This window comes from Leifsonia sp. EB41, from assembly GCF_041262565.1.
In the GTDB taxonomy this organism is placed as follows: domain Bacteria; phylum Actinomycetota; class Actinomycetes; order Actinomycetales; family Microbacteriaceae; genus Leifsonia.
In genome coordinates, this window is the sequence record NZ_JBGCCJ010000001.1 from 3,249,782 (window position 1) to 3,307,452 (window position 57,671).

The window sequence follows — 57,671 nt, forward strand, 5'->3', positions numbered from 1 at the left end:
AACAGACGGTCGCCAATGACGCGCTCCAGGTTCTGGATTGCCGCCGACAGCGCCGGCTGCGTGATGAAGAGCCGTTCCGCGGCACGCCGGTAGTTCAACTCGGTTCCGAGGGCCTCGAAGTAGCGAAGCGATCTCAGATTAACGTCCGGGAAGGACCTCACGTCACTCCTTCGATTGATAAGCCCTCGTTATGTGGTCATTGTAACTAGCAGTTTCCGCCGGGATAACGCGCGATCGCAGACTGAAGCTCTAGTCGCTGCACGAACGAGAGCAGGTAGAAGCATGCGCAGTCAGAGTCGATCGATCACGGTGGAAACCCCCGCTCGGCAGGAGTTCTTCGACGTCACCGCGCAACTGGAGGACTTCGTAGCGGCCGAGGGTGTTAGCGACGGCATCGTCGTGGTCTACTCGCCCCACACGAGTTGCTGCGTGATCCTCCAGGAGGAGTCCGAGGATACGACCTATTACGGCACCCAGCTGCTGCTCCAGGACACGCTCAACGTCTTCGCGAAGATCGCCCCTCCGACGCGTCACGAGGGCCAATACCTGCATCCCGGACCCATTCACATCCGCAACGCGGGCGAGCTACGCGACGAGCTGCCCGAATGGGGACTGAACACGGACGGCCACATCATCTCGTCCATCCTTGGGCGTTCGGAGACCATCCCAATCGTCGACGGCCTCCTCGTCCTCGGCGAGTTCGGCAGGGTGTACTTTGGCGACCTCGACTCCGTGCGGCCCCGGACGCGCACGATCCACTTCCAGCTCGTCGCGGGCTGACGATGCTCGTCTACGCGGTTGACATCGGCACGACCAACCTCAAGGTCGTGCTGTACGACGGAGGGCTCCGTCGGCTGGCCACAGCCTCCGCGCCCGCCGCCTACGCGCGGGATGGTGTGCGCGTGGAGTTCGACCCGGTACAGCTCTTCGACACCGTTATCGAGCTCATAGGCCGATGTGCTGCAGCGGCCGATCCCACGGGTCACGACGAGGCGGTGATCGCCCTGACCGGGCAGGCTGAGTCCCTGGTGCTCCTGGATCGCGATGGTAATCCGGTCCGCCCCGGGCTGTCATGGCTGGACGACAGGGCTGTCGCGGAGGCCTCCGAGCTAGAGGAGCGCTTCGGCGCCGACGCGGCCTTCGCCGTCACGGGAGAGCCATTCCCGACCGCAACCTGGCCCGCGGCGAAACTCCGCTGGCTGCGCCGTCACGAGCCGCATACGCTGGCGGCAACGCGGTCGGTCCTTATGATCAAGGACTACATCGCCTACCGGCTGACCGGTGGGTTCGCCGGTGACGTCTCCACGCGAGGGTTCTCGTACCTTTGGGATGTCCAAAACGGCTCGTACTGGGACGCGATGATCGACTTCTGCGCGGTGCCCGCCGGGAGCCTCCCGCGCGTAGTCGCCGCCGGGACCGAGCTGGGCGCCGTCCTGGAAGGGGTCGCCGAGCGTCTCCCGCCGGCCGTGCGCTACAGGGTCAACATCGGCGGCTTGGACCACTTCTGCGCGATGGTCGGAACCGGGTCGTATGTCCACGGCAGCGTCAGCGAGTCGGCCGGCACGGTGCTGTCGCTCTCCGCGCTGGCGAGCGACTGGCGCTTTGACCCCGAGCGTAAGGTGTCCTTCCACGCAGGCCTCAGGCCAGGCGACACGGTGCTCTTCAACGGCGTCGACGGCGGCGGAGCGGCGCTCGACTGGTTCCGTGTCCAGGGACTCGGCGGAATGCCCTACCCCGAGCTGGAGAGCCTGCTCGCGTCTCGGGACCACCGGAACCCGCCGATTTTCCTGCCGTACCTGACAGGGGTCAACCCGCCCGACTACTTCCCGCACGCCAAGGGCGCCTTTCTCGATCTCGATCTCGGTCACGACGCCCTCGATCTGGCGTACGCCGTCGAGGAGGGGATCGCGCACCTGCTCCGACGCAACGTCGAGTACTTCGACTCCGACGCACCGCAGGAGATCGTCTCCACAGGGGGAGGCGCCGCGTCCCCGTTCTGGAACCAGCTGAAGGCGGACGTCTGCGGCGTGGACGTCGTGGTGCCCGATGAACTGGAGGCCACTTGCCGTGGTGCGGCGGTCCTCGCACTGGCCGCCGGCGGCGCGGTGAGTGATTTTCGGGACGCCGGAATCGAGGTGCCGCCGCCTCTCCGGTACAGGCCGTCCCGGGACGCACGACGCGACGAACGCTACGAGCGCTTCGGTGACTACCTGCGTCGGCTGTTCGAGCGCTGATCACGAACGACGAGAAAGTAGAGAAACGAACGATGAAGTTGTGCTGCTCATCCCCGATGGTTCCGGGTGAGACGTTGACGGACAAGGCCGACCTGCTGAGGGACTGGGGCTATGACGCCATCGCAGTCTTCCAGCCGCTCGAGACGTGGGGCGCCGCCGCGCGCGACGAGCTGTTCGCGCTCGAGGCCCGGACAGGGATCCGCCCTGTCGAGTTCGTCCTGGTGGACGACGTGTACGGGAACGCCATGTCCGCCGACCCCGAGTTGCAAGCACGGTGCCGGGCCATGTACCTCGAGACCGCCGAAGTCTGCGCCGATCTCGGTGCCGTCACCGAGATCGAGTTCGAATACGGCGCGCAAAATCCACTGCCCCTCTTCGACCCCTTCCAGCAGCTGAGCCCCGCCCAGCACGACGCCTTCGTGACCTTCTATCTCGAGATGCTCGGTCGGGTGGAGGGCAGCGAAGCGCGTGTCCTCCTCGAACCGATCAACCGCTACGAGAGCCGTTACCTGAACCGGGTGGAGGACAACCTGCGCATCATCGAGCAGGTCGCCCATCCAAATGCGGGCCTGCTTCCCGACCTCTTCCACATGTCGATTGAGGAGGCTGATCCCGCGCGGTCGCTGCGCAAGGCGGGGGACCAGATCGTCCATGTCCACCTAGGCGATAGCAATCGGCTTCTCCCCGGTCACGGCCACCTCGACTGGCTTTCGGTGTTCGACGCGCTGCATGATGTCGGCTACAGCGGTTACCTGAACCTCGAGTGCTCCACCGAGGGCGACCCGGCGGTGAGTCTTCCGGCCACCGCCGACCGGCTGCGGAAGCTCCTTAACAGATGAGTGCACTGTTGACCGCACCCTTCTTCGAGATCGGGCCGAAGAACCTCCTGCGTCGCCCGGAGCTGGAAGACCTGGCCCGGGCGGCCGGAGAAGCCGGCCGGGAGTTCGGCGTCGCGGTCGTGATCACCGTCCCGAACGTGATGGTCGCACCCATCGCCGAGCTCGACACCGGCGTCCTCGTTTTCGGCCAGAGCATGGACCCCGATCGGCTCGGCGCGTCATTCGGCCGGGTCACCGCGGAGGGGCTACTCGACGCGGGCGCGGTCGGCGTGATGCTCAATCACGATGCCGACCCGTTGGACGCCGCGACTCTGGCCGCAACTGTCGATCGCGCCCAGGAGACCGGGCTGGAGACAATCGTGTGCGCGGGAACTGAGAGCGCCGCTTTGGCCTTCACCGCTCTGGCGCCGTCGGCTGTGCTCATCGAGCCGCCGGACCTCATCGGGACGATCGGTGGAGCCGAGCGCGACTGGGTCCGGCCGCTCACCGAGGAGATGCACCGCGTCGACGCACGCGTGCTAGCGATGCACGCAGGAGGCGTCTCCTCTCCGCTCGTCGCGCGGGGAATCATGGCGGCCGGTGCCGACGGTACAGGCTCGACGAGCGGTGTCCTCTTGGCCCAGGATCCGCTCGTCGCCGCCGCGCATTTCATCGCGGCGGCCCGCGCCGGCTGGGACGACGCCCGCACGACCGCCCATCTCTGATCACAACCGACAACCAACGAAGGAATCACACATGGACACGAACCTCTCCGGCAAGACCGCCGTCATCACGGGCGGAGCACGGGGGATCGGCTACGCTGTCGCGCGGTCGCTCGCCGCGGAAGGCGCCGACATCGCACTGCTGGATCTTCTCGACACGGTCGAGGAGTCCGCCCGGAAGATCGGCGACGAATACAGCGTCCGCGCTTACGGACAGCGCTTGGACGTCACAGACCAGGATGCGACAAACGCGGCCTTCGAGATGATCGCCGAGCGGTTGAGCGTCCCGCAGGTGCTACTCACCGCAGCCGGGATCGAGATCAACGGCGATTCGATCGACGTCTCCGCGGGGGCCTGGCGGAAGGTGATCGACGTCAACCTGACCGGCACGTTCTTCTCGGCTCAGGCGTTCGGGCGCGGGCTGCTCACCTCCGACCTGCCGGGCAGCGCCATTCTAATCTCGTCGATGTCGGGCGAGATCGTCAACGTTCCACAGTGGGCCGCATCGTACAACTCGTCGAAGGCTGCTGTGGCGCATCTCGCCAAGTCGCTCGCCGTTGAGTGGGCAGCCTCGGACATCAGGGTCAACTCGATCGCCCCCGGCTATGTGCTGACCGATCTGACCCAGCAGATCATCGACCGCGAGCCGGAACTCGAAGCGGACTGGATCTCCCGTATTCCTCAGGGCCGTATGGCGACGCCCGAGGACTTGACCGGTCTGGTCACGTTCTTGGCATCGAACGCGTCGAGCTACCTGACCGGCCAGCAGATCGTGATCGACGGCGGCTACACCGCGGTCTGAGAGTGCGTGCAACGCGCAGATACCGTGATCGTCGCGGGCCGGCCGTCGTGGCCATGGCTGCCGGCCCGCGACCGGAGACCGAAGATAAGGAGGGCATAAATGCACGTGCTCGTCGCAATCGCAGCGGCAAAGGTATCCGTCCGAAATGCAAGGACAGAGAACCGAAACACGAAGCCTGCTGACGCAATGCTGGACTCGATGTTGTTGCTTAGGTGGAAGTCGAAGGACTCTGGCTTGGATACCCCACAAGCCGATACAAGCTGGCTTTGACAGACGATCGGTCCGGCCGCTTCTTGGCCAACGCTCCGTGGATGCTCAGGCCCTCGATGAGGGCGTCGACGTCACGGGCGAGTGCCGAGTCGAAGTGCCGTTCCAGCGCCGTCCGACTGCGCGCCATCCAGTCGTCTGTAATGTCTCGGAAGTTCGGGTCTCGAGCTGCAAGCGTGTATAACTCCTGAGTCAGTACCAACTCGTCCTGGGTGTTGCCGATTGCGTTCATGATGACGTTGACGATCTCGTTGGTGACTTCTTCAGTGCCGGTCACCCGCGCGAGGCTCTTCTCAAGACGAGCTCCGGTGCGCGCCGCGAAGTCTTCAAAAGCGCAGTGAAGAAGGTCACGCATTCCGTTGAAGTAGTACGTCATCGACCCGAGCGGAACACGTGCTTCTGCGGCCACCTTGCGATGCGACGTTCCCATCACCCCGTCACGAGCGATCACCACGAGACAGGCTTCGATAATCTGTTCGCGCCTCCCCGTAATTGCTCCCACGAGGTCACACGCTTCGGATCACTCGCGCGGGATTGCCGACCGCCACGACGTTCGCAGGGATGTTACGGGTGACGACCGCTCCTGCGCCGATGACAGAGTTGTCGCCGATCGCCACCCCAGGACAGACGATGACGCCGCCCCCGAGCCAGACATTGTGGCCAATAGTGATCGGTCGGGCGGCTTCGAGCTTGTTTCGACGCTGCTCAGAGTCGAGGGGGTGAATAGGTGTAAGTAGCTGCACATTCGGGCCGATCTGACAGTCCTCCCCGATATCTATGGCGGCGATATCGAGAGCGACCAGACCATAGTTGACGAAGGTCCGGGCTCCGACAGAGATGTTGTAGCCAAGGTCCACCGTCAACGGCGGTCGAACCTCGACGCCTTCACCGACTGAGCCAAGCAATCGGCCCAGGATCGAACTTGTGTCTGCACCTTCTGCGAAGGCGGCCTGGAACCGGGCAGCGAGTCCTCGTGCTCGCCGTGCATCGGCCTCGATCTCGGGATCATTCCAGACATACCACTCGCCTGAAAGCATCTTCTCGCGCTGCGACTTCTCGCCATCTTCGATTTCCGGCACATGTACGATCGTACAACTCGAGTTGTATTAGCTTTGACCGCCGCACAAGAACTTCCGACGACGACCCTGCAGTGTCTATATCGATCTCGGCTCTTCTTTCGCCGGTTTGCGCGAGAATGCCCGGGCGGCCGGCAGGTAGGCAGTTGGTTTCGGTGCGATTCGCGCGTCGAAGCCGCCGCACGTACTCATAAGCCACGCTTATTAGCCCATTGGTGTTCCGTCATTCCGGTCGGCAATGGAGCGAGCCAAGCTCAAGTTACCCGCTCGGGCGTCCACGGCCCGTCCTTCAATGACGAAAGGCAAGCAGTTTGCAAACGACCGAAATTCAGTCCGCATGTCCGCACGAGCGATTTATCCGGATGACCTGTGTTCGATCCGGGCGATCGACGTGATCTCCGCCGAGCGAACCGAGGCGCCGGTAGCCCTCCAGGCACGCGAAATACGCGTAGCGTACGGGCAGGTCCAGGCGCTCCGAGGAGCGGACTTCGAGTGTCGAGCAGGCGAGGTAACCGCCCTGATCGGTGACAATGGCGCCGGTAAGTCGACCCTTGTCAAGATCCTTTCGGGATCGATGATGCCGGACTCCGGAGAGCTCTACGTCGCCGGGAATCCGTTCCGCGCTGCTGCGCCGACTGACGCACAAACGGTCGGTATTGAAACCGTGTATCAGGACCTGGCGCTCGCTCCCGATCTGGGCCCCGTCCAGAATCTATTCCTGGGCCGCGAATTGCGAAGGAGAGGGTTGCTCGGGCGACTCGGCTTCCTCGACAACAAAAAGATGATTGCATCCGCCTCGGCCGACTTCGAACGACTGGGGCTTCGCGTGGACACCAAGCGCGGGTCTGTGCGCGAGATGTCCGGTGGACAGCGCCAGGGCGTCGCTGTGGCGAAAGCGGTCAGCTGGGCGAAGAGCGTTGTCATTCTCGACGAGCCCACGGCAGCGCTTGGCGTAGTTCAAACCAAAGGCGTTCTGGACATGGTCCGAAGGGTCGCGGATCACGGCCTCGCGGTAGTCCTCATCACCCACAACATGACGGACGTACTCAGCGTGGCGGATCGGATCGAAGTGCTCCGGCTCGGCGAACGCGTCGCCCGATTCAGTCGGGCGGAAGCGACCCTCGAAAACCTCGTGGCAGCTATGACAGGCGGCAGCGGAGCTAACGCTCACGCAAGCGCTCAGCAGGAACCCACCACACTTTCGGCAGGAGACTGAGTTGGCTTCCGTCAATACGCAAACAACTCGTGAGCAGTCGGTGGAGCGCACGAGTGGATCAACGCCCATCGGGACGAAGAATCGCTTCTCGTCCGCGACCCAGCATCCCCTCTTCGTGGTCACAACAGCCCTGATCGCGCTCCTTGTGATCTTCGAACTCATCAACGGTCCGGCGTTCCTGTCGGCACAGAACATCCGAAACATGGCGCTGGCGGGTTCGATCATCCTGATCCTGGCCATCGGTGTGGCTTACGTCATCATCACCGCGGGCTTCGACCTCTCTGTCGGATCTGTCCTTGTGTTCTCTGGCGTCGTCAGCGTCGTGGTCATGCGAGCTGTGGGCGGGCAGGGGTGGGGCGCGGCTCTACTGGGCTTTGGCGTGGCCGTTCTGGTCGGCGCGCTTGTGGGAGCGATCAATGGTGCCCTTGTGGCATACGCAGATCTAAATCCGATCATCGTGACACTCGGCACATTGGGCGCGGCGCTCGGTCTGGCACAGGTCGTGACGGGCGGCCAGGACCTCAACAATGTCCCGGCCGTCATGATGGATTTTGGAGTGGGAAGGCTGTTCGGGGTCCCGTGGGTGGTGATCGCCGCCGGCGTCGTGGCCCTGGTCGCTGGCATCGCGCTGCACTACACCGCATTCGGACGTCACACGTTCGCTATCGGTTCCAACAAGGAAGCGGCCGTACGTGCGGGCATCCGAGTCCGTTCCCATCTCGCCGGGATCTACATCATTTCCGGCATGCTGGCAGGTCTCGCTGGTTGGCTTTCGTTGGCAGTATATGGGACGACAAATATCGGGGGGCATTCCCTCGACGCATTGAACGCGGCTACTGCTGCCCTCCTAGGTGGAGCAAGCCTATTCGGAGGTATCGGCTCCATCGCAGGGACGGTACTGGGCAATGCAATTCCCGTTGTGCTCGCCAGTGGGCTAGTCATCGCAGGTCTTCAGACGTTCTGGCAGCAAGTCGTCACCGGCGTTGTGCTTATCGGCGCCGTGTACCTCGATCGTCTGCGCCGTGTTCGCCGCGGCCGCCGCCGTCGCGCCGACAAATCGGCCGGCTAACGACTTCGCCCTCGTGCAACCCGATCTTCGCGCCGAAGAACGCAATCACTAACGGAGGAATCCATGAAATCAACTCTCAGGACGCGCCACAGTCGCGCTGTACTCGTGGTCGCAATCACGGCTGCGATGGCGACAAGTATCGTCGGTTGTTCGTCGCAGGGCGGAGCGGCCACCTCGTCCGACGCCGTCAAGGGCGCCACGGTCTCGATCGTTGGTCCCGAAGCGGGCGATCCCTACTACCAGGAAGTCGCGTGCGGAGCTCGGACGGAGGGCAAAAAGCTCGGCATGACCGTCGGAGAGCAGCAAGCGGCGCAAAACCAGAGCCAGGCGTCACAGAACACCATCGTCCAGAACGTTCTGACCAAGAGTCCGAAGGCGCTGATCTACACGCCAGCCGACCCCGTCGCAGGAGGTCTGCCGCTTCGCAACGCGAAGCAGGACGGTGTAACGGTGATCGACGTAGATGCACAGTTAAGTGATGCGGGCCTCTATGACTCGTTCATCGCATCCGATCACTATCAGGGCGCTCAGAAGATCACCAAAACCCTGGTGGAACTAATCGGCGGGTCTGGAGAGATCGCCGCGATTGGTTCCCTGCCCAGCAACCCGATCACGCAGGCTCGCATCAAGGGCTTCCAGGACGAGCTGAAGAACTACCCGAACGTCAAAGTGGTGAACGTGTCGTACCCAGACCTGTCACCGGATGCGATCCAGGCAGACGCCGCTTCACTTCTGATCAAGTACCCGGAACTCAAGGGCATCTACACCACCAACTTCCTCAACTCGACCGGCGCCGCGGTCGCACTCCGAAACGCCAACCTGGTTGGCAAGGTCAAAATGGTCAGTTGGGACACCGGTGCCCCCAACGTCAAACTTCTGGAAGAAGGATCTGTGCAGGCAACGGTCGCCCAGCAGCCGTTCACAATGGGGCAGCTCGCGATTCAGCAGATCGCCAAGAAGTTGGCCGGCGGAAAGCCGGTCAAGACCGTGCACGCTCCGGTCTCGATCCTCACATCCGAGCAGGTGGACACACCCACCGGAAAGAAGCTTTGGTACAGCGGTACCTGCTCGGGGTGATCGGCAAATAGTGCGCACTCCCCGCTCGCTCCGGGCAGAACCCCCCTCTGCCCGGGGCGAGTTCCTCTCCGGGATCGAAGAAGAAGGAACATCGTGACGCTCACCTCGTACCTCAACAAACTGTCTGTTTCGGCCGGCTCAAGCATTGATTGCATGGTCAGCTCCGACTCAGGCGACGTGACACTGGAAGTCATTCGCCTCATCCACGGTGACAGGAACCCGGCAGGCCCCGGTCCAAAGGCCGAACTCGTCGAGGAGATCCCGACGGTACGTGTGCCGGGTGTCGAGCGCACGATCCACCTTGGTTCGTGCGTCGTAGTCACTGGGATGACACCACAAGCTGCGCGAGGCCTTGAACTTGAGGCTCTCATCAAACCGTCGGTCCCTCGCAATGGCCGCACCCAGGGCATCGTGACACTGCTCGACGCAGAGCATCGCCCGATTCTGGCTATCACGATCAGCGAAACCGGACGACTCGCGGTCCGAGACGACCTCGCGGCCGAGCCTGTTTGCGACCTCGACGTAGATTGGGATCCTCGCGCGTGGTATCGCATAGGGGTCGACACGGATTCGGAAGGATACGTTCACCTTCAATGCCAGACGCTGGCGCTTCGGAGCAACGACGTCGTTCGCACCGCCAGGGTTTCCGGGAAAACGTACCGACAGGCACAGTTCGAAGATGTCGTCATTGGTGCGGTCAGCTGCAGGAAGGTCGACGGTCAATGGCAACCGGCGGGCTGCTTCAACGGCAAGATCGAGAACCCAATAATCCGACGGCTCGGCGAATCCGGAGAGTCGAGAACAGTCGCAGACTGGCATTTCGAGCGGGAGCAAGCAAGCAATCACTGCGAGGACACCAGCGGCAACGGCAACCACGGCATCGTCGTCAACGCTCCCATGCGGGCGGCGACTGGATCCCGATGGCGCGGGTCGGAAATCGACTTCACCAAGTCGCCCAAGGAGTATGGTGCGATCCATTTCCATGAGGACGACCTCGACGATGCCGCCTGGCCAGTGAGCGCTTCGATCGCATTGCCGGATTCACTTCGATCAGGGGTCTACGGCGTCCGGTTGGCGACAGTGACCGAGACCGACGTGGTTCCGTTTGTGGTCCTACCAGCGGACTCGACGCCGCGCGCTCGAACTGCGATTCTGCTTCCCACGTTCACCTATATCGCATATGCGAACGAGCGGATGCTCGACCGGCTGGACTTCGAGGGCGATAGCCTCACGGACCATCCGGTCGTCCCAGGCTTCTACGATCGCGAACTCGCGCGCCACCCCGAATGGGGACTGAGTCTCTACGACGTGCACTCCGACGGCAGCACATGTGTCCACTCAACCCACTTACGCCCGATTCCGAATCTCCGCCCCGACTATCGAGCGTGGTTGCAGGACGCGCCGCGCCACCTCTCCGCAGATCTGTACCTGGTCGATTGGCTCACGGAGAAGCACCGTGAGTTCGATGTCCTAACCGATCATGATCTGAATGCTCAAGGCTCACGTCTCTTGGAGCCCTACGATCTGGTGATCACTGGAAGCCACCCGGAATATGTAAGCGAAGCAATCCTGGACGCACTCAACGCCCACACGGCCAGCGGAGGTGCCCTAATGTATCTCGGCGGGAACGGCTTCTATTGGGTTACGAGCCAGGACCCGACCCGTCCTCATCTGATCGAGGTGCGGCGAGGGGCCGTGGGTACCAGACCGTCTGAGGGTGCACCAGGAGAGGGAACGCATAGCACTACCTCCGAACCGGGCGGGTTATGGCGCTTGCGCGGTCGGTGGCCAAATGAACTGACCGGTCTGGGGATGACTGCCCAGGGTTGGGACAGGAAGGCTCCGGGCTACAAACGAATGCCTGACAGTTTCACTCCGAACGTGGCGTTTGCTTTTACGGGCATCGGCGACGACGAGATCATCGGCGACTTCGGGCTCATCATGAATGGTGCGGCCGGAGACGAGATTGACCGTTACGACATCGGCCGCGGCAGCCCCGAACGCGCGTACGTGCTTGCGACATCCACCGGGCACAGCGATTACTACCAGCTCGCCGGAGAAGACGTCATGGCCTCGCGTGCTGGTCTCGGAGGTACCGAGTGTCCCGATGTGCGTTCGGACATCACGCTCTTCTATACGGACGGCGGAGGTGCCGTGTTCAGTGCCGGGTCGATCTGTTTCACCGGCGCGCTGTCGCACAACGACTATGCGAACAACGTTTCCACTCTGGTTGGCAACGTCATCGACGAGTTCTTACGCGAGCCTCGGCGCAAGACAGCAGGTAGCTGATTCGCTGACAAGCGTCCGATCGAGTCGGACGAGCGGTGGCATCCGGTGCTTGGCGCGACGCCGGATGCCGCCAACCCGATTTTCATTAAAAGCACCGTGAAACCATGCCGACTTCGCCGTCGTGATTCCGCGCTCGCCGTACTTCGACGCCGCGGTGCCCCGGGCAAGAGGAGCCGCACGGAGGCGGCACTGTCATTGTCGTAGGGAACGCCTCCGGCGTGCTGTTCCGCCAGTCTTCTTTCCGATCCGGCAGCCGATCATAGCGAGCTCCACCGGCTCCGTTCCCTCCACGCGCTATTTGCAGACTCCACTCGCTTCGCTCCCTGCACTTAGCAACCGCTCCCTCCGGGCACTGCGCTGCCTCCACGCGCTCTCGATCTCTGTGCCGGAACGGCAAGAAAAACGATCAGGAGCAGGGAGTGATCAGGGTGTGGGTATTCATCATCGATACGAGAAACATGGGCCCGGAACTGCAGGGCGGGATGATAGGCGTGGCCGGGTCTGCGCACCCTTCCGCGGCGGAGAAGCGGGAGTGCGTGGAGACGGTCAGCGGGTGGGCGGTGGATGGTTGGGCGATCGCTGCCGATCTGCATACTGTGATCGGTCGGCTGGCGGCGATGACGGCGGAGACGGCATGTGTGCCGTTCGTGTCCTTCGACCGTGTCATTCAGCAGAGTGAAGGTCCGGCGATCGCGCTGCAGGCCCCACGGTCGCCCGTTCGCGGCATTGGGTGATCCCGCCCCGACGCGAGGATGCGGGTCCGGCCGAGGCGGGACCCGCATCCTTCACGTTCTACTCTGTGGCGGCAGGCCGAGCTGCGTCGGCGATCTCGGCGTCGTAGTCAGCGGACGTCTCGCCGATGACGATCCGTTCGACGTCGCTGAGGCTGTACCCCCAGCCGGCGAGCTGGGTGAAGTAGTCTGTGTCATTAGGGGAGGGGGAGCGCCAGGTCTGCTTGCTGATGACGGACTCGCAAGCTCCCAGCACGACCGCAAGGGCGACGTGCAGTGCTTTGGCGGGCGTCTGCTCGATGAGGGCGGCGAGCTTGTCGGCTTCGAAGTAGCCGGACGGGTCGAGCCCGAGCAGCTGGTGGGCAAGCTCGTTGCCCTCCCGGGTGGCGGAGCTGACTGCCTGTCGGTGGATCGTGAGTGCCCGCGCGATCACCACCGCCGTGTCCTTGGGCAGGGCCTTGCGGGACAGCAGCGCGGTGAGCCATTCGCGGCGGACGACTTCGGCGGACACCCACGCCTTGTTGTTGGCGATCAGGGTGCGGCGCTCGGCCTTCTGTTCCTCGGTCATCGGACCGGACTTTGAGGGGCTGCCACCGTACGTGTGGAAGCCCGCGGCCGTGGCGTCGCGAACGAAGTAGGTGACGTGCGCGTCGCCGTCGGCGTAAACCCGCACATGCGCGGCTCGCCCCTCGACGTTCTTCGTCAAGTCGGCGGTGACGCGTTGGTCGTCGGTGGTGAGGAGTTCGCTGATTCGGGTGTACTCGGTGTCGTAGTAGCCGGGGTCGGTGTCCAGGATCGTGTACCTGCGGCTCGCCAGTTCGGCTTCGGTGTGGCCCTTGGCCGCGGCGCGGGCTTTCTCGTCGCGTGCCCGTTGGGCCGCGTGCGCGAACTGGGCCGGGTCGGTGGTCGCGACCTGGATCAGGTCCGTCCTGATTTCCTCGTCGCTGTCGAACTCGATCAGCACCGCCGCCTGATCCAGCGTCAGTTGATGCTGTTGGATCGCGGAGGCCGCCACCTTGTTCTCGGTGACGGCGAGGGCGGTCTTGACCTCCTTCTGCTTGGTTCCGGTGCGGCGGGCGATCGCGGTGACGGAGAGCCCTTCGAACGCGAGCTGCCGGAACGCGGCGGCCCGGTCGCCGTCGGTGAGGGCTTCGCGCTGGTCGTTCTCGACCATCTGCTGCACGATCCGCTCCGCCGTCACATCGTCCGCCTCCACCAGGTAAACCGGGATGGTGGTCAACCCTGCTTCGCGGGCCGCGTAGACGCGGCGCTGTCCGGCACGGACGGTGACGGTGCTGTCGTCGCCACGGTGTCCGAGGACGGGGGTGAGGACCCCGTTCTCCTTGATGGACTGTACGAACGCCGGGGTAATGGGTGCGGATGGTCGGACGTTGTTCTCGATGGTGAGGGTGTGCGGGTTCAGGTGTTCGATGGTCCCGGCCACGGTAGTGTTCTCGCTCATGATTGATGTGATCCCTTCAACTGCTTTTGTTCGCCTGTCTGGCAAGGGGATCGAGGGTGAGTGGGAGCGGAGCGGAGTGCCGGGTCGTGGAATACCGCAGGGAGCGTCAGCGAGTGGAGGCTATGCCGCGAAAGCCCGGAACGCAGCCCGCGGCAGCGAACTACGATCGACCGGCCAGGCAGACGGACAACCCAGTGCGCACGGCGCCGCTCGCGGCTCCACTCTGGTGTTCACAGCATGAGCCGAGCCCACGCGATCTGCTGGTGTGGGCTCGGGGGGTTACTGGCAGCTGTCGCACTGCAGGTTGTCCTGCGGGTCGATCGTGGCCAAATAGTCGAGGGTATCGCCCTGGTAGTGGGCGTCACCGATCTCGTCATCGGTGGCGTGTTCATGGATCCAGGTGTCGGCGGTGGCGGGTTCTCCGAGTGCTCGGAGGAGGCCGGCGAGGGCTTCGACTTCGATGCAACTGAGCCGGGGTGCGATGTCAGCGGCGAGGTCGTGACTGCTGAACACGGCGGTGAAGTGGGTGAGCTCGTTGGTGTCGGTGATGAGGGTGCTCATGATCTTGTTCCTCCCTGCTGGTTGGTGTGCCGTGATGGCACGCAGTGCCGATCAGGGAGTCCCGTCCGGAGTGCCACCCGGCAGGGCGACGTCAGTCGGCCGCGTCAGGGGCTTGTGCGCAGGGCGGGCGACCGAACAATCGCCGCAGGCTTCGCGGCACACCGACCAGGCGGGGGTGGACCAGGTGCGCACAGGAATCAGGTCAGCGGCGACGCTCGATCGTCCGCGACGGTTTCGACCGGACGGCGTCCTTCCACACCCAGCCCTCGTGTACCTGGCCATCGCGGGCGGTGAACCGGATGCGGACGGCGTGCTCGTTCCACGCCACCACCTCGACCTTGGGGCGGACGACGGCCTCGTGGAAGCGAACGTACGCAACCGCCGGCGCTGGCGCAGCGGGGACGACGGCGGGGTCGTGCTCGAGGTCGACTTCTTGCTCGGTGAGCCAGACCGGTCGTGGTCGGGTGATCGCCTGTTCGATTGCGCGGTCCATCCCGGATCCGGGGTAGCGGCGGTTCTGTCCCACCGTCAGGCAGGGCCGACGTTGATCAGCACCCAGCCGGTGCCAACAGACTGTAACTGCATGGACCGAACCTCCGACGGATCCTGATCTGAAATCGCGACGACGGACCACCCGACAAGTTGCTCGGCGGGGTGGGTGAAAGCGTCATGGACCATGGTCGATCGGACCGGTTCAGCAGCGATGACCCGATAGCGGTGATCGCGCCAAACCAGTCGGCTCGGAGTCCGAGAATCGGTCCAAATGTGGACGATGTCAGCGGCGGGAACGATGCTCATTGCCAGTTCCTCCGATCGGGTAGCGGTGTCGGTGTTCACTGGTCACAATAGAACATATGTTCGAATGTTGGAGTGCCGAGTCATGAGAGTTCTGCAGGCCGGAGAACGGGTTTGGTTGGTTGTTGCGGACGCCGGAACGCGCATTCATTTCGTAATCGAGTACGGGCCGGCGGTGCACCAGCGTACCCACGAGACGCTGATGATGTATCGGGTCGACCACTTCACAATCAAGCGCGACGAGAGGTGGCCGCTCGGCTTCTACGATGAACTGCAGCAGGCGATCGACGCGTGCGCACTAAGCCTGGGCATGCCGAATTTCTTGACGCCGGTAACGGCGCCAGATGGCGCCGTTATCTCGGCGGAAGAGCAAAAGGCTCGATGGCAAGCTGGAAGAGACCCACGAACCGGAGGTCCGCGCCAAGACATGCTCACAGCTCCTCATGGAGCTCGTTGACCCGGCCAAGCGATCTCCTAGCTCTTTGGCATCTCGTAGGCGGGGCAATGAGCGTCCGCTGGCCCAGCGGTGTCAGCGGCGCGCTCTAGCATGAGATCCATGTCTGCTCACGAGAACGCCGCACCGCGTCGCGGATTGGGGGTTCGCGTCAAGGCTGCTGTCCAAGATCCACTTCGTCGCGAAGCCGGGAAGCACATCTATGGTGACCTTCGCATGACGGCTGAGCGAATCGATCGTTTTCGACGCGCTCACCCAGACGTTCAACGACAAGTCCTCGCCGAGCTTCAAATGCGAGCGGAGGCACGCGAGCCTGGTGCGCGGACGCCCGCGGCGACGACCCTGGTGGTCGTCGTCGGGACGAGTATTGCTGTCATTGCAGCATTTCTTAGCGCGTTGCTGGGCGGGCTCTTCACCACTCTCGCGCCCCTAGTTGACCCAAAGACCGGTCAGATTCATGGTGTCGTTGGCGCGACAGTAACTCAGACGATCCAGGGGTATTCGAATTCGATCCTCTGGGTTGCGCTGATAGCAGTGCTCGTGGGCATAGGCGGATGGATTTTCGCTCGCTTTCAGGATCACCAGCGGGCGGCATATCGCACCTGGGCGACACTGTTCCAGCAGGCTCTCGCGGAACGGCGCCGTGGGGCTGAGAGTCTCGGCCGCCCGCGATTGCGGCGGTCGATGAGACGACCGTTAGCTGGTAGGTAGGATCGATCCGGATCCCGTCGAGATCATCGGTGCTTGTCGTGCCCTTGTCAGGCGAGCGGTGGACTAGACGCACGAGATCCCCGGACCGCCGAGGCTTTGCAACCAAAGCTTGAGTGGGCAGCGGTGGGCGACAATACTTCGTGCGTCAGGCGCGCCCAGTCTTCTGCTGTTGCGTTCCGCGCAAGATCGCGTCACGCTGCGACTCGTAGCGACGTGCGTCTTCGGCTTTAACGCCCGTGCGACGACCTTCTGAGGACTTGATAACGAACGCTGAGTAGCCGCCCTCTTGTGCGTGCTTGTGCTGGTTCGCCTTAGCCATGCTCGTATGCTAGCCCTTCGCGCCGACTTTGAGCCGTACGAGTCCCGAGAACGTCAACACAAAGACCCCAGCCGACGCGATCAGCGCGATCCACCAAAACACAGTGTTAAAGATGTCCGGTGCTTTCATCACGAGCAATCCGCCGGCGATGACGAGAAGGATCGCTAGGCCGCCGGAGATAACGCGAAGTGGGAGAAGAAACCATCGAACAAATTCGCTCTCGAGTCCTCGCGCATTGAGCGCGATGAGAAGCGCCGGCACGAACAGGAGCAGAGTTGTAGCGGCATCGAGCCCGTCTCTGAGGTCTGTCTGGGCGGATGGCCAGAACAAGAAGATGCTGAAAAGGGCGCACATGGCTCCGGCGATCAGCGCTGTGCGACCGAGTGGGCCAGCTTCATCGAGCGCAAAGCGGACGATAGCTGGGCCTGCGGGCCTGTGTACATGGTCGTAATGGGCATGCACGTGGCCGACAGGTGTTCGATCGGTATCGAGCGGGTAGTATCCATTCTTGTCGGGAGGCATCTCGATTCGAGAGCAGAGCAGCCCGTCGGGTGCGTTCACTTCTAGGTGGTAGCTGCCGACGTATTCAACTGCGAATAGGTTGACCAAGAGTCGGATGGACTTGTGTCCGGTGCCCGCCCGGAGGCGTGTCCAGAACGCTACTGGCCACCGCCTCCACCACGGTGTGTCCAGAGAGGCGATTCCTGCCTCCCAGTGCGAGCTGTATTTGAGAACGGTACGAATCCCGCTGGCGCTAGCAGGAAGCACCGCTGCGAGGATGAAGTTGCTCGCTAAATCCAGGAAGATTCCGGCTGCCAGAACGTCAAGCTCAAGTTCCTCGATGAGGCTACGAGCAAGCTTTCTCGCCTCCTCTTCGGAGCCGCTCACGACGAGTCGAATGCTGTGCCAGTACTTTGCCGCCGCGTCTTCTCCATGCTGAAACTGAACCAAGAACGCGAGCGCAGATGCGGCCAAATCCGCATTCTCGGATGTACTCAGCACCGGCAGGGCGCGGCCGCTGTCGTCGCAGACGTCAAGATCCCTCAGTACTCGTTTGCTCATCAGCGTCAGCGGAACGTAGATCGAGCTCGCACTACCGCTCAGATCTTTCGTCCAGACCAGTGTTGGCGGGGTGCAATCAAGCGACACACGCCGACGACCGCGCTTTCCGGCGAACAACGAAACCGATTCGACCTTGCGGTGAATCCATTCGGGAAAATTGATGAGCGCGAGAACGAGCGAAGCGCCACGATCGAAGGTCTCGGCCGGAATTGCATCAAGCGCCGGCTCTTGGCCTGGGTCGTGGGCGTTCGCATCAGTGCGCTCTTCCGTCACAACGACGATCATGGCACCGGGACGAAAAAATGTCTGGATAGCGGCGGCCCGAAGCTTTGGCCCGCGGGCTGAGTCCAATCTCCTGGTTGACCCCGCATTTACCCCGCACATTGAGGCCAAACCAGAGCAGATCGTAATCGAGTCTGCGCAATTCAAAACCGCAGAAATCAAGCAAAACTAGTTGCACGCAACCATAGACGATCTATCGGAACCTAATCGTGGTTTGGGGGTCAGGGCACCATCAACGTCAACAGCTGGTCCCCGATGTCGGACCGGTTCGCGCTCGTCGCGTATCCGCGGTAGTACTCCGGCGACGTCGAGCTGCTCTGAACTCACAGCTCCAAACCTCAGAGCGCAGAATTGAGCCGCGAGTTCTCGTATTGAGAGATCTTTGCGAGGATCTCTTCGGCGAATAGGCGACACTGGGCCCGTTCAGCCTCGCCCAGTACTTCCGGGCGGCCGTGGGCGAGGGGGGCACGATACTGAGACAGCCCAGTCATTACGTTCCGCCAGTGCGCCTTATCGTGCGAGCTGAAGACGGGAACGAATAAGGCCCACTCCACCTGCATGATCTGCCAAAGATCTCCAGGGTACGTATAAGAGAGCCACGGGGCCTGCCGGGAAAACATCTTCGCGTCGCGGGCTTGCTTTGCGGTCGCCTCTGAGAGAGCGGTTTGGACGGCGGAATTCTTCTTCGCAACTACGCTGGCCCAGTCCTCCCCATACGCCTCGTTGAGTGTGTTGTCGAGGAGGCCTCTCAGGCGTACCTCGGCATGTCCCAAGACTCCCCAGGGATTCATGTTCCAGGTCCGGTGTCTCAGAGCAGCGCGGAAGTGCTGGTGCTCGGAGAACGAAACAGAACCATCCGCCAGGGCACCTGACGCAGGCACGATGCCCAGCAATTCAAGCTCTTGCCGCTCAAAGAGAAGGTCGTCCACGATCGGCCCAAGCACATACTGTGCTGCCGCGTCGATAAGCCGCAGGTCCGCGAGATGATCTACCACGCGCGACGCAATTCTGGCTCGCTCCATGTCGCTCGAGAGATCGGGAGAGATATCTGGCCGCGTCGTGAGCCAATACTTCGCTAGCGCAGGATGCCCGCCTGACCACTTTAGACAGTCGACTTTCTCTTCGTGGGTCAAGCCGCTCGTGCCCGGGCCCAGATCCTCGAGATCATCGATCTCAAGGCTGCCGAGATACTCGGTGTAGCACACACTCGCGAGGGTCGAGATGCCGGAGACCTTGGTTTCGATGGACTGCAATGATCGACGGGAGATCATCAGAGCAGTGCAATGAACAGACTCCGGGCGGTGGACTAGTTCGCGGAACAGGAGCAAGAAATCGAGGGCATCCTCAAACTGAAGCACACGATCGAACTGATCTAGAAGGAAGATGACATGTCGATCCGAAGATGTGAGATAAGTTTGGACGCCCCGCCAAGCGTGTCGGATAGACGCGGAGGCATCCTTAGCGGGATCGCCCGTGCACTTTAACCCAACGAGCAACTCTGTAAAGACTTCCTTGCCGGACGAAGTTGTTGAGAGGTCGACCCTGATGACGGCCTGGTCAGAGCTATCTAGGAGACCTTTCACTCGGTCACCGATCCACGATTTTCCGGAGCCGGGGCTCCCGTGTACGGCGACGTTTGCAGGAGCCGTAAGCAGGGCGCGCACTCGCTCGGGGAGGTTACTTCTACCAGTCATCGCTGATACCTCCGCAGGTAGTCGGCGTAGAGCAGGACACGGATGAATACCCCGTTTTCGTTTTGCTGAAGGACCCCACGAAGCAGAAGGTCATCGAGTGCCTCACTTTGCCTTGAGTCCAGCTGGAGGTGGTCGATCGGGACGGGACTATTTTGGCTGCCGGACAAAGCCGAGACTCTCCGCAGTACGGTCAGCGAACGTTCGGTGCCATCAGGCTCTTCCTCGCCCTCGACTCCTGATATCAGGGTATGGGTGTTGTCGGCGGTTACGAGGCAGTCGAATTTGTGTGCCTCGATGCGGTCTCGGCCAGCAAGCAGGCTTTCGACTGCCTCCTCGACATCGCTTTGAGTGACCTCTGACCGCCTGTGTGAATTCACGAGGGTAATCACCCGGTCGCAGAGGATTTGAGTGAAGAAGGGGTGACCGCCGGTGTACGAGGCGATCGTACTGAGTGCGTAGCCTGTGTATCGGCTGTTGTTCTCGGACGTTCTAATTGGCAGATCCGCCAGGCTCTGAGCTTCGTCCATCGTGAGATAGTCGAGCTTTCGAGTTGACATCACGCTGAACTCGTTGGGGTAAGACTCAAGGAATCTGGGCATAGTGTCCTGGCCAATCAAGAGTGCCGAGAACAATCTCGATTCGAGCAATCCCTTGAGTTGGCGCATAAAGTCTTTCAGCTCGTTGTGCTCCGACGGGTCGATGCCGCGGCGTCTCAAGATCTCGTGTACGTATGTGAACTCGTCGACGACCACCACGAACGCGATACCGGTTGAGCCAGTCGATCGAAGCAGTGATCGTCCAGCCTCCAAGGCTCTCTGGAAGCTTCGCAGGGGGCGGCTCTCGATCGCTGCCGTATCGGGCCATCGGTCGAGGAGCAACCGAGACGTCTCCGCCGGGAGAGCACGATCGATCTGGACGCGAAACTGGTCCAGAATCTCCTCAACGAAATCGATGGTCATGCTCCGACGATCGATGGTTCCCATTGACAGGGCTGCGACGATGGCCCTGTTTGCAAGCAAGCGCTGACTCACCTGCTCGAGGACGCTCGACTTTCCAGTGCGCTGCTGACCATATATCGCAAAGCAGGTCCCCCCTGGCGTCTTACCCAAATCACGCACTAGTTCGTGGACCAATGCGTCGCGGCCGAAGAACATCTCAGGCTTTGAAACAGGGAGACCGCCGGCATACGGGCGATATGGATTGGGTATCTCCGTGTGAGCTTCGTTGCCCTGAATGCTCAGCACAAGCGTCTGGCGCGTCGTTGTGCGGGTTTGACCGTCAGGCGTTCCATATCTGAGGTGCGCGTCCACGCGGATGTCAGCTCGCGCGCCCTGCTTGCGGTTGTCGCGGAGTCGCACCCTTACCGTTATGGTCTGGCCCCCGACAAGTCTCCGTATGGTTGGCAGCCGGCCGATAAGTCCGAGATTCCGATATTTATCGAGTACAAGCGTCACGTCGCTGAGTTCGGACGCGGACTGATCGAGGGTTACCCTGACTGGCAGATCGAATTCGTGATCGTCCCCTCGCGTGACATTCACTCGATCCCGGGTGATGATGAGCGGCGGGTGAACGGCCTTGGTAGCGATCCGTTGCCAGTGTTCTTCGTGTTCCGCAACCAGCTTGTCCAGTGCATTTTGAAGTGCGATGGTGAGCTTGTTGGATGAAGAGGAATATGATCTGGCGTTTGCTTCGCGGATTGCGTCGGCCGCGCGTTTCTGCGGGGCGCTTGCGCTCACGTGGTCATCGTAAGCCAATTGCTTTTCAACCATCGTCGCAACTTTGAGGACGGCTTCCGTGCGTCGTCTGTTTAGTGTTGACGAAACTTCGCTTAGGGCAGCTTCGAGTTCTACTCGCAGCAATTTCGCACGTGCAACGGACCGCGGTTCAGTGGCTAGTGCTTCGAGAGTGCGGTTAATCGCACGCCCGATGTCCGCTTGTGTCCGTCGGTCGCCTTCCTGGGGCCGAAGCGCCGATGGCACGAGCTCGTTCGCCTTTTCTGCGGGGCTGATGCTCACCAAAGCATTGAGAGGAACCACAATTTCGCGGCCGTCAAGCATCAGTAGGTGGACCTCGGCTTCGTTGAAGCTCGTTACCTTCGCTCTAACACGATATGTCGAGCGCACCCCAGACAACTCGAACTCGGCATGTAGCCCCGACGTCAAGTACTGGTGGCCTATCAAACTGTCTCCTTTGCCCCGGAGGAGTAATGGACACTCCGTCAGAGCATTCGCGTTCCCTCAAGCTTGGACGTACCGCTGAGGCCTGGCAGGCCAAGGCGGTGCATGCCGGTTACCTATGCCGCTCGAGATAGCGATCTATAAGGCATGTTCATGCTTTCAGAAATGAGACAGACTCTTCTAACCCCCCAAATGGTTACTTCCTATCAACTAAGCCCCATGCGTCGAGGTGAGATTCCTCGCCTCACGTCGGATAACTCTCCTCAAAAGCTCGATCAGCGTCCGCCGAGATGGACTCCAGGGTCGAAATTGCGGTCGGATCTGCCGTGCCATCTGTGAGAAACACGGCGATCGCGTCCATCGCATCGCGAAGCACGCTGCGTTGTGCTGCCATTCCATCCTCGACTTCGCCGACCTGGACCAGGATCCATGTGTGATCAATCACACGAATGCTGAGATCTGCGAGACGCCTGAGATCACGGTTGGGCACCAATCGAAGTTGGTAATTGATCTTCTGAGTGAGGTCTTGGTTGTACGCGTAGGTGTCGTGGGTGCGCTGCCGCTGTGCACCGAATGCAGCTTCAAGTTCCGCAAATGCCAGAAGCAGCGACTTTGCCTGATCCATGGCTTCACGACGCTGCGCATCTGCTCTGGCCCGAGCCGCTGAAGACTCATCCGTGAACTGATCACGCCTCCACCGCGAATCCCGCAAGCGTTCAGCTCGTTTTTCCTCTTCCTGCCGCACCTTTGCGGCCAGGGCTTGCTCTTCCCTGCGGATACCGTCTTCGCGCTTTGCTCGCACAAACGCAATGACCGCTGCGACAATGCCTGCCACGATTGCTCCAACAATGCCGCTGAAGAGTTCGACCACGTTCGTGACGCTATCGGAGATTGGTCTCCCGGCGTTGAACTGCCGCCCCACTAGATTTCAAGCGAGTTGCGGCGGGATTTGGCCAACTCGACCTGCCCAATTGACTCAAACGCCTCCATTCGCGCGCCAACTCGCGGCTCCTTCCGGAACGTGTAAGTGAGGAGGTCATCATGGGGACTGTCACGCCATACGAAACGAGCGCGGGTCGACGCTGGCGCGTCCGCTATCGGACGCCAGAGCACCGCCAGACCGACAAGCGAGGCTTTAAGACCAAGCGAGACGCTGAGCTTTATCTTGCCAACGTGGAGATCTCGAAAGCGGCCGGCTCATTTGTCGATCCTCAAGCGGCACGGATCACGGTGGGGGAGCTCGCGCCAAGCTGGCTGGCGAACAAGCGTCAGGCGATGAAGCCTTCAAGCTTTCATTCGATCGAGACGTCGTGGCGCGTCTACGTCGAGCCACGGTGGACATCCGTCGCTGTAGGCTCCATCCGACCAAGCGCCGTTGCCCAGTGGATTCGCGAATTGGGCGAAGGCTCCGCCATTGCGAGTCCTCGTGCCGCGTGGACGGCCGACGCGTCGCGGCCGCGCTCTGCAACGGTTGTTCTTCGTGCGCTCGGGATCCTCGCCGGCATCCTCGATGTCGCGCTGAAGGACGGCCGCATCGCCAAGAACGTCGCCCGGGGTGCAGATGGTTCGCCACGCAAGCACTCGAACAAGCGCCGCAGGTACCTCAGCCACGAAGAGGTCATCAGCTTTGCGGCGGCCGCCGACACAGACATGCAGGCCACACTTCTGATGGTTCTCGCCTATTGTGGCCTCCGCTGGGCGGAGGCAACCGGCCTGCGTGTTCGTGACGTTTCGATGAAGCGACGTCGGCTGGAGATCAACCGCACCGCCACCGAGGTTGATGGCAACGTCGTCGAGGGCGTTCCCAAGTCGTGGGAGCGGCGCTCCGTCCCCTTTCCTGAATTTCTCTCCGAGCCCCTGGCGCGTCTCTGCGCAACGAAGGGACTCGACGACCTGGTCTTTGCCGACCGATACGGCGGCTTCCTCCGCCGTCCGAGCGCCAGCAAGAACAAGCGGTCGTGGTTCCTGACAGCGCTTGCCGGAGCCGGCCTCGAGCGCCTCACCCCACACGACCTCCGCCACACCGCCGCGAGCTTGGCAGTCAGCTCAGGAGCCAACGTCAAAGCCGTCCAACGAATGCTCGGCCACAAGTCCGCCGCGATGACCCTCGACACCTACGCCGACCTCTTCGATGACGACCTCGATGAGGTCGCGATGCGCCTCAATGAGGGAGGTCATCAGAAAAGTGTGGGCAAAGTGTGGGCACGAAGAGCCGAATCGGCTGGCTGAGGAAAGAGCAAAGGCCCCGACTTCCGCGTAATCACGCGGATCTCGGGGCCTTCGACCATCTGGAAAAATGGCGGAGAATGGGGGATTCGAACCCCCGAGGGCTTGCACCCAACACGCTTTCCAAGCGTGCGCCATAGGCCACTAGGCGAATTCTCCTGGGTCGCCACCACCCTGCGGGCGACGGCTCACAATATCTTAGCGGACGCCGGAGGCCCCGCTGTGCACGGCCTCCCAGTCGGACCCGCTACACTGGTTCGCGGCTCCCCACGTGGCGCCATCCAGGCCAACTCCCCCAGGGCGGAAACGCAGCAAGGGTAACCGGGCTCTGGCGGGTGCGTGGGGGGTCTTTTTCGTGTTCAGGCACCCGTCACACGCGCCGCGTAGAGTGTGGGCAGCACAGCAGCTGACCACTTGTTCTACGCTTTGTAGAATGACACTCCGACGAGTCGAGGTGCGGGTATGACCGAGCAGGAAGCCGTCGAGCACGGGATCGCCGAGCTCGCCTCCGAGGCGTTCGTCGTCGGGTTCCCGCTCGTGTTCGATCTGGAGCAGGTCGGGCGGTTCACCCACGAGGGGCTCGGCGCTGTTCCGCCGACGCCGTTCAACGCGTTCGGGCACGCGCGTGTGCTGGCCGGCCCGGAGACGACCTTCGTCTCGGTCAACAACGACACCCTGTACTCGATCGCGCAGCTCGACCTCAGCGTCGGGCCCGTCCGTCTCACCGTTCCCGCGGTCCACGACCGCTACTACGTGCTCCAGTTCGTGGACGCCTGGACCAACAACTTCGCTTACGTCGGCACCCGGGCCACCGGCTCGGCGGCCGGTGAGTTCCTGCTGGTCCCACCCGGCTGGGAGGACGAACGCGGAGACGAAGACCGACGCGAATCCACGGTCATCCGCTTCCCGACCAGGGTCGGCACGATCGTCGGACGCTGGGCGGTCGCGGGGGAGGACGACCTCCCCGCCGTGCACGCCCTCCAGGACGCCACCGCGCTCACCCCGACGCTCGAGACGTTCGCGCCGCCCACGGGCATCCCGGAGGTGCCGGCCGGCCCGACGGAGGCCCTGACCTTCTTCGAGCGGATGCGGGTGTGGTCGCGGGAGTTCCCTCCCGCCGACCACGACAGGGACGCGCTGGCGACCTACGAGCCGATCGGGCTCACGGGCGCGACGCCGATCGCCGAGCTGCCGGAGGACGTCCGCGACGCGCTCGAGGAGGGGTACGCGGTCGGCAAGCAGGCGCTCGAGTCGTCGCTGCACACGACCGTGCCGACCACCGACGGCTGGCAGGTGAACCTCCACGTCTTCGACTACAACACCGACTTCTTCGAGGTCGGCGCGCTCGACGGCCGCGGCTGGCAGCTCGCCGACCCGACCACGCGCTACGCCCGCCGGGCCGGCGCCGCCCTCGGCGGTCTGTGGGGCAACCACGGCTACGAGGCCGCGTATTTCCCGACCTACGTCGACGAAGCCGGCGAGCAGCTCAGCGGTGCCCACGTCTACCGGCTGCGCCTGAACCCGACCCCGCCCGTGCACGCGTTCTGGTCGCTGACCATGTACGACCTCCCGCACTTCTTCCTGGTGACGAACCCGATCGGGCGGTACTCGATCGGCGACCGGACGCCGGGGATCGTGTACGACGACGACGGCGGGCTGACCATCACGATCAGTGCGACCCGGCCGGACGACGCGAAGGCCGCCGCCAACTGGCTGCCGGCGCCGGAGGGGGACTTCCGGCCGCTGCTGCGGCTGTACGCCCCCGGCCCCGCCGTGCTCGAGGGCAGCTACCGCCTCGCGCCGATCCGGAAGGCGCGCGGCGACGAAGATCTCGATGACGGCACGAATGACCGAAGCACAGACGAGGAGACCCGCTGAAAGTGGCCCGTTCGCTCTACATCACCTCCGCGGAAGGACACACCGGCAAGTCGACGGTGGCGCTCGGCGTCCTGGAGTCGCTGCGGCACTCCGTCGAACGCGTCGGCGTGTTCCGGCCGATCGCGCGCTCCGCCGTCGAACGGGACTACGTGCTCGAGCTGCTGCTCAGCCGGGTGACCGCCGACCTCAGCTACGAGGAGGCCATCGGCGTCACCTACGACGACGTGCACGCCGACGCCGACGCGGCGCTCGGCGAGATCGTCCGGCGCTTCCGGGAGGTGGAGGCGCGCAGCGACGCGGTCGTCATCCTCGGCTCCGACTACACCGACGTGGGCAGCCCGACCGAGCTCGGCTACAACGCACGCATCGCCGCCAACCTCGGCGCGCCCGTGCTGCTGGTGCTGGGAGGCCGCATCGGCCAGGGCTTCGGCGAACGGCTCGGGCAGGCCGATCCGCGCTCGCCGGAGGAGCTGCGGCAGCTCGCGGAGCTGGCACTCGCCGAGCTGCGCCAGGAGCACGCCGGCGTCATGGCGGTCATCGCCAACCGCGCGGACGCCGACCGGCTCGACGCGATCGTGGCGGCCGTCAGCGACGCCGTGCAGGCCGCAGGCCCGGCCGCCGCCTCCGGCCCTGAGCTGCCGCCGGTGTGGGCGATCCCCGAGGACCTCTTCCTGGTCGCGCCCAGCATCCGCTCGATCATGGAGGTCACCGACGCCGAGCTGATCGCGGGCGACGAGGCCCTCCTGGCGCGCGAGGCTCTCGGCGTCGTGGTCGCGGGTATGTCGATGAACAACGTGCTGCCGCGGCTCGTGGAGGGCGCGGTCGTGGTGGTCCCCGGCGATCGCACCGAGGTGCTGCTCGCCGTGCTGATGGCGAACGCGTCCGGGACGTTCCCTTCCATCTCGGGCATCGTCCTGAACGGCGGCTTCGACCTCCCGGAGCCGATCGAGCGCCTGCTCGCGGGCCTCCGCTCGCCGCTGCCGATCGTCCGCACCCCGCTGCAGACCTACGACACCGTCGTGCGCATCACACACGCGCGCGGCCGGCTCGCCGCCGACTCGCAGCGCAAGTACGACACGGCGCTCGCGTTGTTCGAGCGGCACGTGGACGCGGAGCGGCTGCTCGCCCTGCTCGACGTCTCCCGGCACGCGGTGGTCACGCCGCTCATGTTCGAGTACGACCTCATCGAGCGGGCCCGCGCCGCCGACAAGCACATCGTGCTGCCTGAGGGGGAGGACGACCGCATCCTGCGCGCCGCCGCCACCCTGCTGGCACGCGGCGTGGCACGGCTGACGATCCTCGGCGAGCCGTTCGAGGTGCGGTCGCGCGCGATCGAGCTCGGCGTCGACATCGGCAAGGCCGAGGTGCTGAGCCCGTTCGACGACGTGCTGCGGCTGCGGTTCGCGAACGAGTACGCCAAGCTGCGCGCGCACAAGGGGATCACCGTCGACCAGGCCGCGGACACGGTCACCGACGCGTCCTACTTCGGCACGATGATGGTGCACCTGGGCCTCGCCGACGGGATGGTGTCGGGCGCGGCTCACACGACGGCGCACACCATCCGTCCGGCGTTCGAGATCATCAAGACCACCCCCGGCGTCTCCGTGGTGTCGAGCGTGTTCCTGATGGCGCTGGCCGACCGGGTGCTGGTCTACGGCGATTGCGCCGTGGTGCCGGACCCGACGGCCGAGCAGCTCGCCGACATCGCCGTCTCGTCGGCGCGCACGGCGGAGCAGTTCGGCATCGAGCCGCGCGTGGCGATGCTGTCGTACTCCACCGGCGACTCCGGCGCGGGGGCCGATGTGGACAAGGTGCGCACCGCGACCGAGCTGGTCAGGGAGCGCGCGCCGCAGCTCGCCGTCGCCGGGCCGATCCAATACGACGCCGCGGCGGACGCGGCGGTCGCGGCGGCGAAGATGCCGGGCTCGCAGGTCGCCGGCCGCGCCACGGTCTTCATCTTCCCCGACCTCAACACCGGCAACAACACGTACAAGGCGGTGCAGCGCAGCGCCGGAGCGGTCGCGATCGGGCCGGTCCTCCAGGGCCTCCGCAAGCCGATCAACGACCTCTCCCGCGGCGCGACCGTCGAGGACATCGTGGACACCGTGGCCATCACCGCGATCCAGGCGGCGCTGACATGAGCGCCGTCCTGGTGGTCAACAGCGGCTCGTCGTCGCTGAAGTACCAGCTCATCGACGCCGGGAGCGAGGAGGCGCTGGCCTCCGGGCTCATCGAGCGCATCGGGGAGCCCTCCGGCCACATCCGGCACACGGGACCCGGCGGAGACTGGGAGACCACCCTCGCGATCCCGGACCACACGGCCGCCTTCCGGGTGATGCTCGACGCCTTCGCCGCCGAGGGTCCGAGCCTGGACGAGAACCCGCTCGCCGCGGTCGGGCACCGCGTGGTCCACGGCGGCAAGCGGTTCTTCGAGCCGACGATCGTCACCGACCTGGTGGAGATCAACATCGAAGACCTCTCCGACCTCGCCCCGCTGCACAACCCGGCCAACCTGCAGGGCATCCGCGCGGCGAAGAAAGCGTTCCCGGAGGTGGAGCACGTCGCGGTCTTCGACACGGCCTTCCACCAGACGCTCGCGCCGGAGGCGTACACCTACGCCATCGACGCCGCGCTCGCCGAGAAGCACCGGGTCCGCCGGTACGGCTTCCACGGCACCTCGCACAAGTACGTGTCGGCAGCGGCGGCGGAGTTCCTCGGCCGGCCGCCCGCCGAGCTCAAGCAGATCGTGCTGCACCTCGGCAACGGCGCGTCGGTCTGCGCCGTCGACGCCGGCCGCTCGGTCGACACCTCGATGGGGATGACGCCATTGGAGGGGCTGGTGATGGGCACCCGCTCCGGCGACCTCGACCCCGCGGTGCTGCTGCACCTGGCCAGGCGCGCGGGACTCGGCATCGACGACCTCGACGAGCTGCTCAACCGGCGCAGCGGCCTGCTCGGGCTCTCCGGCCACGGCGACATGCGGGACGTCCGCCACGCCGCCGAGTCGGGGGACGCAGCCGCACGCCTCGCGCTCGACACCACCGTCCACCGGCTCAAGCACTACATCGGCGCCTACACGGCGGAGCTCGGCGGGCTCGACGTGCTGACCTTCACCGCGGGCGTCGGCGAGAACGACGCCCGGCTGCGCGCCGAGGTGTGCGCGGGCCTGGAGGTGCTCGGCATCCGACTGGACCCCGAGCGCAACGCCAGCCCCTCCCGCGACGCGCGGGTCATCTCGACCGACGACTCCCGGGTGGCCGTGCTCGTCGTGCCGACCGACGAGGAGCTGGAGATCGCCCGTCAGTCGCTGCAGGCGGTGGGCGCGGGCTGAGCGGACAGGTGCACCATGCGGCGGCGCGGCGACGGAGTCGGGCGGGACGGCAGGTCCACCCGGAGGGCCGCACTGCGGCCCGCGCTCGCCGCCTCGGTCGTCGTGGTGCTCACGATCGGCGCCGCACTGGCGGGATGCGCCAATGACGGCGCCCAGGTCGGCCCGCACTTCATCACCCCGCCGTTGATCCGCTACAGCTCCGTGCTCTGGCCGGTCCCGCTGGAGCTGATCGACGCCGAGCCCGGGACCCGGGTGCGGATCACGGCCTCCCTCGACTCCTCCCGCGGCGCCTGGACGTCCGCCGCCAGCTACGACGTCGCCGGCGACGGGACGGTCGACCTCGCGCGCGACAAGCCGCTGTTCGCGCCGTTCACCGAGCCGGACTCGGCCGGCCTGTTCTGGTCGCTGCGCGGCCCGGCGCTGGGCCCGGCCGACCTCGCCCAGCAGTGGATGCGCGACACGAACCAGGTGACTCTGACCGCGAGCGACGGCGACCGGGTCGTCGCCCGGCGCACCTTCCGGCTGGAAGGCCTGGGCGGGACGGTGGACGGCCGGACCGTCTTCACGCACGACCTCGCGCAGACGGGCGCGGGCGTCGCGCTCCCGCCGCACGAGACGCACGAGGACGTGCCGATCGGCCGGTTCTACGACGCGTCGTCCCTCGAGCGCCCGTCCGGGCCGGCTGTGCTGATTTTCGACGATCCGACCCCGGGGGCGTCGGCGGACTTCACAGCGCCGCTGCTCTCGCAGTTCGGCGCCTCGGTGTTCGTCGTGCCGATGACGTCGGCGGACGGCGTGCACCTGTCCACGGTGACGGACGCCGGGACTGTCTCGGCGATCCTGGACTGGCTGGACGCGCTCGCCTCCGTCGACGCGCGCCACGTCTTCGTCTACGGCACCGGGGCGTCGGAGCAGCTCGCGATCTGGGCGGCGAACCGGTTCCCGACCCGGCTGCACGGGCTGTTCGCCGGCGCAGGGCCCGCCGAGCTGCTCTGCCTCGCGGGATCGAGCGCGTCGCCGGTCTTCGAGCACGGCGTCGGCGTGCCCTGCGAGCGGAGCCCGGGCGTCGGGACGACGGCCGCGCCCCCGCTGAGCGTCGTGAACGGGCCGGTCATGCTGACCTGCGGTCAGGTCGACCACGTGTTCCCGGGCGCGTGCGCCGTGCAGCAGGAGCTCACCGCCACCAGGGCGCCGCGCGCGGGCGACAAGCTGCTCGTGGGCCTCGGCGCCGCCCACGCGGTCACGGTGCCGCCCGGCCTCCCCATCGCGCTGCCGGAGCCGGGCGACGGGTCCGGCGCAGGCGGCCAGGCGACCGAGCAGGCGCGGATCGCGTTCTGGAACGCGGTCGGGCAGCTCCTGCTGCGGGCGGTGCTGTCGTGAGGGGCCGGCTGCGCGCGCTCGCCGCCGCTGCCGCGATCGTCGCGGTCGCGGCCCTCACCGGCTGCGTCGCACCGGCCGGCGGAGCCCGCATCGTGGTCGCGCGCTTCGGGAACGCCACCGCCGACCCGGTCGTCGTCTCGCTCACCGGCCTGACCCCGGGGGAGGACGTCGTCCTCCGCGCCACCGCGACCACGACGGCGGGGACCTGGACCTCCCGCGCCCTCTACGCCGTCCCGCCCAGCGGCCGGGTCGACCTCTCCTCCCAGCAGCCGATCACCGCCCCGCACGTGCGGCCGGACGCCGCCGCGCCGTTCTGGAGCATGTCCGGCCCCTCCCTCAGCCAGTCGCAGCTCCAACGCGCCTGGGCCGAGGGCCCCGTGCAGGTCGAGCTCACCGCCGAGCAGCAGGGCGCCAGGGTCGCCGTCGCCCAGGTCCCGCGCACGCCCCTGTCCGCCCAGAGCGTCGAGCGCGTCGTGACGGTGGACGCCCTCGCTAGCGCCGCCGTCCCCACCAGCGCCGCCGCCCCCGCCGGCGCCGCGGTCTCCGCCGACCAGACCCAGGCGCTGCGGGCGGGGACGCTGTTCACCCCGCTGCCGACGCTCGTGCATCCGCGGCCCGGCGTCGTCCTCATCGACGGCGACGACGACGCCGCCTCCGGCGCCTTCGCCGCGCGCCGGATCGCCGCGATCGGCTTCCCCGTGCTCCTGCTCCCCGCCTTCGGGCCGGAGGGGCAGATCCCCGGCTCGGCCGCCCTCTCGGTGGAGGCCTTCGACGCCGCGCGCGCCTGGCTCGCGCGGGACCCGGGCGTCGACCCGGACCACATCGTCGTCTACGGCACCGGCCGCGCCGCCCCGCTCGCGCTCTGGTTCGCGGCGAGCGAGCCGCAGACCGTCTACGGCGCCATCGCAGCGAGCGGACCGACCGCCGAGCTGTGCGCGTCGTCGTCCGGCGCGCCGACGCTGCTGAACGAGGGCCGTCCGGTGCCGTGCGCGAGCCCGAACAGCCGGATCGCGGACACGCCCATCCTGCCGCTGAACCGCATCCCCGGGCCGCTGCTGCTCGCCTGCGGAACGGCCGACGAGCTGCTCCCAAGCGCGTGCGACTGGACCCGCGCAGGGGCGGACGAGCGCGGCGCGCGGGCGCAGGGGGAGACGCTGATCGCCCCGGGATCGGCGCACGAGCTGAGCGCGCCTCCGATGCTGCCGATCGGACTCGACGGCCTCCCACCGGCCACGGCGCAGGCAACCGAGGACGCCAGGGTGGCATTCTGGTCGCGGGTGACCGCGTTGCTGGAAGGAGCCATCGGACCGTGAACCCCGCCAGGAGGACCCGCTTCGCCGCACGCCGCGTGCTCGCGGCGCTTGCCGGCGTCGTGCTCGCGGCGGTCGCACTGGTGGGCTGCGGCGCCCAGCAGGGCGCGGCGGGACCGCGCTTCGCGCTGAGCGTGAACCCGAGCCCGGTGTGGCAGCCGGTCGGCATCCAGGTCCTCGCGCTGCCGCCGGGGCAGGAGGTGACGATCCGTGCGTCGCTGGTGCCGGGCGGGCTGTGGTCGTCGCAGGCGGTCTACGCCGTCCCGGCCGACGGCGTGATCGACCTCGCGCGCGACGTCCCGCTGGAGGCCCCGTTCACCGGTGCAGACGGAATGGGACTGTTCTGGACGATGCGCAGCAGCACGGGGGAGGCGGCGACCTCCGACGTCACGTGGGGCGGCTCGTCGTTCTCCGTCGACCTCCAGGCCTCCGTCGGCGGCCGCCGGGTCGCCGAGACCCGGGTGCAGCGCACCGGGCTGTCGGTGGCGGCGCCGTCGCGCGCGGTGTTCGACGACGGCATCACCGGCGACTACTTCCAGCCCACGAGCTCGACGGAAGGCGTGCGGCCGGGCGTCATCGTGTTCGACGGCACCGATCCGGGGGAGCCGACCGGCGTGCTCGTGTCGGCGACGCTGGCGGCCCTCGGCTTCCCGACACTCGACCTCTCCACGTACGGCTCGGCCGGGCAGCTCGACCCGCTGCGCAGCCTCCCCGCCGAGCGGTTCCTCTCCGCCCTGAGCTGGCTCAAGTCGCAGCCGGGAGTGGACGGCCAGCGGATCTTCACCTTCGGCGCCTCGCGCGGTGCGCAGCTCGCCCTCTGGGCGGCCTCCGCGTATCCGGGCACCGTCTACGGCGCGATCGCGCCGGGCGGCACCACCGGGCTGATCTGCCCGTCGCCGGTGCCGAGCCCGGCCGTGACAGTCGGAGGGGAGTGGGTGCCCTGCACGACGGGCACGCACGATCCCGCCCCGGCCGCCGTCCTCGACATCCAGCGCATCCCCGGGCCCGTCGTTCTCGGCTGCGCCGGGCGGGACGAGGAGATCGCGAACAGCTGCGCCTGGCTGGAGGCAGGGGCGCGCAAGCGCCCCCTGGAGGAGGGCGACGCGTACCTGATCGCACCGGGCGCGACGCACCTCTTCTACCTGCCGCCGTACACGCCGCTGCTGCTGCCGGCCGGCGCCGCAGCGCAGCCGACGGAGCGGGCGAGGGAGGCGCTCTGGGCGGACATCATGACCGCGCTGACGGCTCCGTCCTCGGTGCCGGGGCACTGATCGCGGCCGCCGCCGAACGCGCCGGCGCCGGAGTTCCCCGGAACGGCCGGAATGTCAGTCGCGGCAAGTAGCATGTGTGGGTGGTAACCGCTCTGTATCGCCGCTATCGGCCCGACACCTTCGCCGACATGATCGGCCAGTCGCAGGTGACCGAGCCGCTCATGACGGCGCTGCGCACCAACCGGGTCAACCACGCCTATCTGTTCTCCGGGCCGCGCGGCTGCGGCAAGACCACGTCGGCCCGCATCCTCGCCCGCTGCCTCAACTGCGCGGAGGGCCCCACCGACACCCCGTGCGGAAAGTGCGAGAGCTGCGTGGAGCTGAGCCGCGACGGCTCCGGATCGCTCGACGTGGTCGAGATCGACGCCGCCAGCCACAACGGCGTGGACGACGCCCGCGACATCCGCGAGCGCGCCATCTTCGCCCCCGCCCGCGACCGCTACAAGATCTTCATCCTCGACGAGGCGCACATGGTCACGCCGCAGGGCTTCAACGCCCTGCTGAAGATCGTGGAGGAGCCGCCGGAGCACGTGAAGTTCATCTTCGCGACCACGGAGCCCGAGAAGGTCATCGGCACGATCCGCTCGCGCACCCACCACTATCCGTTCCGGCTGGTCCCGCCCGCGCAGATGCTTGAGTACGTCCAGCAGCTCTGCGACAGCGAGGGGATGACGGTCGCGCCGGGCGTGCTGCCCCTGGTGGTGCGTGCCGGAGGCGGCTCGCCGCGCGACACGCTCTCCCTGCTCGACCAGCTGATGGCCGGCTCCGAGGGCAGCAGCATCGAGTACGAGCGCGCCGTCGCCCTCCTCGGCTACACGCACGCCGCGCTGCTGGACGAGGTCATCGACGCCATCGCCGCGCGCGACGCGGCAGGCGCGTTCGCTGCCGTGGACCGTGTCATCCAGACCGGGCAGGACCCGCGGCGCTTCGTGGACGACCTCCTGGAGCGGCTGCGCGACCTGATCGTGGTCGCCGCGACGAGCGTCGACGGCGCGGCCGCGGTGCTGCGCGGGGTGCCGCAGGACGAACTCGACCGGATGGGCGTCCAGGCGATGAAGTTCGGCGCGACCGAGCTCAGCCGGGCCGCCGACATCGTGAACGCCGCGCTCACCGAGATGACCGGCGCGACCTCGCCGCGCTTGCACCTGGAGCTGATGATCGCGCGCGTGCTGGTGCCGTCGAGCGACGACAGCGAGCGCGGGGCATTGGCGCGTGTCGAGCGGCTGGAGCGGCGGGTCGGGGTGAGCGATGCCGGTGGGGCGCGGGAGGCTGCTGCGCCTGCGCCTGCGGCTGCTCCTGCGCCGGCTCCTGCCTCTGTTCCTGCTCCTGCTCGTGCTTCGGTGCCCGCGCCTGTTCCTGCGCCGCAGCCCGCCCCTGGTACTTCGGCGCCGGTGGCCGCCCCGGTCCCGACGCCGGCCGCGCCGGAGCCCGTCGAGCCTCCCGCGAAGGCTGCGAAGGCCACGAAGACCGCGGAGCCGAATCCGGCCCCGCCAGCTCCCGAGCCGGTCGCCGCGCCCGCGACTCCGGCTGCCCCCGCGGCCGTCGGCGCCGTGAGCACGCAGCAGGTCAAGGACTCCTGGCCGCAGATCCTCGACGCCGTGCAGCGCGCCAAGCGCAGCGCATGGATGGTGGTGTTCACCGCGCAGGTCCGGTCGCTGAACGACGACGTGCTGACGCTGTCGTTCCCGAGCGACAACGACGTGCAGAGTTTCCGCCAGCCGCAGGCGCAGGGCGGCCAGGGCGTGAGCGAGTACCTCCGCCAGGCGATCATCGACATCCTGGGCATCCGGGTCAAGTTCATCGCGCGCGCCGACGGCGCGCCGGCCGGCGGCGGCTCGTCTCGCCCGTCCGCGGGAGCGCCCTCCGCGCCCGAGGCGCCGACCTGGCCGGGCGCCGATGGAGACGGTTCCGCTGCGCGCCCGGCGTCGGGAGCGGCCCCCGCGTCGTCGTCGGCGCCTGCTCCGGCCTCATCCACCGCTCCGGCGTCATCCACCGCTCCCGGCGCGGCGGCCTCGGCGTCCGTCACCGAGTGGGCGACGGTCGCCATCCCCGCGGCGGCGCCCGCCGCCGTCGCCACGCTGGAACGTCCGCAGGCCGCTCCCGTGCGCGCTGCCGCGCCGTCAGCAGCTCCTGTCACCGACGAGCTGCCACCGGACGACCTGGAGCCGCCGGAGGAGATCGAGCCTCCCTACGAGGCCGAGGTCCCGGAGGAGCCCGAGGGCGACTGGGCGGCGGCGCCATCCGCTGCCGAGACGGCCGCGCCCTCCGCAGCCCCGCAGCGCGCCGTCACGCGCCCTGCCGCTGAGCGTCAGGCTCCCGAGCGCACCCCCGTTGCGCCGCCCGCAGCCGAGCGCCCCGCCGCCACCCGCCCCACCGCGGAGCGCTCCGCCCCCGCCTCCGGCGCCCGCACGCCCACCTTCCAGGCCCCGCAGCGCTACGGCGAGGCGGTCGTCCGCGAGATCCTCGGTGCACGCTTCCTGGAGGAGCAGCCCGCCCCTCCCATGAACGGCATGAGGTAACGCCGTGTACGAGGGCATCGTCCAGGAGCTGATCGACGAGCTGGGTCGGCTTCCCGGCATCGGGCCGAAGTCGGCACAGCGCATTGCGTTCCACATCCTGCAGACCGAGAGCTTCGACGTCACCCGGCTCGCCGAGGTGCTGCTCGAGGTGCGCGACAAGGTGCGCTTCTGCGAGATCTGCGGCAACGTCTCCGAACAGCCGACCTGCACGATCTGCCGCGACCCGCGCCGCTCTCCCGACACCATCTGCGTGGTCGAGGAGGCCAAGGACGTCGTCGCCATCGAGCGCACCCGCGAGTTCCGCGGCCTGTACCACGTGCTCGGCGGCGCCATCAGCCCGATCGACGGCGTCGGGCCCGACGACCTCCGCATCCGGCAGCTCATGCAGCGCCTCGCCGACGGCACCGTGCAGGAGGTCATCATCGCGACCGACCCCAACCTGGAGGGGGAGGCCACGGCCACCTACCTCAGCCGCCTGCTGACCACGCTGGAGATCCGCGTCACCCGGCTCGCCTCCGGCCTCCCCGTCGGCGGCGACCTGGAGTACGCCGACGAGGTCACCCTCGGCCGCGCCTTCGAAGGCCGCCGCCAAGTCTCTTAACCCAGACCAACCCCTCCCGCCCCACCACCCCCAAGCCCTCATCCGCCGAGGGGCACGTCGTTGTCACTTCTGGGCGCGAAAAGCGACAACAACGTGCCCCTCGATCACCGCCTGGGCGTTCCGTCACATGGCCGGGCGGGCATATCCCCGGCCGGTAGAATGGTCACTCCCGTGAGTTCTGGAGTGCCTGTGGCCCTGATCGTTCAGAAATACGGCGGCTCGTCCGTCGCCGACGCCGAGAGCATCAAGCGCGTCGCCAAGCGCATCGTCGAGACGCGCAAGGCGGGCAACGAGGTCGTCGTGGCCGTCTCCGCCATGGGCGACACCACCGACGAGCTGGTCGACCTGGCCCACGAGGTCACGCCGATCCCCGCGCCGCGCGAGCTGGACATGCTGCTCACGGCGGGGGAGCGCATTTCGATGGCGCTGCTCGCGATGTCGATCAAGAGCATGGGCTACGACGCGCGCTCCTTCACGGGCAGCCAGGCCGGCATGATCACCGACGCCCAGCACGGCGCCGCCCGCATCGTGGATGTCACCCCCGGCCGCATCAAGGAGGCGCTCGACGAGGGCGCGATCGCCATCGTCGCCGGCTTCCAGGGCTTCAACCGCGACACCCGCGACATCACGACCCTCGGCCGCGGCGGCTCCGACACCACCGCCGTCGCCCTCGCCGCCGCGCTCGGCGCCGAGGTCTGCGAGATCTACACCGATGTCGACGGCGTGTTCACCTCGGACCCCCGGCAGGTCCCGCTCGCCCGCAAGATCGACCGCATCACCAGCGAGGAGATGCTCGAGCTCGCGGCCGCCGGCGCCAAGGTCCTGCACATCCGCGCGGTGGAGTACGCCCGCCGCCACAACGTGACCCTGCACGTGCGCTCCTCGTTCTCGAACCGGGTGGGCACGTACGTCCTCAATGAAGCAGCTGCGGCCGAGGCCGCGAAGAAGGATGGAATCGTGGAAGAGCCGATCATCTCCGGAGTCGCCACCGATCTGAGCGAGGCGAAGATCACCGTCGTCGGCGTGCCCGACGTCCCCGGCAAGGCGGCGCAGATCTTCAAGATCGTCGCGAAGGCCAACGCCAACGTCGACATGATCGTCCAGAACGTGTCCGCCGCCGCGACCAGCCTCACCGACATCTCGTTCACCCTCCCGAAGTCGGAGGGCCAGCGCGTGCTGACCGCCCTGAACGGCGAGCGCGACGAGGTCGGCTTCCAGGCCCTCCAGTACGACGACCAGATCGGCAAGCTCGCCCTGGTCGGCGCCGGGATGCGCACCAACTCGGGCGTCTCCGCGAAGCTGTTCGAAGCGCTGTACGTCGCGGGAATCAACATCGAGATGATCTCCACCAGCGAGATCCGCATCTCGGTCGTCACTCGCGCCGACACCGTGGCGGAGGCCGCCCGCGTCGTGCACACCGCCTTCGGGCTGGACGGCGACGAGAAGGCGATCGTCTACGCCGGCACCGGCCGCTGAGCCGCTCCCGCCGCCCGCGGGAATGGCCGCCGTCGCCATCCCGTTCACCTCTTCAGACCACGACACCGAAGGACACACCATGAGCGAGACCACTCCCGGCTTCGACATCGCCGTCGTCGGCGCCACCGGCCAGGTCGGCGCCGTGATGCGCCAGTTGCTGGAGGAGCGCGACTTCCCGGTGAAGAGCATCCGGTTCTTCGCATCGTCGCGCTCGGCCGGCACGAAGCTGCCGTTCCGCGGCGAGGAGATCACGGTCGAGGACGTGGAGATCGCCGACGTCTCCGGCATCGACATCGCCCTGTTCTCGGCCGGCGCCACCGGCTCGAAGGCGCACGCGCCCCGGTTCGCCGAGGCCGGCGCCATCGTCATCGACAACTCCAGCGGCTGGCGGATGGACCCGGACGTGCCGCTCGTGGTCTCCGAGGTGAACCCCGAGGCCATCGACGACGCGCGCAAGGGCATCATCGCGAACCCCAACTGCACCACGATGGCCGCCATGCCAGTGCTGAAGGTCCTGCACGAGGAGGCCGGCCTCCAGCGCCTCATCGTGAGCACCTACCAGGCCGTGTCGGGCTCCGGCCTGGCCGGCGCCGAGGAGCTGGCCGGTCAGATCCGCACGGCTGTCGCCGACGAGAACCTGCTCCAACTCGTGCACGACGGCTCGTCCGTCGCGATGCCCGAGCCGGTCAAGTACGTGCGCCCGATCGCGTTCGACGTCATCCCGCTCGCCGGCACGATCGTCGAGGACGGCTTCAACGAGACCGACGAGGAGAAGAAGCTCCGCAACGAGAGCCGCAAGATCCTCGGCCTCCCGGAGCTGCTGGTGAGCGGCACCTGCGTGCGGGTGCCCGTGTTCACCGGCCATTCGCTGTCCATCAACGCCGAGTTCGCGTCGCCGATCAGCCCCAAGCGTGCCACCGAGCTGCTGTCCGATGCGCCCGGCGTGAAGCTCACCGACGTCCCCACCCCGCTGGAGGCCGCCGGCCAGGACCCGAGCTTCGTCGGCCGCATCCGCGCGGACGAGGGCGCCCCGGAGGGCCGCGGCCTCGCGCTGTTCATCAGCAACGACAACCTCCGCAAGGGCGCCGCGCTCAACGCGGTGCAGATCGCCGAACTCGTAGCAGCCCGCCTCACGTCCCGCGTCGCCGGCTAGCCCCTCTGTCGAAGGGCACGTAAACGCCCCTAAAACGCGGTTTTAGGGGCATTTACGTGCCCTTCGGCGGCTCCGGGAACGCGCCGAGGCGGCGCGCGGCGGCGTCCTGGTGGGCCAGGCGGCGCAGCGCCGCGACCACCGGGTCGTAGAGCGCCGTCCCGAGCACCGCGTAGGCGAGCGCCCCTTCCCGGCCGCCGTCCTCCGGCATTCGGCTGAGGTCGTACTCCGCCATCGCCCGCAGGTGCTCCGCGTACACGTGGAGGCGCTCGTCCGTCATCGGGATGCCGCCGGCCTCCACCGCCTCCAGCGCGCGTTCGAGCTGGGCCACCGCGGCGAACCGCTCGTCGTAGACCTGTCCGATCGCAGCGAGAGCGGCGTGTGCGCGCGGGTAGGGCGGCTGCGCGTCGTCGAGGTACGGCGGAAGGGCCGCGACCGCGCTCCCCAGCGCGTCGAAGAGCTCGCCGTCGGGATGGTCGATCAGGTCGAGCACGTCCTTCACCCGGCCCAGCGGCAGCCCCGCCACGTCCGAGAGCGCGCGGATGAGGCCGATGCGGCGCACGTGCTCCTCGCCGTAGTCCGCGCGCGTCGCGCTGACGGCCTCCCCGGGCGGGAGCATCCCCTGCCGCAGGTAGAACTTGACCGTCGCCAGCGGCACGCCCGTCCGCTCGACCAGCTCCGAGATGCGCATCCGTCCTCCGAACCTCTTGACTACGGATACTAATACTATCTAATCTTTGGATACAGACACTATCCAACGCGCGTCATCCAACTGAGGAGCCGTCATGCTGCTGCAACCCGCCAGCGCCATCACCGCCGGCATCGTCCTGCTCACCGTCATCGGGGTCGCCTACGGCGGCACCTTCATGCTGCGCGTCGTCACCGGCAAGCAGGGGGCCAACGACCTCCAGAAGTCCTTCTTCCGCGCCGGACACGCGCACGCGGGCGTCCTCGTCATCCTCGGCCTCGTCACCCTGCCGCTGCTCGACGCCGCGAGGGTGACCGGCTGGATGCACTTCGGCGCGATCGGGGTCCTGGTCGCCGCCATCCTCATCCCCGCCGGGTTCTTCTTCTCGCCGCTCGGCCGCGACCCGCAGAAGCCGAACGGCGCGATCGCGCTCGTCTGGATCGGGTTCGGCGTGCTGCTGCTCAGCATGGTCGTCTCCGGCGTCGCCCTGATCATCGCCGGGGCCTCGGCGGCCTGAGGGATGTCTCGATATCGAGACAGAATCCCGGCGCGACGGCAGGTCCCGAGCACACTCACCGTAGGATTGTCTGGTGAGCACTGACCCCATCGACGTCGTCCTGATCGGCGGCGGCATCATGAGCGCGACGCTGGGCTCCATGATCCAGCGCGTCCAGCCCGACTGGACCATCCGCATCTACGAGTCCCTGGGCGAGGTCGCCCAGGAGAGCTCGAACCCGTGGAACAACGCAGGAACGGGCCACGCCGCCCTCTGCGAGCTGAACTACATGCCGGAGGCCGCCGACGGCAGCGTCGACCCGGCCAAAGCCATCAGCATCAACGAGCAGTTCCAGCTCAGCCGGCAGTACTGGGCCTCCCTGGTCGCCGCGGGCCACCTGCCCGCCCCGGACACGTTCATCAACGCGACGCCGCACATGACGTTCGTGCGCGGCCGCGACAACGTCCGCTACCTCCGCAAGCGCTACGAGGCGCTCAAGGACCAGCCGCTGTTCGAGGGCATGGAGTACTCCGAGGACCCGGCGACGATCGGCGAGTGGACCCCGCTGCTCACCAAGAAGCGCAACGCCAAGCAGCGCATCGCCGCCACCCGCCAGACCGCGGGCACCGACGTCGACTTCGGCGCGCTCACCCGCGCACTCGTCGACGACCTGGTCGCGAACGGCGCCGAGCTCGCCCTCAACCACAAGGTGCTCAGCATCAAGCGCACCGCGGACGAGCTCTGGAAGATCAAGGTTCGCCACGAGGTCGGCCACACGCCGCACGAGGCGCTCGCACGATTCGTGTTCGTCGGCGCGGGCGGCGGCGCCCTGCACCTGCTGCAGAAGTCCGGCATCCCTGAGATCAAGGGCTTCGGCGGCTTCCCGATCTCGGGCCAGTTCCTCCGCACCTCCAACCCGAAGATCGTCGCGCAGCACCAGGCGAAGGTCTACGGCAAGGCCGCGGTCGGCGCTCCGCCGATGTCGGTCCCGCACCTCGACACCCGCGTGGTGGACGGGGAGACCTCCCTGCTGTTCGGCCCGTACGCCGGCTTCAGCCCCAAGTTCCTGAAGAGCGGAAGCTGGTGGGACCTGCCCGGCTCGGTCCGCGCGGGCAACCTCGGCCCGATGCTCGCGGTCGCGCGCGACAACTTCTCCCTCATCAAGTACCTGGTGGGCGAGGTGCTCGCCAACCGGGCCAAGAAGATGAAGGCGCTGCAGGAGTTCATGCCGACCGCGAAGTCGGAGGACTGGGAGCTCATCACCGCAGGCCAGCGCGTGCAGGTGATGAAGAAGGACCCGAAGAAGGGCGGCGTGCTGCAGTTCGGCACCGAGGTGATCGCCTCCGCGGACGGCTCGATCGCCGGTCTGCTCGGCGCGTCCCCTGGCGCGTCGACGGCCGTGCCGATCATGGTCGACCTCCTCAAGCAGTGCTTCCCCGACCGCTACGAGGGCTGGCTGCCGACGCTGAAGCAGCTCATCCCCACGGTCGGCACCACGCTCAACGACCGCCCGGAGGAGGCCGAGCGCGTGCTCGCCGAGACCGCGGCGGTGCTCGACCTGGCGGAGAGCCCCGCCGGTCAGGTCGTCCGGGCCTGACCTCTGGCCAACCGCAGCCGATCCGTACCCGTCGGTACGGATCGGCTGGACAGTCGCGGGCGCGACCTGTTATCGTCGTCCTCGCTATGAAGTGATCACCTCCTCTCGTCCCGCGCCCGAGGCGCCGTCGATCGAGTGAGCGACCCCATAGGTCCTGCGCCGCCTGGTCATCCAGCACCGGGCGCTCCGGCGCACTCGTCGCGGAAGTCCGCCCGGCGGGAGCCTGCTCCGTGATGGAGCGCCCGGAAGGTGGTCACATTGCCAACACTCACTCTCACTCCACTGCGCGCCGACGGTGTCTCCGTCAGCTACGGCGACCGGCGCGTGCTCACCGACGTCTCCCTCACCGTGCCTCCCGGCGCCCGCCTCGGCCTGATCGGCGAGAACGGCGCGGGCAAGTCCACGCTGCTGCGGGTGCTCGCGGGGGCTGAGACCCCGGACTCCGGCCTCGTCCAGCGGCCGAAGCGGGTCGGCTTCCTCTGGCAGGAGGTCCGCTTCTCGCCCGACGAGACGCTCGCCACGCTGATCGAGGACGCCCTCGCCGAGGTGCGCGCGATCGAGCACGAGCTGGAGGCCGCGGCGGCGGCGCTCGCGGGGGACGACCCCGCGGCGCACGCGCGGTACGACGCCGCCCTCGCGGCGGCCGAGCTCGCCGAGGTGTGGTCGATCGCGTCGCGTCGCGACGCGCTCCTCGACGGTCTCGGGGTCGGCGCCATCCCGCTGGCCCGGCGGCTGGACGAGGTCTCGGGAGGGCAGCGCAGCCGGTTCGCGCTGGCCGCGCTGCTGCTCGGCCGGCCGGAGGCGCTGCTGCTCGACGAGCCGACGAACCACCTGGACGACGCCGCCGCGGCGTTCCTGGAGTCGCAGCTCCTCGGCTGGCACGGCCCGGTGCTCTTCGCGAGCCACGACCGCGCGTTCCTCGACTCGGCGGCCACCGGCCTCCTCGACCTGGACCCGACGCGCACCGGCACGACCGTGTTCGGCGGCGGCTACAGTGCGTATCTCGCCGAGAAGACGGCCGAGCGGCACCGCTGGGAGAAGCAGTACGCCGACGAGCAGGCCGAGCTCGCTGCGTTGAAGCACGCGGTCGACGTGACCGCGCGCTCCATCGCCTGGTCGGGCAAGGTCCGCGACAACGACAAGTTCGTGAAGTCGTACAAGGGCAACACCCTGGACCGGCAGATCAGCCGGCGCGTGCGCAACGCGGACGGCCGGCTGGAGGAGCTGACCAGCACGCAGGTCCGCAAGCCGCCCAAGCCGCTCGGCTTCTCCGGCATCCCCGCGGGGTTCCAGGCCGTGGGCGGGGAGGCCGGGTCGCTGCTGCAGGCGGACGACCTCCACGTGCCCGGCCGGCTGAAGCTCGACCGGTTCGCGGTGGAGGCGCAGTCGCGCGTGCTCGTGACCGGGGCCAACGGTGCAGGCAAGTCGACGCTGCTCTCGGTGCTCGCCGGGCGGATCGTTCCGCTCGTCGGGACGGTGCAGCGCCGGCGCGGCCTGCGGGTGGAGCTCCTGGAGCAGGATGTGCGCTTCGCGGACCCGACGCAGACCCCCCGGCGGATCTACGAGCTGGCGCTGGGGGAGCGGCGCGCGGAGGCCGTCCCGCTCTCGGGGCTCGGCCTGATCGCCCCGCGCGACCTCGACCGGGAGGTCGGCGCGCTGTCCGTGGGGCAGCAGCGCCGGCTCGCGCTTGCGCTGATCATGGCGCGGCCGCCGCACGTGTTCCTGCTGGACGAGCCGACCAACCACCTCTCGCTCAGCCTGGCGACCGAGCTGGAGGCCGCCCTCGGCGGATACCCCGGCGCGGTCGTGGTCGCGAGCCATGACCGCTGGCTGCGCGAGCGCTGGTCGGGGGAGGTGGTGTCGCTGCGGAGCGCCACGCTGCGCGACGCTTGACGAAGATTCGAACATATGTTCGAATAGTTCCATGAGGTGGAGCGGGCAGGAGCTGGCGGTGGAGACGCCGTCAGCCCTGCCCGGTCTCGCCCGGCTGAACAACCTGGTGCGGTCGGTGCGCACGCCGGAGTTCGCGGGCATCACGTTCCACGAGATCCTTGCCAAGTCGGCGCTCAACAAGATCCCCGGCGGGGGAGGGCCGATGCCCTTCGGCTGGACGATCAACCCGTACCGCGGCTGCTCGCACGCCTGCGTCTACTGCTTCGCGCGTCCCACGCACAGCTATCTGGAGCTCGACCAGGGCAAGGACTTCGACCAGGAGATCATCGTCAAGGTCAACGTGGCCGACGTGCTGCGCAAGGAGCTGACGAAGCCGAGCTGGGGCCACCACCCGGTCGCGCTCGGCACCAACACCGACCCGTACCAGCGGGCCGAGGGGCGCTATGCGCTGATGCCCGGCATCATCGATGCGCTGACCGACTCCGGCACGCCGTTCAGCATCCTTACCAAGGGGTCGCTGCTCCGGCGCGACCTCGACCGGCTGGCGGAGGCGGCGACGCGGGTCCCCGTCGACCTCGCGATGTCGATCGCGGTCTACGACGACGAACTGCAGCAGTCGGTCGAACCGGGAACGCCCACGACCAAGGCACGGCTGGCGACCGTCACCGCCGTCCGCGAGCACGGCCTCGACTGCGGGGTGTTCCTGATGCCGATCCTGCCGTACCTCACGGATACGCGGGCGCACCTCGATGAGGCACTGCGCCAGGCGAAGGAGGCCGGCGCCACCAGTGTGCTCTACACCGCGCTGCACCTGAAGCCCGGCGTCAAGGAGTGGTACTACCTGTGGCTGGGCCGGGAGCATCCGGAGCTGCTGCCCCAATACCGCAGCATGTACGGCCGCGGCACGTACGCGCCCAAGGAGTACCGCACCTGGCTGGCAGCGCGGATCAAGCCGCTCATCCGAGCATACCGACTCGAGCGCGGCCAGGAGGATCCGCTGACCGGGGGAGTGCGTTCGTCGGCGCTCGGGATGCTGCGCGACGGCGAGGGGGAGCGGCGTGCAGTGGATCGGGTGGCGCCCGAGGAGGTCGCGCCCGAGTCGGCGCTGGTGACGCTCGGGGTGCAGCCGACGTTGTTCTGAGGGGGTCACGCACTCCCGCGGGGTACAACACGCCGATCTGCCCGGGGTACACAGCGGGCAGGGTTGCTGCCATAATCCCCACTGGGAGGCCGCCGACGCGCGATCTCCCACCGACGCCCCCACCGTCGGTCCCTCTCGCGCCGAAGGAGTCCGGTGTCGCTCGGCCTTCCCAGCCACCTCTCCAGGCAGGCGAATTCGCGCGCGCTGGCCACGGCGGCGCGCTGGGCCGCGCTGGTCTGCCTGGTGATGGCCGCTGTCAACGTCGCGGTGTCGACGGTCGGCGGGACCACCGGCGCCGCCTCCTGGATCAGCACCCTCGTGCTGCTGCCGATGATCGCGCTGCTGCTCCTGCTGTCGCGCGGCCGGACCGTCCTGCTCACGATCGTCTACCTGCTCGTCGGCGCGGTCTGCACCTACTTCTACGTCTACCTGATCTTCGACAGCACCCCCGAGTATCAGGACACGAACCTGCTCGTCGTCGCCCTCCCCGTCGTCGCGATGACCCTCGTCGGCGGGACCGGCACCGGCTCGCTCGTCGGCGTGCTGTGGGCCACGCTCGGGTTCGCGCTCGCGGAGACCGCCGTCTTCCTCGGGGCGACAGCGGCCGGGCGGGTCTTCCGGCCCGACGCCATCTCGCTGAGCGCCTACCTGCTGCTGGTCGGCGTGCTCGCGTTCGACGGGCTCACCCGCGGCTCGCGCTCGCGGACGCAGGGCGCCATCCACCGCGCCGTCCGCGACTCCCGGCTCGTCGACCTGCGGCGCGAGCTGCTCGCGGAGTCCACGGCCGACCTCCACGACACCGTCCTCAGCGAGCTCGTCGCCGTCGCCAGCACGGAGCCGGGGGAGCTGCCCGCGCGGCTCCGGCAGCGCATCGAGTCCGACCTCCACCGCCTCGGGGGCGCCGGGATGCCCGCCGACGAGCAGAAGCCCACCGACGAGGACCCCTGGTACGACAGCGAACTGCGCCGGGCCATTGAGGACGCGCGCGACGAGGGCATCGCCATCGACATCTCCGGGGAGCGGGAGGCCGTCGCGCTCCTGAGCGCCGACGCCCGCCGCGCGGTCGGGCTCGCCGTCCGCCAGTGCCTGGTCAATGTGCTGCGGCACTCCGGCAGCGCGACCGCCGAGGTCGCGTTCTCCTGCGGCGACGCCTCCGTCTCGGTCATGGTCGTCGACGGCGGTCGCGGCTTCGCGGCGGCCGGCGTCCCCGCCGGCGACCGGCTGGGCCTGCGCCAATCGGTGCACGACAGGATCAGCAAGGTCGGCGGTTCGGTCACCGTCTACTCCGCGGAAGACGTCGGGACGACCGTGATCATGACCCTCCCGGTCGCGGAGGCGGCATGAACCAGGTGCTGTCCGAGACCATCGTCCACTACCGGTCGCTGCCCGTGGAGCGCACGCCGCAGCGGCTGGACCCGCTCGGCGTGCAGTCCGCCTGGCTCCTCGTCCCGCTGCTCGGCGCCGTCGCGGTGGCCTACGCGGTGTTCTCCACATTCCTGCACCACGCCCAGTTCCGCAGTCCCGCCCTCGCGGTCTGGGCGATCGTCGTGCTGCTCCTGGCCGTCGTCGTCGCGACGATCCGCACGCATCCCGGTCTCGCGCCGGTGGGGCTGTGGTCGCACCTGGCGATCATCGGCGTGGCCGTCGCCGCAGCCAGTCTGTTCGCCGCGTCGGTCTGGGGCCACAACCAGCGCATCCAGGACGACTGGGGTCAGATCGCCGTCGCCCTGCTGCTGGCGGCGATGCCGCTGTACCGTCCGGTCGGCGAAGTGCTCACCGTCGCCGCCGTCGCCGCCTTCGTGCTCGGCGCGCTCGCCTCCGCGCAGGGGAGGTCGCTGCTCATCACGAACCACCCGCTCGTCTACGCGACCGTCGCTGCGACGCCGGTGCTCGCCCTGGCGTTCGGCGGCGCGGGCTACGCGTGGACCATGACCGGCGAGACGCTGCGCTGGCGGGAGGTCGCCAGGGCGGGCCAGCTCCGGCTCGAGGCCGAGCTGCGGCAGGTCGCCGCGCGGATGGTCGCGCAGGAGCGCGCGACGGCGCTGAACGCCGAGGCGGTCCCGTTCCTGACCGCACTGGCCTCCCGCGGTGTCATCACCGAGGAGGACAGGCTGCTCGCGCGCAGCATCGCCGAGCGGCTCCGGGCGTCGGCCGTGGAGGCCGTCGATCGGACCTGGCTGGCCGAGACCGTCGCGCTCGCCCTGTCCCGGCGAGGCACGGGCGCGCAGGCGGACCGCCGCTCCCGCGTGCACGACCCCGAACGGCTCGAACAGGTGCTGAGCGAGGAGCAGCGCGCGGTGGTCGGCGCGCTCATCGGGACCGTCGCCGACCTCCCCGGACTCGACGCCGACAGCCTGGCCGTGACGGTGGAGCAGCCAGGGGCCCCGGTCTTCCTCCTCACCGCCCGGGTCGCCGAGCCGCGGCGCCTGCTCCGCATCGCTCTCGTCCCGTACCTCAGCGCGCTGCAGTCGGTGTCGATGGTGGCGTCCATGCGCGTTCGCGCAGGCGGGCTCACCGTCCGCTTCGCCTATCCTGAGAGGCGAGCACCATGAGCACCAGCACAGCACATCCCGGATCCGCGGCGACCCCGATCCGGCTCGCCATCCTCGACGACCACGAGATCCTCCTCGACAGCCTCGCCGCCTGGATCGACCGCAACGCCCCCGACTTCGACCTGGTCGTGCGCGCGGGGAGCTGGCTGGAGCTCGTCCACAGCGACGCGTTCCCGACCGATCTGGTCATCATGGACCTCCAGCTCCGTGAGTCCGTGTCGATCGGCGCGCGCGTGCGCACCTGCCGGGCGGCCGGCGCGAAGGTGGTCGTCCTGAGCGCCGTCGACACGCAGGAGGACCGCGACGCCGCGCTCGCCGCCGGCGCGGTCGCCTACGTCACGAAGACCCAGCCGATGGCCGAGCTGATCGGCGCGGCTCTCTCCGCGATGGGCCGCGACAACGCGGCGGGGCGGCAGGAGCCGGCGCCCGCCTGGCGCCCGCGCCCGACGGTCCCCGAGGCCTCCCGACCCAAGCTCAGCGACGGCGAGCGGCAGGCGCTCGTGCTCTACGCCGACGGCCGCACGACCTCCGAGGTGGCCCGCGCGATGAACGTGCAGTACGAGACGGCCAAGACCTACTTGCGCCGCGTTCGCGAGAAGTACGGCAAGGTCGGGAGGCCCACGAGCTCGCGTGCTGACCTCATCCGCCGCGCCGCGGAGGACGGCTACCTCACCTGACCCTCCGGCGCCCGCATAGGATTGCTCCGTGGCAAAACTGTATTTCCGCTACGGCGCGATGAACAGCGGCAAGAGCACCGCCATGCTCCAGGCGGCATACAACTACGAGGAGCGCGGGCACCGTGTGCTGCTCGCCAAGCCGGCGATCGACACCAAGGGCGACATGGGCATCCTGTCCCGGCTCGGGGTGACCAGGCAGGTGGACTACCTGATCGCGCCGGAGACCGACGCGTACGGACGCTTCCAGCAGCACCGGGAGCGCACGCTCAAGCGCTTCGGCCGCGACGTGAGCGCGCTCCTGGTCGACGAGGCGCAGTTCCTCTCCGAGGCGCAGATCGACGACCTGCTGCGGATCGCGCTGCTGGACGACGTGCCGGTGCTCGCCTACGGCATCCGCACCGACTTCCAGACGGTCGCGTTCCCCGGCAGCAGGCGCCTGCTGGAGGTCGCCCACAGCCTCGAAGAGCTGAAGACCATCTGCCGCTGCGGCCGCAAGGCGATCTTCAACGCGCGCAAGATCGACGGCGTTTTCGTCTTCGATGGCGACCAGGTCGCCATCGACGGCGCCTCGGTCAGCTACGAGGCGCTGTGCGGCAACTGCTACCTCGACGAGAGCCAGGGCGTGCTGAACAATGGCCGCCGGCACTGGCCGGCGTCCACCCCGACCGCCTACGACACCGAACCGGACCCGGACTTCACCTGATGCGCATCTCCGTCATCGGCGTCGGCTACCTCGGAGCCGTCCACGCCGCAGCCATGGCCGACCTCGGCCACACCGTCGTCGGCGTCGACGTGGACGAGGCGAAGATCGCCGCCCTCTCCGAGGCGCGGGCGCCGTTCTTCGAGCCCGGCCTCCCGGACGTCCTCGCCTCCGCCACGGCCAGCGGGCGGCTGCGGTTCACCACCGACTTCGCCGCCATCGCCGACTCCGATGTGCACTTCGTCGCCGTCGGCACGCCGCAGTCCGCGGAGGGCGACGCCGCCGACCTCCGGTTCGTTGACGCCGCGTTCGACTCGCTCCTGGAGCACGTCTCGCCCGGCGACGTGATCGTCGGCAAGAGCACCGTCCCGGTCGGCACGGCCTCCCGGCTCGCGGAGCTCGTCGCCGAGCGCGTGCCCGGCGCGACGCTCGCCTGGAACCCGGAGTTCCTCCGCGAGGGGTTCGCCGTCAAGGACACCGTCAGCCCCGACCGGCTCGTCTACGGCGTACCGGAGGGCGAGCAGGGGGCGCGGGCCGCGCGCATCCTCGACGAGGTGTACGCGGCTGCGGTGGCGAACGGCACTCCGGTCATCGTGACCGACTACGCGACGGCGGAGCTGGTGAAGGTCGCGGCGAACGCGTTCCTGGCCACGAAGATCTCGTTCATCAACGCGATGGCGGAGATTGCGGAGGCCACCGGCGCCGACGTCACACAGCTCGCGGACGCGATCGGTCACGACGCCCGGATCGGGCGGCGCTTCCTCAACGCGGGCGTCGGCTTCGGCGGCGGCTGCCTGCCGAAGGACATCCGCGCGTTCAGCGCCCGCGCGCGGGAGCTCGGCCGGGGCGACTCGGTCAAGTTCCTGGACGAGGTGGACAAGATCAACCTGCGCCGACGCGAACGCGTGGTCGAGCTGGTGCGCGAGGAGTGCGGCGCCCTCGACGGCATGCGTGTCGCCGTTCTGGGCCTGGCCTTCAAGCCGCACTCGGACGACATCCGCGACTCGCCCGCCCTGGACATCGCCGTGCGGCTCGCCGAGGGCGGCGCGATCGTCATGGCGACCGATCCGGAGGCGAACGCGAACGCGCGCCGCCGCGCCCCGCAGCTCGCGTACGCGGATTCGGCGGCCGAGGCCGCGGCGGGCGCGGACATCGTCGTGCTGATCACCGAATGGCCGGAGTTCACCGGGCTCGACCCGGAGGAGCTGGGCGCGCTGGTCTCCCATCGCCGGGTCATCGACGGCCGCAACGCGCTCGACGCCGAGCGGTGGCGCGCCGCCGGCTGGCAGTTCCGCGGACTCGGACGCTGACGACGCCGACGTGCCCCCATTTGGGGTACGCCGGGGGCTGATGAAAAAACTGAGGATTTGTTACCTTTGTCCTCATGGCGACTGGTCTCTCGCACCACGACGCGCCGCCGCGACCCGCGGCTCCGCCGTTCGAGGCGCGCCACCGCCACCGGAGCCGCCGCGGTCGCGGCATCGTTCTGGCCCTGATCGTCGTCGCCGGCCTGGTCCTCCTCGCCATCGCGTGGATCGGCGTGCGGGGATTCCTGGCCCAGCAGGAGCTCAACGCCGCCGTGCCGGATGTGAAAGCCGTCCGTGCCGCCGTCGCGGCGAACGACCCCGCCCGGGCCGCGTCGGCCGCCACCGCGCTGCAGAAGCACGCGCACGCCGCAGCGTCGCTCACCGGCGACCCCGTGTGGCAGCTCGCCGAGGGCATCCCCTGGGTGGGCGCGAACCTGTCGGCGGTGAGCACGATCTCCACGGCCACCGACACGGTGGCGTCCGATGTCATCAAGCCCCTCGTCTCGATCGCGGGTTCGGTGGACCCGCGCACCCTGCGACTGTCGAACGGCAGGCTGGACCTCGCGCCCCTCGTGGCCGCCCAGCCCGTGATGGCCAAGGCGCAGACGGCCTTCGACTCGGCCAGGACCGACATCGGGTCCATCGACCAGAGCAGCGTGATCAGCCCGATCGGCACGGCCGTCGCCAAGATGCGCTCCCTGATGACCGAGGTCGCTCCCGATCTGCAGGCCGTCAGCAACACCGTCCGGCTCCTGCCGGGGATGCTCGGAGCGGACGGCCCCCGTTCGTACCTCATCGCCGCGCAGAACCCCGCCGAGCTCCGCGCCACCGGCGGCCTCATCGGCTCGATCGCGCTCGTGAACGCGGACAAGGGCGCGGCGGCGCTGTCCACCGAGGTGGCCGGGACCTCCATCGGGCCGTGGCCGACGCCCGTCTTCGACGTGCCGGCAGCGACCTCCGGCCTCTACGGACCGCTGGTCGGCCGATACCTCCAGGACGTCAACTACACCCCCGACTTCCCGCTCGCGGCGCGGACGGCCGCGGCGATGTGGGTGAAAACGCACGGCGGAGTCGTCGACGGCGTCATCACCGTCGACCCGGTCGTCCTGAGCGCGATGCTGAAGGCGACGGGGCCCGTTGCGCTGCCCTCCGGCGACGTGCTGACCTCCGCGAACGCCGTGCCGCTCCTCCTCAGCGGCATCTACGCGCGCTATCCCGACGCTCCGCAGAAGCAGGACGCGTTCTTCAGCAAGGCGGCGACGGCCGTGTTCGACCGCGTCATGAGCGGAGTCGACGGCGCGGCGCTGGTGAAGGCGCTCGCGGCTTCCGGGACCTCGGACCGCATCCAGATCTGGAGCTCGCACCCGTCGGAGCAGTCGATCCTGCAGACCACGACGCTCGCCGGGGCCCTGCCGGTGTCGACGCCGGAGAACGCCGCCCTCGGCGTCTACTTCAACGACGCCACCGGCTCGAAGATGGACTACTACCTCCGCACGTCGGTGGGTGCGGGCGCCGCGGTCTGCCGTGCCGATGGGAAGGTGACCTCGATGCTTGAGGTCACCTTGAAGAACAGCGCGCCCGCGAATGCGGCGACCGCTCTTCCGGCCTACGTCACGGGAGCCGGGTCCTATGGTGTCCCGCCCGGCGAGATCAAGACGCGGATCGCCTTCTACGGACCCGAGCAGGGGCTCCTCGCCGAGGTGAAGAGCAAGGGCGTGGACATCCCGTCCGTCGCAGGAACGGACAGCGGGCGCCCGGTCGCGGTCGTGGAGGTGCTGCTCGCGCCTGGCCAGTCGAAGACGGTCGACGTGCAGTTCCTCGGCACCGCGCAGTGGGCTCCCGGCTACACGGTCGACGTCACCCCGACGCTGAAGGGGGACGGCTCGACCCCCGATGTGGGGGCACGGCCCGCGGTCGCGAGGATTGCCGTGCCGTGTTCCTCCGTCGTAAAGTGAGCATTAATCATTAATGCCCGACGCACTCATCGGGCGAGGGGAAGGCGTACCCGAATGTTGAAGAAGATCCTGGCGGCCGCAGCCGTCACCGCGGCGCTGCTCCTCGCGGCGCCTGCGGCCGCGAATGCCGTGTCGTACCCGAGCGGCGCACCCTGCACGTTCGACGTGAGCGTCACGCAGGCCGGACACACCGCGACCCTCACGTGCATCCCTGGCACCTGGGCGGACGGGGAGAGCATCACGTGGGTCGGCAGCGGCTCGAACGGCTCCGGCATCGTCATGGCGAGCTCGGTGACGTTCACCAAGCACTCCAACTCGGACGGCAGCGACGTGCTCAAGGTGACGCTCCCGTCCGACGCGACGGGCGTGTACACGATCACCGGCACCGGCGCCACGAGCGGCCACGTCTGCTCCGCGTCGCTCACGGTGACACCGGCCGACGCGACCTCGTCGACCATCAACGACCCGGGCAGCTCCGGCCTCGCCGACACCGGCTCCGTGATCGCCGAGTGGTCGATCTGGGTGGGCGGCGGCCTCCTGGTCATCGGCCTGGTGAGCGTCGCCGTCGCGGCGTGGATGCGGAAGGTGCGGTCGTCCTGACCTGACAGGGCCCGTCCGTGACGGGTCCGCCGGAATGGCGGGAGGGCGGCAGCGGTTGCCCTCCCTGTGACCTCCACCAGCATCCCCCTCAACGTCCTCGACCTCGCCAGCAGGCCCGCCGGCGGCAGCAACGCCGACGCCGTAGCCGGGACGGTCCGCCTCGCACAGCAGGCGGAGCGTCTCGGCTACCGGCGTTTCTGGGTGGCGGAGCACCACGGCATGCCGGCGATCGCCTCCAGTGCGCCGGCCGTCCTCATCGCGGGCGTCGCAGCGGCGACCGAGCGCATCCGGGTCGGCTCGGGCGGCGTGATGCTCCCCAACCACGCACCGCTCGTCGTCGCGGAGCAGTTCGGCACCCTCCGCGCGCTGTACGGCGACCGCATCGACCTCGGCATCGGCCGTGCGCCCGGCACCGACGGCGCGACCGCGATGGCCCTGCGCCGCAGCGCGGAAGGCCTCGGGGTGGACGACTTCCCGCAGCAGCTCCTCGACCTGTTCGGCTTCTTCTACGGCGGCATGAGCGACGCGAACCCGCTGCACAGCATCACCGCCGTGCCGGGCCTCGGCGACGCTCCACAGGTCTGGCTGCTCGGCTCCAGCGGCTACAGCGCCCAGGTCGCCGCGGCCCTCGGCCTCCCGTTCGCGTTCGCCCACCACTTCGCGGGGGAGAACACGGAGGCCGCCCTGGACCTCTACCGCTCGCGCTTCGAGCCGGGGGAGCAGCTGGCCGAGCCGCACGCCATGATCGCCGTGAACGTGGTGTCGGACGACGACCCGGAGCAGGTGCGCGCGCTGTCCCTGCCCGGCCAGCTCTCGTTCCTGCGTATACGCCGCGGCCTCAAGCCGCAGCCGGTGAGCGTCGAGGAGGCCCTCGCCTACGAGTTCAGCCCCGCCGAGGAGGAGTTCATCGCCGCCCGCAACGCCCGCCAGGCGATCGGGACTCCCGACCATGTGAAGTCTCGCCTCGACGCGCTGATCGCCTCGACAGGAGCGGACGAGCTGATGGTCTCCTCCGGAGCTGCGACGGTGGAGGGCCGCATCCGCTCCCTGGAGATCGTGGCGGGGCTGTACCCGCAGGCGTGACGGCCTCCATGACGCAGCGTGACGGACCGTGACGGCCGGAGGGGCGCTCCGGGAGGGCCGGGGGTAGCGTTGGGCCCGTTCCCGACCTACACAGGCCCGGCCGACACAGCCCCGACCCACACGGTCCCGACCCCACCCAGCGAAGGCGGTACCCCAATGGCACGCACACCCCACGTCGTCGGCGTGAGCGGCAGCCCCACCGCGCCCTCCCGCACGACGGTCCTCGTGGACGCGGTCACGCGCTCGTTCGCCGAGGCGACGGGCGGGACCGCCACGACCATCGAGCTCGCGCCCCTGCTCGGCGAGCTGGGCGCCGCCCCGTTCCGCAGCGGGCTGAGCCCGCGGGTGCAGGAGGCGTTGCAGACGGTGGAGGCCGCCGACGTCATCGTGGTGGGCTCACCGGCCTACCGCGCGACCTACACGGGCCTCTTCAAGCTCTTCTTCGACCACATCGGCCAGTACGCGCTGGTCGACAAGCCGATCGTCCTCACCGCGACCGGCGGCAGCGACCGCCACGCCCTGCTGGTGGAGCACCAGATGCGCCCGCTGTTCGGCTTCTTCCAGTCCCTGACGCTGCCGCTGGGCATCTACGCGAGCGAGTCCGACTTCACGGACTACGCGATCTCCTCCGACGACCTCCGCGAACGCATCAACACGACGGTGTCGCGCACGCTGCCGCTGATCCGCTCGCACATCGACCCGGAGCCGCTGTACGCGACGGTGGATTTCGCGCGGCCTGACGCGTTCTAAAGGGCGGGTCGGGGTGCGCCCTACGCGCTCCCCCGAACGCCGCTCCTCGCTTCGCTCGGGGCGTCGCCCGGGGCCCCTCGCGGCAGGGGCCCATTAGACATCAGCGAACAGTGGTAAGACAAAAGGACAGCCGACTCGCTGAGCGAGCCTGCTGTCCTTTTGTCTTACCACTGGGTCGGGGTGCGCCCTACGCGCTCCCCCGAACGCCGCTCCTCGCTTCGCTCGGGGCGTCGCCCGGGGCCCCTCGCGGCAGGGGCCCATTAGACATCAGCGAACAGTGGTAAGACAAAAGGACAGCCGACTCGCTGAGCGAGCCTGCTGTCCTTTTGTCTTACCACTGGGTCGGGGTGACAGGATTTGAACCTGCGGCCTCTTCGTCCCGAACGAAGCGCGCTACCAAGCTGCGCCACACCCCGGTGGCCCGAAGGCCTCATCTAGGATACACGAGCGCGAGGGGTGCGAATGACCACGCGGCTCACTCCGACGCCGTCAGCGTGACCAGCGTCGCCTCCGGCCGGCACGCGAAGCGCACCGGCGCGTAGATCGACGTCCCGAGGCCCGCCGACACGTTGAGGTAGGCCGCCCGGAATGCGTGCCGCCAGATGCTGAGTCCCTTGACCTGGGAACGCGGGATGTCGCAGTTCGTGACCAGCGCGCCGAACCCGGGGACGCACACCTGACCGCCGTGCGTGTGGCCCGCGAAGATCATCGAAGCGCCGTAGGTGACGAATGCGTCGAGCACCCGCCGGTACGGGGCGTGCACCACGCCGAGCGTGACAGTGGGGCGCTCCGTGCGCGGCTCGTCCGCCGGCCACATCGCGTCGTCGGAGTACGGGTCGTCCTCGCGCAGCTCGTCCAGGGCGCCAGGGATCGCTTCCACACGGTCCGCCTGGATGTGCGGGTCGTTGACGCCGAAGAACTCGAGGTGGGTCCCTCGGATGTCGAGCGCGCCGGCCGCGTTGTTGAGGTTCAGCCAGCCGAGGCTGTCGAAGTACGCCGTGAGCGCCTTGTCGTCGAGGCGGGGCGCCGTCGACGAGTGCCGCTTCGACGGGCCGAGGAAGTACTTGAACGGGTTCTTGAGCTGCGGGCCGTAGTAGTCGTTCGAGCCGTGAACGAAGACGCCGGGGATGCCGTGGAACGCGTCGAACGCGGCGCGGATGCCCTCCAGGCCGTTCTCGTGGCTGAGGTTGTCGCCGGTGTCCACGATGAGGTCCGGCTGGAACCGCGCGAGCTGGCGCAGCCACTCCTGCTTGTCGGCCTGCCACGGCGCCATGTGCAGGTCGGAGAGGTGCAGCACCCGGATCGGCTCGGCGCCGGCCGGCAACACGGGGACGCTCACCTCGCGCAGCGTGAACGCGCGGCGCTCCACGAGCGAGCCGTACGCGAACGCGGCCGCGCCCGCGCCGGCGAGAACCGCGAGTGCGGTGCCCACCGGCCGGAAGCGTGAAGCGCCCGGCACTAGCCGCCCGCTCCCGGTCCGGGAGTCGGGGTGCTCTTCTGAAGGGTCAGGGTCACCGGGGTGCCGGCCTTGGCAGCTGTACCCGCACCGGGGTCCATCGCCTGGACGACGTCGTCAGGGGACGCGCCGCCCCCGACCTTCGCCACGAAACCGGCCGCCGCCAGGGCCGCCTGCGCCGCCGAGAGCTTCTGGCCGATGACGTTCGGGATGGCGACGAGCGACCCGTTGCTGGTGTAGATCGTGATGACGGTACCCTTGCCGACCTGGGAGCCCGCAGGCGGGTTGGTCGACGCGACCGTCCCAGCAGCGGCGGCGGAATCCTGCGGACCGCCGTCCGCGCTGTCCAGGCCGAGGCTGGTCAGGATGGCCTTCGCCTCGTCGGGCGACTTGCCGGAGAGGTCGGGGACCGCGACCTGGACGCCCTGCACGAGCTTGCTCGGAGGCGCCTTGAACGGGTCGCCGCCGTACTTGCCCACCGCGGCGGACATCATGGTCCGCATCACGGCCGTTCGTGCGATGGCGGGCGTCGTGCCGTGCGTGGGGTAGATCCTGCGCATGTCCTGGTGACCGGTGACGTTTCCGACCCAGTACGCACCGGCGACCTTGGTGGTCGCCGCGACCAGCCACAGCTGCTCGTTGTTCTCGGTGGTGCCCGTCTTGCCGAGCATGTCCTTGCCGGTCGTGTTCATCCCGCTGGCCGTTCCACCGCTCTGGAGCGGACCCTGGAGGCCCTTGGCCATCGCGTTGGCGATGGCGGGGTCGATCGACTGCGTGCACTTGCTCGCGGGCGCTGCCACCTCTTTGCCGTCGCCGCTGACGATCTTGTCGATCGCGATCGGCGAGCAGGTCATGCCGTTGTTCGCGATGCCGGCGAACGCCGTCGCCATCGTCAGCGGGGCGATGTTGTTGGTGCCCAGCACCGACGCGGGTGTGGTGCCGAGCGGCGTGCCGGTCGCGGTGTGGACCCCGAAGGCCTCCGCTTCGCTGCGGATCTGGCAGAGGTCGAGCTGTGAGGCCATCGCGATGAATGCGGTGTTGATCGACTGGGTCGTGGCGCTCTGGACGGTGCGGATGCCCTCTTCGCCGCTGGAGTCGTTCGTCGGCCGGTACGTGCCCGTCCAGTCGCCGTCGCAGGTGTCCTTGAACTTCGTGTACGTGCGGATGTTCGCGTTCACGGTTTCGTTGAGCGAGTGCCCCTGCTTGAGCCACTCGGCCAGCGTGAAGACCTTGTACGTGGAGCCCACCTGGAAGCCGCCGGAAGCGCCGTAGGCGTAGTCGGTGGCGTAGTTGATGCTGGTGTACTGCGCTCCGGAGTTGAGGACATCCGGATCCTGGCTGTACTGCTTGTTCTGTGCCATGTAGAGCACGCGGCCGGTGCCCGGCTGGACGCCGACCAGCACGCCGCCGATGTCGACCTTGTAGACCTGCGGCACGTACGACGCGAGCGTGTCCTCCGCGACCTTCTGCAGGTCCATGTCGAGCGAGGTGTAGATCTTGTAGCCGCCGCGGTTGAAGTTGGCCGTGCGGGTGTCCACGTCCTTGCCGAACGAGGGGTCGTTGAGGATGATCTTCTGCACGTAGTCGCAGAAGTACGCCGCCCCTCCTGCGGTCTGGCAACCGCGCGCCGAGGGCGTGATCACCGGCTGGATCGGCGTCTTGATCGCCTCGTCGTACTGCGCCTTGGTCAGCTTCTTGTACTCGTACATCTTGCCGAGGATGTAGTCGCGGCGCTCCTTGTTCTTGGCGTAGCCGTCCTTGGCGCCGTTCGTCTCGGAGTCGGGGTTGTCGATCTTCAGGCCGGTCGGCTCGTTGA

General features: G+C 67.6%; 50 protein-coding genes, 2 tRNA genes and 1 other RNA gene (2 of these 53 running past the window's edge). 36 read left to right on the forward strand and 17 right to left on the reverse strand.

The features are described 5' to 3' along the window. A protein-coding gene (locus ABH923_RS16125) for a LysR family transcriptional regulator (protein ID WP_370056401.1) crosses the window boundary here: on the reverse strand, positions 1-161 show its 5' portion. 745 nt of this gene lie to the left of the window's left edge; 161 of the gene's 906 nt are visible here — the first part of the coding sequence; it begins with the start codon at positions 159-161; its stop codon lies off the left edge, out of view. Positions 162-309: 148 nt separating this feature from the next. On the opposite strand from ABH923_RS16125, the gene ABH923_RS16130 reads away from it, so the two are divergent. From ABH923_RS16130 to ABH923_RS16150, 5 genes are all read left to right on the forward strand, one after another. After that, the gene (locus ABH923_RS16130) at positions 310-780 is read left to right on the forward strand and encodes a YjbQ family protein (RefSeq protein ID WP_370056402.1); all 471 of its coding nucleotides are present in this window, start codon (positions 310-312) and stop codon (positions 778-780) included. A 2-nt stretch (positions 781-782) separates the two neighbouring features. Next, a complete protein-coding gene (locus ABH923_RS16135; protein WP_370056403.1) occupies positions 783-2,234 on the forward strand; it encodes an L-fuculokinase in 1,452 nt (483 codons plus the stop codon). Positions 2,235-2,308: 74 nt separating this feature from the next. Continuing rightward, positions 2,309-3,073, forward strand: coding sequence for a TIM barrel protein (locus ABH923_RS16140; protein ID WP_370056404.1), 765 nt, complete (start codon positions 2,309-2,311; stop codon positions 3,071-3,073). 8 nt (positions 3,074-3,081) lie between these two features. Beyond that, positions 3,082-3,777, forward strand: a complete 696-nt coding sequence (locus ABH923_RS16145) for a triose-phosphate isomerase (protein WP_370056405.1) — start codon at positions 3,082-3,084, stop codon at positions 3,775-3,777. Positions 3,778-3,808: 31 nt separating this feature from the next. Next, entirely contained in the window at positions 3,809-4,576 is a 768-nt protein-coding gene (locus ABH923_RS16150) for an SDR family oxidoreductase (protein WP_370056406.1), read from the forward strand. Between the two features lie 208 nt (positions 4,577-4,784). Here ABH923_RS16150 and ABH923_RS16155 read toward each other — a convergent pair whose 3' ends face one another. Then, positions 4,785-5,297 (reverse strand): TetR/AcrR family transcriptional regulator, encoded by a 513-nt coding sequence (locus ABH923_RS16155; protein ID WP_370056407.1) that lies wholly within the window; start codon positions 5,295-5,297, stop codon positions 4,785-4,787. A 52-nt stretch (positions 5,298-5,349) separates the two neighbouring features. Beyond that, positions 5,350-5,880: a sugar O-acetyltransferase gene (locus tag ABH923_RS16160; RefSeq protein WP_370057381.1), complete on the reverse strand. Its 531-nt coding sequence runs from the start codon at positions 5,878-5,880 to the stop codon at positions 5,350-5,352. Positions 5,881-6,211: 331 nt separating this feature from the next. Here ABH923_RS16160 and ABH923_RS16165 point away from each other — a divergent pair, with 331 nt between their 5' ends. The 5 genes from ABH923_RS16165 to ABH923_RS16185 all read left to right on the forward strand — a co-directional run bounded on the left by ABH923_RS16165 (position 6,212) and on the right by ABH923_RS16185 (position 12,304). Continuing rightward, positions 6,212-7,135, forward strand: a complete 924-nt coding sequence (locus ABH923_RS16165; protein ID WP_370056408.1) for an ATP-binding cassette domain-containing protein — start codon at positions 6,212-6,214, stop codon at positions 7,133-7,135. Position 7,136: 1 nt separating this feature from the next. After that, complete coding sequence (locus tag ABH923_RS16170; protein WP_370056409.1) at positions 7,137-8,204, forward strand: ABC transporter permease; 1,068 nt, start codon at positions 7,137-7,139, stop codon at positions 8,202-8,204. A gap of 105 nt (positions 8,205-8,309) precedes the next feature. Then, positions 8,310-9,281 (forward strand): substrate-binding domain-containing protein, encoded by a 972-nt coding sequence (locus ABH923_RS16175; protein ID WP_370056410.1) that lies wholly within the window; start codon positions 8,310-8,312, stop codon positions 9,279-9,281. A 93-nt stretch (positions 9,282-9,374) separates the two neighbouring features. Beyond that, a complete protein-coding gene (locus ABH923_RS16180; protein WP_370056411.1) occupies positions 9,375-11,570 on the forward strand; it encodes a N,N-dimethylformamidase beta subunit family domain-containing protein in 2,196 nt (731 codons plus the stop codon). A 419-nt stretch (positions 11,571-11,989) separates the two neighbouring features. Further along, positions 11,990-12,304 carry a hypothetical protein gene (locus tag ABH923_RS16185; RefSeq protein WP_370056412.1) on the forward strand — a complete coding sequence of 105 codons (315 nt, stop codon included), beginning with the start codon at positions 11,990-11,992 and terminating at the stop codon, positions 12,302-12,304. A gap of 58 nt (positions 12,305-12,362) precedes the next feature. Here ABH923_RS16185 and ABH923_RS16190 read toward each other — a convergent pair whose 3' ends face one another. The 4 genes from ABH923_RS16190 to ABH923_RS16205 form a co-directional block, all read right to left on the reverse strand. Then, positions 12,363-13,763: a ParB/RepB/Spo0J family partition protein gene (locus ABH923_RS16190; protein WP_370056413.1), complete on the reverse strand. Its 1,401-nt coding sequence runs from the start codon at positions 13,761-13,763 to the stop codon at positions 12,363-12,365. A 279-nt stretch (positions 13,764-14,042) separates the two neighbouring features. Continuing rightward, complete coding sequence (locus tag ABH923_RS16195) at positions 14,043-14,324, reverse strand: hypothetical protein (protein WP_370056414.1); 282 nt, start codon at positions 14,322-14,324, stop codon at positions 14,043-14,045. Positions 14,325-14,526: 202 nt separating this feature from the next. Then, positions 14,527-14,817 (reverse strand): hypothetical protein, encoded by a 291-nt coding sequence (locus ABH923_RS16200; RefSeq protein ID WP_370056415.1) that lies wholly within the window; start codon positions 14,815-14,817, stop codon positions 14,527-14,529. Between the two features lie 35 nt (positions 14,818-14,852). After that, positions 14,853-15,122, reverse strand: a complete 270-nt coding sequence (locus tag ABH923_RS16205) for a hypothetical protein (protein WP_370056416.1) — start codon at positions 15,120-15,122, stop codon at positions 14,853-14,855. 82 nt (positions 15,123-15,204) lie between these two features. Here ABH923_RS16205 and ABH923_RS16210 point away from each other — a divergent pair, with 82 nt between their 5' ends. Beyond that, positions 15,205-15,576, forward strand: a complete 372-nt coding sequence (locus ABH923_RS16210; protein ID WP_370056417.1) for a hypothetical protein — start codon at positions 15,205-15,207, stop codon at positions 15,574-15,576. An 853-nt stretch (positions 15,577-16,429) separates the two neighbouring features. Here ABH923_RS16210 and ABH923_RS16215 read toward each other — a convergent pair. From ABH923_RS16215 to ABH923_RS16235, 5 genes are all read right to left on the reverse strand, one after another. Then, positions 16,430-16,603 carry a hypothetical protein gene (locus ABH923_RS16215; protein ID WP_370056418.1) on the reverse strand — a complete coding sequence of 58 codons (174 nt, stop codon included), beginning with the start codon at positions 16,601-16,603 and terminating at the stop codon, positions 16,430-16,432. 9 nt (positions 16,604-16,612) lie between these two features. After that, positions 16,613-17,938, reverse strand: a complete 1,326-nt coding sequence (locus ABH923_RS16220) for a hypothetical protein (RefSeq protein ID WP_370056419.1) — start codon at positions 17,936-17,938, stop codon at positions 16,613-16,615. 347 nt (positions 17,939-18,285) lie between these two features. Continuing rightward, positions 18,286-19,641: an AAA family ATPase gene (locus ABH923_RS16225; protein ID WP_370056420.1), complete on the reverse strand. Its 1,356-nt coding sequence runs from the start codon at positions 19,639-19,641 to the stop codon at positions 18,286-18,288. Continuing rightward, positions 19,638-21,764: an ATP-binding protein gene (locus ABH923_RS16230; RefSeq protein WP_370056421.1), complete on the reverse strand. Its 2,127-nt coding sequence runs from the start codon at positions 21,762-21,764 to the stop codon at positions 19,638-19,640. The genes ABH923_RS16225 and ABH923_RS16230 overlap by 4 nt, the downstream gene beginning before the upstream one ends. A 298-nt stretch (positions 21,765-22,062) precedes the next feature. Further along, positions 22,063-22,689 (reverse strand): hypothetical protein, encoded by a 627-nt coding sequence (locus ABH923_RS16235; RefSeq protein WP_370056422.1) that lies wholly within the window; start codon positions 22,687-22,689, stop codon positions 22,063-22,065. 170 nt (positions 22,690-22,859) lie between these two features. Here ABH923_RS16235 and ABH923_RS16240 point away from each other — a divergent pair, with 170 nt between their 5' ends. Beyond that, positions 22,860-24,047: a tyrosine-type recombinase/integrase gene (locus ABH923_RS16240; RefSeq protein ID WP_370056423.1), complete on the forward strand. Its 1,188-nt coding sequence runs from the start codon at positions 22,860-22,862 to the stop codon at positions 24,045-24,047. 68 nt (positions 24,048-24,115) lie between these two features. On the opposite strand, the gene ABH923_RS16245 is transcribed toward ABH923_RS16240, so the two are convergent. Then, a tRNA-Ser gene (locus ABH923_RS16245) sits at positions 24,116-24,203 on the reverse strand. Positions 24,204-24,302: 99 nt separating this feature from the next. Here ABH923_RS16245 and ffs point away from each other — a divergent pair. From ffs to ABH923_RS16300, 11 genes are all read left to right on the forward strand, one after another. After that, an RNA gene (gene ffs / locus ABH923_RS16250) (signal recognition particle sRNA small type) lies at positions 24,303-24,399 on the forward strand. A gap of 107 nt (positions 24,400-24,506) precedes the next feature. Then, positions 24,507-25,922, forward strand: a complete 1,416-nt coding sequence (locus ABH923_RS16255) for a DUF1254 domain-containing protein (protein WP_370056424.1) — start codon at positions 24,507-24,509, stop codon at positions 25,920-25,922. A gap of 2 nt (positions 25,923-25,924) precedes the next feature. Next, the gene (pta, locus tag ABH923_RS16260; RefSeq protein WP_370056425.1) at positions 25,925-28,063 is read left to right on the forward strand and encodes a phosphate acetyltransferase; all 2,139 of its coding nucleotides are present in this window, start codon (positions 25,925-25,927) and stop codon (positions 28,061-28,063) included. Next, positions 28,060-29,253 (forward strand): acetate/propionate family kinase, encoded by a 1,194-nt coding sequence (locus ABH923_RS16265; protein ID WP_370056426.1) that lies wholly within the window; start codon positions 28,060-28,062, stop codon positions 29,251-29,253. Before pta ends, ABH923_RS16265 begins: the two co-directional genes overlap by 4 nt. A gap of 15 nt (positions 29,254-29,268) precedes the next feature. Then, a complete protein-coding gene (locus ABH923_RS16270) occupies positions 29,269-30,633 on the forward strand; it encodes an acyl-CoA thioesterase/BAAT N-terminal domain-containing protein (RefSeq protein WP_370056428.1) in 1,365 nt (454 codons plus the stop codon). Next, positions 30,630-31,946, forward strand: a complete 1,317-nt coding sequence (locus tag ABH923_RS16275) for an acyl-CoA thioesterase/BAAT N-terminal domain-containing protein (RefSeq protein WP_370056429.1) — start codon at positions 30,630-30,632, stop codon at positions 31,944-31,946. Before ABH923_RS16270 ends, ABH923_RS16275 begins: the two co-directional genes overlap by 4 nt. Further along, positions 31,943-33,214: an acyl-CoA thioesterase/BAAT N-terminal domain-containing protein gene (locus ABH923_RS16280; protein ID WP_370056430.1), complete on the forward strand. Its 1,272-nt coding sequence runs from the start codon at positions 31,943-31,945 to the stop codon at positions 33,212-33,214. Before ABH923_RS16275 ends, ABH923_RS16280 begins: the two co-directional genes overlap by 4 nt. 80 nt (positions 33,215-33,294) lie before the next feature. After that, positions 33,295-35,733 carry a DNA polymerase III subunit gamma and tau gene (locus ABH923_RS16285; protein WP_370056431.1) on the forward strand — a complete coding sequence of 813 codons (2,439 nt, stop codon included), beginning with the start codon at positions 33,295-33,297 and terminating at the stop codon, positions 35,731-35,733. Between the two features lie 4 nt (positions 35,734-35,737). Continuing rightward, positions 35,738-36,334, forward strand: coding sequence for a recombination mediator RecR (recR, locus tag ABH923_RS16290; RefSeq protein ID WP_370056432.1), 597 nt, complete (start codon positions 35,738-35,740; stop codon positions 36,332-36,334). A 189-nt stretch (positions 36,335-36,523) separates the two neighbouring features. Further along, the gene (locus tag ABH923_RS16295; protein WP_370057382.1) at positions 36,524-37,810 is read left to right on the forward strand and encodes an aspartate kinase; all 1,287 of its coding nucleotides are present in this window, start codon (positions 36,524-36,526) and stop codon (positions 37,808-37,810) included. Positions 37,811-37,889: 79 nt separating this feature from the next. Continuing rightward, complete coding sequence (locus tag ABH923_RS16300) at positions 37,890-38,963, forward strand: aspartate-semialdehyde dehydrogenase (RefSeq protein ID WP_370056433.1); 1,074 nt, start codon at positions 37,890-37,892, stop codon at positions 38,961-38,963. Positions 38,964-39,015: 52 nt separating this feature from the next. Here ABH923_RS16300 and ABH923_RS16305 read toward each other — a convergent pair whose 3' ends face one another. Then, positions 39,016-39,651, reverse strand: coding sequence for a MerR family transcriptional regulator (locus ABH923_RS16305; protein WP_370056434.1), 636 nt, complete (start codon positions 39,649-39,651; stop codon positions 39,016-39,018). 94 nt (positions 39,652-39,745) lie between these two features. On the opposite strand from ABH923_RS16305, the gene ABH923_RS16310 reads away from it, so the two are divergent. From ABH923_RS16310 to msuE, 13 genes are all read left to right on the forward strand, one after another. Beyond that, the gene (locus tag ABH923_RS16310) at positions 39,746-40,165 is read left to right on the forward strand and encodes a hypothetical protein (RefSeq protein ID WP_370056435.1); all 420 of its coding nucleotides are present in this window, start codon (positions 39,746-39,748) and stop codon (positions 40,163-40,165) included. 73 nt (positions 40,166-40,238) lie between these two features. Then, positions 40,239-41,741, forward strand: a complete 1,503-nt coding sequence (locus ABH923_RS16315) for a malate:quinone oxidoreductase (RefSeq protein WP_370056436.1) — start codon at positions 40,239-40,241, stop codon at positions 41,739-41,741. Between the two features lie 258 nt (positions 41,742-41,999). Then, a complete protein-coding gene (locus tag ABH923_RS16320; protein ID WP_370056437.1) occupies positions 42,000-43,634 on the forward strand; it encodes an ABC-F family ATP-binding cassette domain-containing protein in 1,635 nt (544 codons plus the stop codon). A 31-nt stretch (positions 43,635-43,665) separates the two neighbouring features. After that, positions 43,666-44,775: an Rv2578c family radical SAM protein gene (locus tag ABH923_RS16325; protein WP_370056438.1), complete on the forward strand. Its 1,110-nt coding sequence runs from the start codon at positions 43,666-43,668 to the stop codon at positions 44,773-44,775. Between the two features lie 153 nt (positions 44,776-44,928). Further along, positions 44,929-46,119 (forward strand): sensor histidine kinase, encoded by a 1,191-nt coding sequence (locus ABH923_RS16330; protein ID WP_370056440.1) that lies wholly within the window; start codon positions 44,929-44,931, stop codon positions 46,117-46,119. Beyond that, positions 46,116-47,327, forward strand: coding sequence for a hypothetical protein (locus ABH923_RS16335; protein ID WP_370056441.1), 1,212 nt, complete (start codon positions 46,116-46,118; stop codon positions 47,325-47,327). Before ABH923_RS16330 ends, ABH923_RS16335 begins: the two co-directional genes overlap by 4 nt. Beyond that, positions 47,324-48,004: a response regulator gene (locus ABH923_RS16340; protein ID WP_370056442.1), complete on the forward strand. Its 681-nt coding sequence runs from the start codon at positions 47,324-47,326 to the stop codon at positions 48,002-48,004. The genes ABH923_RS16335 and ABH923_RS16340 overlap by 4 nt, the downstream gene beginning before the upstream one ends. 28 nt (positions 48,005-48,032) lie before the next feature. Then, complete coding sequence (locus ABH923_RS16345; protein ID WP_370056443.1) at positions 48,033-48,707, forward strand: thymidine kinase; 675 nt, start codon at positions 48,033-48,035, stop codon at positions 48,705-48,707. Beyond that, positions 48,707-50,014 (forward strand): UDP-glucose/GDP-mannose dehydrogenase family protein, encoded by a 1,308-nt coding sequence (locus tag ABH923_RS16350; protein ID WP_370056444.1) that lies wholly within the window; start codon positions 48,707-48,709, stop codon positions 50,012-50,014. Before ABH923_RS16345 ends, ABH923_RS16350 begins: the two co-directional genes overlap by 1 nt. Before the next feature lie 74 nt (positions 50,015-50,088). Beyond that, entirely contained in the window at positions 50,089-51,966 is a 1,878-nt protein-coding gene (locus ABH923_RS16355; protein ID WP_370056445.1) for a DUF4012 domain-containing protein, read from the forward strand. Between the two features lie 54 nt (positions 51,967-52,020). After that, on the forward strand, positions 52,021-52,566 hold the full coding sequence (locus ABH923_RS16360) for a hypothetical protein (RefSeq protein ID WP_370056446.1): 546 nt from the start codon (positions 52,021-52,023) through the stop codon (positions 52,564-52,566). A gap of 66 nt (positions 52,567-52,632) precedes the next feature. Continuing rightward, a complete protein-coding gene (locus ABH923_RS16365) occupies positions 52,633-53,649 on the forward strand; it encodes an LLM class flavin-dependent oxidoreductase (RefSeq protein WP_370056447.1) in 1,017 nt (338 codons plus the stop codon). Positions 53,650-53,805: 156 nt separating this feature from the next. Beyond that, entirely contained in the window at positions 53,806-54,399 is a 594-nt protein-coding gene (gene msuE / locus ABH923_RS16370) for an FMN reductase (protein WP_370056448.1), read from the forward strand. A gap of 342 nt (positions 54,400-54,741) precedes the next feature. Here the strand turns inward: msuE and ABH923_RS16375 are convergent. The 3 genes from ABH923_RS16375 to ABH923_RS16385 all read right to left on the reverse strand — a co-directional run. Continuing rightward, positions 54,742-54,815, reverse strand: a tRNA-Pro gene (locus ABH923_RS16375). A 59-nt stretch (positions 54,816-54,874) separates the two neighbouring features. After that, the gene (locus tag ABH923_RS16380) at positions 54,875-55,831 is read right to left on the reverse strand and encodes a metallophosphoesterase (protein ID WP_370056450.1); all 957 of its coding nucleotides are present in this window, start codon (positions 55,829-55,831) and stop codon (positions 54,875-54,877) included. 26 nt (positions 55,832-55,857) lie between these two features. Beyond that, on the reverse strand, positions 55,858-57,671 hold the 3' portion of the coding sequence (locus ABH923_RS16385; protein ID WP_370056451.1) for a transglycosylase domain-containing protein. 709 nt of this gene lie beyond the right edge of the window; the window shows 1,814 of its 2,523 coding nt (coding positions 710-2,523); the start codon falls outside the window, past its right edge; its stop codon occupies positions 55,858-55,860.

What these genes read in the sequence shown, in the direction of transcription:
- ABH923_RS16150 (WP_370056406.1), top strand. Translation starts at nt 3,809, where the DNA reads ATGGACACGAACCTCTCCGGCAAGACCGCCGTCATCACGGGCGGAGCA.
- ABH923_RS16200 (WP_370056415.1), bottom strand. Translation starts at nt 14,817, where the DNA reads ATGGACCGCGCAATCGAACAGGCGATCACCCGACCACGACCGGTCTGG.
- ABH923_RS16205 (WP_370056416.1), bottom strand. Translation starts at nt 15,122, where the DNA reads ATGAGCATCGTTCCCGCCGCTGACATCGTCCACATTTGGACCGATTCT.
- ABH923_RS16360 (WP_370056446.1), top strand. Translation starts at nt 52,021, where the DNA reads ATGTTGAAGAAGATCCTGGCGGCCGCAGCCGTCACCGCGGCGCTGCTC.
- ABH923_RS16350 (WP_370056444.1), top strand. Translation starts at nt 48,707, where the DNA reads ATGCGCATCTCCGTCATCGGCGTCGGCTACCTCGGAGCCGTCCACGCC.
- msuE (WP_370056448.1), top strand. Translation starts at nt 53,806, where the DNA reads ATGGCACGCACACCCCACGTCGTCGGCGTGAGCGGCAGCCCCACCGCG.
- ABH923_RS16255 (WP_370056424.1), top strand. Translation starts at nt 24,507, where the DNA reads ATGACCGAGCAGGAAGCCGTCGAGCACGGGATCGCCGAGCTCGCCTCC.
- ABH923_RS16270 (WP_370056428.1), top strand. Translation starts at nt 29,269, where the DNA reads ATGCGGCGGCGCGGCGACGGAGTCGGGCGGGACGGCAGGTCCACCCGG.
- ABH923_RS16310 (WP_370056435.1), top strand. Translation starts at nt 39,746, where the DNA reads ATGCTGCTGCAACCCGCCAGCGCCATCACCGCCGGCATCGTCCTGCTC.
- ABH923_RS16190 (WP_370056413.1), bottom strand. Translation starts at nt 13,763, where the DNA reads ATGAGCGAGAACACTACCGTGGCCGGGACCATCGAACACCTGAACCCG.
- ABH923_RS16165 (WP_370056408.1), top strand. Translation starts at nt 6,212, where the DNA reads ATGACGAAAGGCAAGCAGTTTGCAAACGACCGAAATTCAGTCCGCATG.
- ABH923_RS16215 (WP_370056418.1), bottom strand. Translation starts at nt 16,603, where the DNA reads ATGGCTAAGGCGAACCAGCACAAGCACGCACAAGAGGGCGGCTACTCA.
- ABH923_RS16325 (WP_370056438.1), top strand. Translation starts at nt 43,666, where the DNA reads ATGAGGTGGAGCGGGCAGGAGCTGGCGGTGGAGACGCCGTCAGCCCTG.
- ABH923_RS16225 (WP_370056420.1), bottom strand. Translation starts at nt 19,641, where the DNA reads ATGACTGGTAGAAGTAACCTCCCCGAGCGAGTGCGCGCCCTGCTTACG.
- ABH923_RS16335 (WP_370056441.1), top strand. Translation starts at nt 46,116, where the DNA reads ATGAACCAGGTGCTGTCCGAGACCATCGTCCACTACCGGTCGCTGCCC.
- ABH923_RS16195 (WP_370056414.1), bottom strand. Translation starts at nt 14,324, where the DNA reads ATGAGCACCCTCATCACCGACACCAACGAGCTCACCCACTTCACCGCC.
- ABH923_RS16210 (WP_370056417.1), top strand. Translation starts at nt 15,205, where the DNA reads ATGAGAGTTCTGCAGGCCGGAGAACGGGTTTGGTTGGTTGTTGCGGAC.
- ABH923_RS16265 (WP_370056426.1), top strand. Translation starts at nt 28,060, where the DNA reads ATGAGCGCCGTCCTGGTGGTCAACAGCGGCTCGTCGTCGCTGAAGTAC.
- ABH923_RS16240 (WP_370056423.1), top strand. Translation starts at nt 22,860, where the DNA reads ATGGGGACTGTCACGCCATACGAAACGAGCGCGGGTCGACGCTGGCGC.
- ABH923_RS16355 (WP_370056445.1), top strand. Translation starts at nt 50,089, where the DNA reads ATGGCGACTGGTCTCTCGCACCACGACGCGCCGCCGCGACCCGCGGCT.
- ABH923_RS16300 (WP_370056433.1), top strand. Translation starts at nt 37,890, where the DNA reads ATGAGCGAGACCACTCCCGGCTTCGACATCGCCGTCGTCGGCGCCACC.
- ABH923_RS16160 (WP_370057381.1), bottom strand. Translation starts at nt 5,880, where the DNA reads ATGCTTTCAGGCGAGTGGTATGTCTGGAATGATCCCGAGATCGAGGCC.
- ABH923_RS16135 (WP_370056403.1), top strand. Translation starts at nt 783, where the DNA reads ATGCTCGTCTACGCGGTTGACATCGGCACGACCAACCTCAAGGTCGTG.
- ABH923_RS16340 (WP_370056442.1), top strand. Translation starts at nt 47,324, where the DNA reads ATGAGCACCAGCACAGCACATCCCGGATCCGCGGCGACCCCGATCCGG.
- ABH923_RS16305 (WP_370056434.1), bottom strand. Translation starts at nt 39,651, where the DNA reads ATGCGCATCTCGGAGCTGGTCGAGCGGACGGGCGTGCCGCTGGCGACG.